This is a genomic window from Streptomyces sp. NPDC057271, assembly GCF_042668715.1.
GTDB lineage: Bacteria > Actinomycetota > Actinomycetes > Streptomycetales > Streptomycetaceae > Streptomyces.
Genome location: NZ_JBHUYJ010000068.1, coordinates 1 through 42,328, shown reverse-complemented (window position 1 = coordinate 42,328; position 42,328 = coordinate 1). Strand labels below are relative to the sequence as shown.

At 69.9% G+C, this 42,328-nt stretch carries 22 protein-coding genes and 2 pseudogenes; 12 read left to right on the top strand and 12 right to left on the bottom strand.

What is annotated here, in order from left to right:
• Window positions 1-25 precede the first annotated feature (25 nt).
• A complete protein-coding gene (locus ACFUJR_RS26550; RefSeq protein ID WP_383450779.1) occupies window positions 26-487 on the bottom strand; it encodes a hypothetical protein in 462 nt (153 codons plus the stop codon).
• Between the two features lie 588 nt (window positions 488-1,075).
• Here ACFUJR_RS26550 and ACFUJR_RS26545 point away from each other — a divergent pair.
• The 8 genes and pseudogenes from ACFUJR_RS26545 (at window position 1,076) to ACFUJR_RS26510 (ending at window position 10,772) form a co-directional block, all read left to right on the top strand.
• A complete protein-coding gene (locus tag ACFUJR_RS26545) occupies window positions 1,076-2,296 on the top strand; it encodes an RICIN domain-containing protein (protein ID WP_383181754.1) in 1,221 nt (406 codons plus the stop codon).
• Between the two features lie 61 nt (window positions 2,297-2,357).
• Window positions 2,358-3,683 (top strand): nicotinate phosphoribosyltransferase, encoded by a 1,326-nt coding sequence (locus tag ACFUJR_RS26540; RefSeq protein ID WP_383169970.1) that lies wholly within the window; start codon window positions 2,358-2,360, stop codon window positions 3,681-3,683.
• Between the two features lie 96 nt (window positions 3,684-3,779).
• Entirely contained in the window at window positions 3,780-5,588 is a 1,809-nt protein-coding gene (locus tag ACFUJR_RS26535) for a methylmalonyl-CoA mutase family protein (protein ID WP_383169972.1), read from the top strand.
• Window positions 5,588-7,762 carry a methylmalonyl-CoA mutase gene (gene scpA / locus ACFUJR_RS26530; protein ID WP_383169974.1) on the top strand — a complete coding sequence of 725 codons (2,175 nt, stop codon included), beginning with the start codon at window positions 5,588-5,590 and terminating at the stop codon, window positions 7,760-7,762. The genes ACFUJR_RS26535 and scpA overlap by 1 nt, the downstream gene beginning before the upstream one ends.
• On the top strand, window positions 7,759-8,766 hold the full coding sequence (meaB, locus tag ACFUJR_RS26525; RefSeq protein WP_383169976.1) for a methylmalonyl Co-A mutase-associated GTPase MeaB: 1,008 nt from the start codon (window positions 7,759-7,761) through the stop codon (window positions 8,764-8,766). Before scpA ends, meaB begins: the two co-directional genes overlap by 4 nt.
• Before the next feature lie 366 nt (window positions 8,767-9,132).
• On the top strand, window positions 9,133-9,597 hold the full coding sequence (locus ACFUJR_RS26520; protein ID WP_383169978.1) for a DUF5709 domain-containing protein: 465 nt from the start codon (window positions 9,133-9,135) through the stop codon (window positions 9,595-9,597).
• 75 nt (window positions 9,598-9,672) lie between these two features.
• Window positions 9,673-9,914, top strand: a pseudogene (locus ACFUJR_RS26515) (DUF6480 family protein).
• Window positions 9,915-10,295: 381 nt separating this feature from the next.
• Window positions 10,296-10,772 carry a diadenosine tetraphosphate hydrolase gene (locus ACFUJR_RS26510; protein ID WP_383169980.1) on the top strand — a complete coding sequence of 159 codons (477 nt, stop codon included), beginning with the start codon at window positions 10,296-10,298 and terminating at the stop codon, window positions 10,770-10,772.
• Window positions 10,773-10,898: 126 nt separating this feature from the next.
• Here ACFUJR_RS26510 and ACFUJR_RS26505 read toward each other — a convergent pair.
• Window positions 10,899-11,105 (bottom strand): annotated as a pseudogene (locus ACFUJR_RS26505) (phosphohydrolase); the annotation flags it as partial.
• 156 nt (window positions 11,106-11,261) lie between these two features.
• On the opposite strand from ACFUJR_RS26505, the gene ACFUJR_RS26500 reads away from it, so the two are divergent.
• A complete protein-coding gene (locus ACFUJR_RS26500; RefSeq protein ID WP_383169982.1) occupies window positions 11,262-12,470 on the top strand; it encodes an amidohydrolase in 1,209 nt (402 codons plus the stop codon).
• A gap of 88 nt (window positions 12,471-12,558) precedes the next feature.
• Here ACFUJR_RS26500 and ACFUJR_RS26495 read toward each other — a convergent pair whose 3' ends face one another.
• The 4 genes from ACFUJR_RS26495 to ACFUJR_RS26480 all read right to left on the bottom strand — a co-directional run bounded on the left by ACFUJR_RS26495 (window position 12,559) and on the right by ACFUJR_RS26480 (window position 18,917).
• Window positions 12,559-14,595, bottom strand: coding sequence for a S9 family peptidase (locus ACFUJR_RS26495; RefSeq protein ID WP_383169984.1), 2,037 nt, complete (start codon window positions 14,593-14,595; stop codon window positions 12,559-12,561).
• Window positions 14,568-16,352: an N-acetylglutaminylglutamine amidotransferase gene (locus ACFUJR_RS26490; RefSeq protein WP_383169986.1), complete on the bottom strand. Its 1,785-nt coding sequence runs from the start codon at window positions 16,350-16,352 to the stop codon at window positions 14,568-14,570. The genes ACFUJR_RS26495 and ACFUJR_RS26490 overlap by 28 nt, the downstream gene beginning before the upstream one ends.
• Before the next feature lie 226 nt (window positions 16,353-16,578).
• Entirely contained in the window at window positions 16,579-17,745 is a 1,167-nt protein-coding gene (locus ACFUJR_RS26485; protein ID WP_383169988.1) for a glutamate--cysteine ligase, read from the bottom strand.
• 734 nt (window positions 17,746-18,479) lie between these two features.
• Window positions 18,480-18,917, bottom strand: coding sequence for a DUF6223 family protein (locus tag ACFUJR_RS26480; protein ID WP_383169990.1), 438 nt, complete (start codon window positions 18,915-18,917; stop codon window positions 18,480-18,482).
• 212 nt (window positions 18,918-19,129) lie between these two features.
• Here ACFUJR_RS26480 and ACFUJR_RS26475 point away from each other — a divergent pair, with 212 nt between their 5' ends.
• The 3 genes from ACFUJR_RS26475 to ACFUJR_RS26465 all read left to right on the top strand — a co-directional run bounded on the left by ACFUJR_RS26475 (window position 19,130) and on the right by ACFUJR_RS26465 (window position 22,284).
• Window positions 19,130-20,257, top strand: a complete 1,128-nt coding sequence (locus ACFUJR_RS26475) for a sensor histidine kinase (RefSeq protein ID WP_383169992.1) — start codon at window positions 19,130-19,132, stop codon at window positions 20,255-20,257.
• On the top strand, window positions 20,254-20,916 hold the full coding sequence (locus ACFUJR_RS26470; protein ID WP_383169993.1) for a response regulator: 663 nt from the start codon (window positions 20,254-20,256) through the stop codon (window positions 20,914-20,916). The genes ACFUJR_RS26475 and ACFUJR_RS26470 overlap by 4 nt, the downstream gene beginning before the upstream one ends.
• A gap of 243 nt (window positions 20,917-21,159) precedes the next feature.
• Window positions 21,160-22,284 (top strand): tyrosine-type recombinase/integrase, encoded by a 1,125-nt coding sequence (locus tag ACFUJR_RS26465; RefSeq protein WP_383169995.1) that lies wholly within the window; start codon window positions 21,160-21,162, stop codon window positions 22,282-22,284.
• A gap of 42 nt (window positions 22,285-22,326) precedes the next feature.
• Here the strand turns inward: ACFUJR_RS26465 and ACFUJR_RS26460 are convergent, their stop codons facing one another.
• From ACFUJR_RS26460 to ACFUJR_RS26435, 6 genes are all read right to left on the bottom strand, one after another.
• A complete protein-coding gene (locus tag ACFUJR_RS26460) occupies window positions 22,327-22,500 on the bottom strand; it encodes a helix-turn-helix domain-containing protein (RefSeq protein ID WP_383450774.1) in 174 nt (57 codons plus the stop codon).
• 159 nt (window positions 22,501-22,659) lie between these two features.
• Window positions 22,660-24,978, bottom strand: coding sequence for a UvrD-helicase domain-containing protein (locus ACFUJR_RS26455; protein ID WP_383169998.1), 2,319 nt, complete (start codon window positions 24,976-24,978; stop codon window positions 22,660-22,662).
• The gene (locus ACFUJR_RS26450; RefSeq protein ID WP_383170000.1) at window positions 24,975-31,682 is read right to left on the bottom strand and encodes a DEAD/DEAH box helicase; all 6,708 of its coding nucleotides are present in this window, start codon (window positions 31,680-31,682) and stop codon (window positions 24,975-24,977) included. The genes ACFUJR_RS26455 and ACFUJR_RS26450 overlap by 4 nt, the downstream gene beginning before the upstream one ends.
• The gene (locus ACFUJR_RS26445) at window positions 31,679-37,207 is read right to left on the bottom strand and encodes a hypothetical protein (protein WP_383170001.1); all 5,529 of its coding nucleotides are present in this window, start codon (window positions 37,205-37,207) and stop codon (window positions 31,679-31,681) included. The genes ACFUJR_RS26450 and ACFUJR_RS26445 overlap by 4 nt, the downstream gene beginning before the upstream one ends.
• Window positions 37,204-40,371: a DEAD/DEAH box helicase gene (locus ACFUJR_RS26440; protein WP_383170003.1), complete on the bottom strand. Its 3,168-nt coding sequence runs from the start codon at window positions 40,369-40,371 to the stop codon at window positions 37,204-37,206. Before ACFUJR_RS26440 ends, ACFUJR_RS26445 begins: the two co-directional genes overlap by 4 nt.
• A 170-nt stretch (window positions 40,372-40,541) precedes the next feature.
• Complete coding sequence (locus ACFUJR_RS26435; RefSeq protein ID WP_383170007.1) at window positions 40,542-41,675, bottom strand: serine/threonine-protein kinase; 1,134 nt, start codon at window positions 41,673-41,675, stop codon at window positions 40,542-40,544.
• Between the last annotated feature and the right edge of the window lie 653 nt (window positions 41,676-42,328).

The window sequence follows — 42,328 nt, the reverse complement described above, 5'->3', positions numbered from 1 at the left end:
CGTGGACGCCGATGGCTTCATCCACCTACGCGGCCACGCGAAGGACCTGATCATCCGCGGCGGCCACAACATCGACCCCGCCGTCATCGTCTCCCCACTTCACCACCACCGCGCAGGGCCAGACCACGGAGTTCCTCATCCTCCAGGAACAGGACCGGACCGAGCACGTCGCCACCAAGAAGGAACTCGCCGAGGCCAAGAAGAACTCTGGATCAGGATCCCCCGCTTCGACTACACCCCATCCGAACGCCTCCGCCGCGTCCTCAGCGGCGGCCAGCCACACCGGGCGAACGAATGGTCCCACACCCCCGGACGCTCCCTCGAAGACCAGCTCACCGAGATCGCACAGGAGGTCACGCTTCGCGGCGAAGCCGCCGAACGCAGACGTCTCGACGAGATCGAAGCAGCCCGTCAGAAGCGCATCCGCTGGGAAGCCCCCATGGAAGACGCACGCGTCCAGTACGCCGAGGCGTACCGCGTCAGGCACTTCGAAGCACAGGAAACCGCATGGCGCCATGCCATCCGACTGACGGAGTACGTGAGCGCCGTACGCACCCACGGGTCGAGACCATGCCCCCGGGCCAGGCCAGGACCCAAGCCGGGGCATGGATCGGCTGGGCGACAGCACGCGTGGAGCGCCTCGACCCGCTGAACACACCGCCCCGGCTGCCCGACATCCCCGAACCACGAGCCGACGATCTCAGGCCCTCTCTCGGGCACTGGAGCCCTTACGGGCCCCGTGACACCACACGCCGGACACCCTAGCCTCACGGAACGTCACTACCAAGAAGCGGATGAGGCCGGGTCAGCCAACAACTCGGCAGCCAGCGCCCCAGCCACCTCAAGGTGCCTACAACCACGCAGCTGAGGGCTCCACCCGGCGGCCGCAATCGCGCATGACGACCCATCAGAAACCGCGCCGTCCGTGCGTCAAACGTGCGTCACGCGCGTCAGATATGCGTCAAGATATCGCGCCCAAAGCACGTAACGCCCATCACGCACACTCGGAGAAACGGCAGGTCAGGAGCCCTTCGAGGCGGGCTCAAGGATCGCGACGCACTCGACATGATGGGTCATGGACATCACGTACAACGCATATCTCGGGCTCTACATCGGCGAGCCGCAGGCCGTCGACCAGAGCGGCGGGGCTCCCCAGCAGTTCTACGCCACCGGCGACCTCTCGAAGCAGCGGTGGCGGCTGATCGGCGACACCGGTGGCCACACCAACGCCTCGTGGTACCGCTGGTTCCTGGACAGCACGAGCCGGACCAGCTCCGCCGTCGTGGGCAGGACCTTCCGCTCGTACTGCTCCTTCGGGTGCTCGGGCGGCTCCTCCGGCGAGTACGTCGACGTCACGATCGCCACGTCGGCGCCGGCCGCCCCCGTCGACCCGAGCCGCAGCTATCGCGTCTCCTCCGGGGGCGGACGGGTGCTCGCCCAGGTCTCCGGCGGGTCCGCCACGACCTCGGTGCCGGCCGGCACCGGGGCGGCGCTGGAGTCGTGGATCTTCACCTCGCTGGGAGACGGCGCCTATCGCGTCGCGAACGCCTCCACGGGCGGGCTCCTGGGGGTCGACTCGACCGTCACGAGCAGCCGCGCCTGGGGCACGAGACCGACCGTCGGAGCGGCCGGGCCGGGCGGGCCGACCGTCGGTCAGCAGTGGTTCGTGATCCCCGGCACCACCGCGACGGGCACCGTGACGGGCACGTACCGACTGGTCAACCGCTACAGCGGCCTGGTGATCGGAATGTCGGCCGCGACGGCCCGGCCGGCCGAGACCACCCCCGCCCGCTCCTGGACCGACTCCTCGGGCAGCGGGGTCGGCGGGGTGCGCAGCGCGGCCGAGCAGACGCTCACCCTCACTCCCGTGGGCGAGGCCCCCGGCTCCCTCGACGGCGTCCGGACCCTGGTCGCGGGCGGCAAGGCGCTGGACAACCCGGATCACAGCACCACGCCGGGGACCCAGCTCATCACCTACGCGGTCAACGGCGGCGCCAACCAGAAGTGGCGGTTCACCCGGCAGGCGGACGGCTCGTACCAGCTGGTCAACGTCGAGTCGGGGCTCTGCGCCGATGTCGACGGCGGCTCGACGGCGGCCGGGGCGCGGGTGATCCAATGGCCCTGCACGAGTGGCGCCAACCAGCGCTGGTCCGTGACGCTCCGGCCGGACGGGACCCACACCGTCGCCTCGGTGAAGAGCGGCCTGCTCCTGACCACGGCGTCGACCGCGAACGGCTCCCTGGCCACCCAGCAGCCGGACACCGGCTCCGGCCTGCAACGGTGGACGATCGGCTGACACCGCCCGGCCGGCCGAGCGCCCCCGTGCGGGGCGCCGGCCGGCCGCGCATGCTCGAAGCATGCAGGTGACCACCACCGACCTCTACGAGGTCACGATGGCGCTCTCGTATCTACGGGAGGGCATGCGGGCGCCTGCCACGTTCAGCCTCTTCGTACGCGACCTCCCGCCGGGCCGCGGGTTCCTCGTCGCCGCGGGTCTGGAGCCGGTCCTCGACCACCTCTCCCGGTTCCGGATCGGCCGGGCGGACGTGCGGGAGTTCGCCGAGGTACTGGGGTGGCCCGTGGAGACGCTCGAACCGCTGCACGGCCTGTCCTTCGACGGGCAGGTCCGCGCCGTCCCCGAGGGGCGGCTCGTCTTCGCCGGCGAGCCTCTCGTCGAGGTCACCGCGCCGCTGCCGCAGGCCCAGCTCGTGGAGACGTACCTGCTCTCCCTGCTCTGCCATCAGACGACGGTCGCGTCCAAGGCCGCACGGTGTGTGCTCGCGGCCGGCGGCCGGCCCCTGGTGGACTTCTCGCTGCGCCGGTCCCACGGACCGGCGGCCGGCATGCAGGCCGCGCGGCTCGGTGCGCTGGTCGGCTTCGCCGGGACCAGCAACGTCGCCGCGGCGGTCCGGTACGACATTCCCGGCTCGGGCACGATGGCCCACTCGTACGTCCAGGCGTTCCCGTCCGAGGAGGACGCCTTCCGGGCCTTCGCCCGCTCCCATCCCGGCCCGGTCACGTTCGTCGTCGACACGTACGACACCGACCGTGGGGTGGAGACGGCCGCTCGCGTCCTGGGTGAGCTGGAGCGCGGTCCGGGGTGCGCGATCCGTCTGGACAGCGGTGACCTGGGCGTGCTCGCCCACCGGGCCCGCGCCACGCTGGACGCCGCGGGGCTCCGGGATGTCGGGATCATCGCGAGCGGCGGTCTCGACGAGTACGTGATCGCCGGGCTCGTACGGGACGGGGCGCCGATCGACGTCTTCGCGGTGGGGACGCGGGTGGGGGTGGCGGCGGACGCCCCGTATCTGGACGCGGCGTACAAGCTGGTCGAGTACGACGGCACGCCGGTCATGAAGTTCTCGCCCGGGAAGGCGACGGCGCCGGGTCCGAAGCAGGTGTTCCGGGGCCCCGGACTCCGGGACGTCGTCGGCCTGGCCAACGAGGAGCCGCCGGCGGGCACCGAGCCGCTGCTGCGGACGGTGATGCGCGGCGGGCTTCGAACGGAGCCGCCGGACACACTCGACGCGGCGCGCGGCCGCTTCGAGGCCGACCTCGCGCTGCTTCCGGAACCTGCCCGCCGGATCGAGGACCCCGTGGCCCCCGTCCCGGGCATGTCGACGCGCCTGGGTGTGCTGACGACGATCGTCCGGCACCGGATCGGGGCACGCTCGGGGTCCTAGACACCTCTAGCCCGGAATCGGCCCGCGCTTCAAGGAGGGCAAGGTCACAGCCGTGTGCCCTGCTGCTCCTTTGTTTACCTGACCTAACATCCGAGCATGACAGTCCTTCCCGACGACGGGCTCAGCCTCGCCGCCGAATTCTCCGACGCAACCCGTGAGCAGTGGCAGCGCCTTGTGTCAGGCGTGCTGAGCAAGTCGGGTAAGGACGTGGAGGGCGCGGCGGCCGAGGACGCCCTGACGACCACTCTGGAGGACGGGCTTCGTGTCCGTCCCCTGTACGCGGCCGGTGACATCGCGTCCGATCCCGGCTTCCCCGGCTTCGCGCCCTTCGTGCGGTCCGCCCGCGCCGAGGGCAACACGCTGGGCGGCTGGGACGTACGACAGCGCCACTCGGCCGCCGACGGCGAGGCGGTGCTGACCGACCTGGAGAACGGCGTCACGTCGCTCTGGCTGGTCGTCGGCGAAGGCGGCGTCCCCGTGTCGTCACTGAGTCGGGTCCTGGAGGGCGTGTACCTCGACCTCGCACCCGTCGTCCTCGACGCGGGCGCGGAGGTCGAGGACGCGGCTCGGGAGTTGCTGCGGCTGTACGAGGAGCGGGGCGTCGCGAAGGGGGCGGCGCGCGGCGGTCTGGGCGCCGATCCGCTGGGCTTCGAGGCGCGTACGGGCCGGTCCTTCGGCTTCGCTCCCGTCGCCGCTCTCGCCCGCCGGTGCGCCGAGGAGTACCCGGGCCTGCGGGCGCTGACCGTCGACGCGTTGCCGTACCACGAGGCCGGAGGATCGGCCGCGCAGGAGCTGGGGTGCTCGCTGGCGACCGGGGTCGCGTACCTGCGGCAGCTCACCGAGGCGGGGCTCAGCGTCGAACAGGCCTGCGGGCAGCTTGAGTTCCGGTACGCGGCCACCGCCGACCAGTTCCTCACCATCGCCAAGCTGCGGGCCGCGCGCAGGCTGTGGGCCCGGGTCGCCGAGGTGTGCGGAGCGGGGTCGGCGGGCGCGCAGAGGCAACACGCGGTGACGTCGTCGGTCATGATGACGCGGCGCGACCCGTGGGTGAACATGCTGCGTACGACGGTGGCCACGCTGGCCGCCGGTGTGGGCGGGGCCGATGCCGTCACCGTGCTGCCGTTCGACCACGCGCTGGGCCTGCCGGACGGGTTCGCCCGCCGCATCGCCCGTAACACCTCGACGATCCTCATCGAGGAGTCGCATCTGTCCCGGGTGATCGACCCGGCGGGCGGATCCTGGTACGTGGAGCGGCTGACGGACGAGCTGGCCGAGGCCGGCTGGGAGTTCTTCCAGTGGCTCGAGCGGATCGGCGGTCAGGCGGAGGCGCTGCGCTCGGGCCGTCTCGGTCAGGACCTCGCCAACACGTGGGAGGCGCGCAGCGCGAAGCTGGCGAAGCGGCGCGAACCCATCACGGGCGTCAGCGAGTTCCCGCTTCTGACCGAGAAGCCCGTCGTCCGCGAGGCCGCGCCCGAGCAGCCGGCCGGCGGTCTGCCGCGCGTGCGTCGCGACGACGCGTTCGAGGCGCTGCGCGCGCGCTCCGACTTGCATCTCGCCGCGACCGGCGCCCGGCCCCGGATCTATCTGGCCACGCTCGGCCCCGCCGCGGCGCACACGGCGCGCGCCACGTTCGCCGCCAACCTGTTCCAGGCGGGCGGCATCGAGCCCGTCGTGGAGGGCACCTTCGAGGAGAGCGGGGCGACCGAGGCCTGCCTCTGCTCCAGCGACGCGCTGTACGAGGAGCAGGCCGCGGCCCGGGCCGGTGAACTCGGGTCGCTGGGCGCCCGCCATGTGTTCCTCGCCGGGCGGCCCGCCTCGTACGCCGGTGTCGACTCCTACGTCTTCGCCGGCTGTGACGCCGTCGCCGTACTCTCCGCCACGCTCGACCGCATGGGAGTGTCCTGATGTCCATCCCCGATTTCTCCGCGATCGGTCTGGGGACTCCGACCGCCGCGGCCGGCGCCGACGAGTGGCGGACGGCCGTCAAGAAGGCCTCCGGGGGTGACGACCTGCTCTGGGAGACCCCGGAGGGCATCGCGGTCAAGCCGCTCTACACCGGGCAGGACCTGGAGGGCCTGGACTTCCTGGAGACGTATCCGGGCATGGCCCCGTATCTGCGCGGTCCGTACCCGACGATGTACGTCAACCAGCCCTGGACGATTCGTCAGTACGCGGGTTTCTCGACGGCCGAGGAGTCCAACGCGTTCTACCGGCGCAACCTGGCGGCCGGCCAGAAGGGGCTGTCGGTCGCCTTCGACCTGCCCACGCACCGCGGCTACGACAGCGACCATCCGCGTGTGACCGGCGATGTCGGCATGGCGGGTGTGGCGATCGACTCGATCTACGACATGCGGCAGCTCTTCGACGGCATCCCGCTGGACAGGATGACCGTGTCGATGACGATGAACGGCGCGGTGCTTCCGGTGCTCGCGCTGTACATCGTGGCGGCGGAGGAGCAGGGGGTACCGCCGGAGAAGCTCGCGGGGACCATCCAGAACGACATCCTCAAGGAGTTCATGGTCCGCAACACGTACATCTATCCGCCGAAGCCGTCGATGCGGATCATCTCCGACATCTTCGCCTACACGTCGCAGCGGATGCCGCGCTACAACTCGATCTCCATCTCGGGCTACCACATCCAGGAGGCCGGTGCCACGGCCGACCTGGAGCTGGCCTACACCCTCGCCGACGGTGTGGAGTACATCCGCGCCGGGCGTGAGGCGGGTCTGGACGTGGACGCGTTCGCGCCCCGGCTCTCCTTCTTCTGGGCCATCGGCATGAACTTCTTCATGGAGATCGCCAAGATGCGGGCGGCCCGGCTGCTCTGGGCCAAGCTGGTGAAGCAGTTCGACCCGCAGAACGCCAAGTCCCTTTCGCTGCGCACCCATTCGCAGACGTCGGGCTGGTCGCTCACCGCGCAGGACGTCTTCAACAACGTCACGCGTACGTGCGTGGAGGCGATGGCGGCCACGCAGGGCCACACGCAGTCGCTGCACACGAACGCCCTCGACGAGGCTCTCGCTCTGCCGACCGACTTCTCGGCGCGCATCGCCCGCAACACGCAGCTCCTCATCCAGCAGGAGTCGGGCACGACGCGTGTGATCGATCCCTGGGGCGGCAGCGCCTACGTGGAGAAGCTGACGTACGACCTGGCGCGCCGGGCCTGGCAGCACATCCAGGAGGTCGAGGCGGCGGGCGGAATGGCCAAGGCGATCGACGCCGGCATCCCCAAGCTGCGCATCGAGGAGGCCGCGGCCCGCACCCAGGCCCGTATCGACTCCGGACGGCAGCCCGTGATCGGCGTCAACAAGTACCGGGTCGACTCCGACGAGCAGATCGACGTGCTCAAGGTCGACAACTCCTCCGTACGCGCCCAGCAGATCGCCAAGCTGCGCCGGCTGCGCGAGGAGCGGGACGAGACCGCGTGCAGGGACGCGCTCGACGCGCTCACCCGGGCGGCCGGCGGCGAAGGCAACCTCCTTGAGCTCGCCGTGCGCGCGGCGCGTGCCAAGGCGACCGTGGGTGAGATCTCCGACGCACTGGAGAAGGTGTACGGGCGGCACGCGAGCCAGATCCGTACGATCTCCGGCGTGTACCGCAACGAAGCCGGCGAGTCCCCCTCCGTCGAGCGCACCCGCACCCTCGTGGACGAGTTCGCCGAGGCCGAGGGCCGCCGCCCCCGCATCCTGGTCGCCAAGATGGGCCAGGACGGCCACGACCGAGGCCAGAAGGTGATCGCCACGGCCTTCGCCGACCTGGGCTTCGACGTGGACGTCGGCCCGCTGTTCCAGACGCCGGCCGAGGTCGCGCGCCAGGCCGTCGAGGCGGACGTGCACATCGTCGGGGTGTCGTCACTGGCCGCCGGACACCTCACCCTCGTCCCGGCGCTGCGCGAGGAACTCGCCGCGGAGGGGCGCGAGGACATCATGATCGTCGTCGGCGGCGTGATCCCGCCGCAGGACGTGCCGACCCTCCTGGAGATGGGCGCGGCAGCCGTCTTCCCGCCCGGGACGGTGATCCCCGACGCGGCGTACGACCTGGTGAAGCGGCTCTCGGACGGTCTCGGGCACGAGCTGTGATCGACCGGGACGCGTATGTGAAGGGCGTACTCGGCGGGAAGCGGGCGATCGTGGCACGCGCGATCACTCTCGTCGAGTCCACCCGCCCCCGACACCGCCTGCTGGCACAGGAGTTGCTGACCGAGCTGCTGCCGCACAGCGGGAAGGCGCGGCGGATCGGGATCAGCGGCGTGCCGGGGGTCGGGAAGTCGACGTTCATCGACGCGTTCGGCACGATGCTGACCGGCCTCGGCCACCGGGTCGCGGTGCTGGCCGTCGACCCGTCGTCGAGCCGGACGGGGGGCTCCATCCTGGGTGACAAGACGCGGATGGAGCGGCTCGCGGTGGACCCGGCGGCGTTCGTGCGGCCGTCGCCGACGGCCGGGACGCTGGGCGGGGTCGCCAAGGCGACTCGTGAGTCGATCATCGTGATGGAGGCCGCCGGCTACGACGTGGTCCTGGTCGAGACGGTCGGTGTGGGGCAGTCCGAGACCGCCGTGGCCGACATGGTCGACTCGTTCCTGCTGCTCACGCTCGCACGGACGGGAGACCAGCTGCAGGGCATCAAGAAGGGTGTCCTGGAGCTGGCGGACGTGGTCGCCGTCAACAAGGCGGACGGACCGCACGAGCGGGACGCCCGCGCGGCGGCTCGTGAGCTGTCGGGGGCGCTGCGGCTGATGCACGGTGCGGACGCCGCCTGGACCCCGCCCGTGCTGCATTGCAGCGCCCGGGAGTCGACCGGTCTCGACACGGTCTGGGAGCGCCTCGAACAGCACCGTACCCTGCTCGACTCGACGGGCCGCCTCGCGGCCCGCCGGCGCGACCAGCAGGTCGACTGGACCTGGACGATGGTCCGGGAGGAGCTGCTGGGTCGCCTGCACGCCCACCCGGCCGTACGGGCTCTGGCCCCCTCCCTCGAACAGCAGGTCAGGGAGGGCGAGTTGACGGCCACGACCGCCGCCGAGCGCCTCCTCCGCGCCTTCGGGGAGCCGGGCGGGACGGACGACGTGGCGCAGGGGTCATGACGCGGCGGACGTGAGACGGACGCGGCGTAGCCGGGTTGTCTTCGCGCGGGACGCGGGCCGGGGAGGTACATCCCCGGCCCGCGCCGGCGTTCACCGCCGTCGGTCCGCCGGTGCCGGGGGCCTGGCTGATGCCGCCGTCGGAGCCGGGGCCGCTGGAGCAGGCGGCTGCGAGATCGAGTGGAGAGCAGGCCCCGCAGGCATGAAGGGGCCGGGCCCGGGAAGGCGGCGGGCGGGGCCGGATCCGCCCTGTCGGCGTCGGCGGAGATACCCTGAGGATGCGGATCAGCACGGGGACGGAAACGGGGACGGCCGATCGCCGGCCCTGGGCGGGGCGGGGCACGACCGCACCGAGAGGAGATCCGGACCATGTCCGAGAACCAGGCCACCTCCCGCGGAGACGACGTCTACCAGCCCGCTTACCCGGACGGCGCGGACCACCCCGACGGCGAGCTCGACCCGGACAACGCCCTCGGCACTCCGGTCACGGAGGACATGGGCGAACCCGGCTACTCCCCACCTGATCACCCTCGGGGCGTGACCAGGCACGGCACGACCGTACGGGAACAGCGCGAGGGAGAGTCCCTGGACGACCGCCTGGCCCAGGAGAGTCCCGACGTCGCCGCCCCGGACGGCGACGACATCGGCGACCTCGCGGACGGCGAAGGAGAGCCCGTCGACGCGGAGTCGGGCCTGTCCCGCGCCGGCCGTCTCGCCGTGCCCTCCGGAGGCAGTACGACCACGATCGTGGCCGACGACGTGGGCCCGGACGACGGCATCACCTCGGCGGAGGAGGCCGCGGTCCACGAGGAGACGGGCATCGACGGCGCCTGACCGCCGATCCGGAGGGCCGGCCAACCCGTGGCATCTGTCAGGCATGGTCCCGGCCACCACGGGGACCCGCCCGGTATGACCGACAAATACCCGGAGACCAATCCGGACCCCGACCCCCGTACGACATCAGGACTCGAACGGGGTGGCGGGGTGCCGCCCGGGGAGACTCCCCCGCAGGGGCCGGCACGGGCACCGGCACCGGCCCCCACCGCCCCCTCAAGGCCGGCCGGGGCGCCGGTCCGCTCGTCCTGATCGTGGCACTGGCCGTGCTGGTCGCCCTCTTCCTCCTCGTCTACGCCATCGTGCTCGCGCTCTGACCCGGGCCGTCGTCGCAGTGACGGCGGTTGGGCGGCGTCTCCTGGACCCTGGCCTTCAGCGCCTGCCTGATCACCCCGGCGCGGTCGCCGTCGGCCTCGACGAGCGCCGTCGCGGCGGCCTCGGCCCGATCGAGACTCGCATGCGGAGGGATCGGGTGCCGATCCCTGCGAGTGGGTACGCATGCCGGCGCGCTCCTGCGAGTCCCTACGCGGTGAACGCCGACAGGACGGTCTTGGGGTAGTCGGCGAAGAACGCCTGCGGACGGTCTCAGCGGGTTCCGTACGGTGCGGCTACCCAGCGGGCCACTGCTTACCGCCCCGGTTCTGCAGAGCCGCGGTTCATGGCCGGAGGGCGATCATGGCCCGGTAGAGTCGGATGCCATGACGGACGACTGGCGGGCGGACCGCATCGGAAGTGCGCTTCGCGGCGAGAACCCGTCGGTGCTGAGGCGACTCGGCGCCGGATTCGCGGTCATCGGGGACGTGCAGTTCCTGCCGGGATACTCCGTGCTCCTGACGGACGATCCCTCGGTGCAGCGGCTCTCCGAGCTGCCCAGGCGCAGGCGCCTGGACTTCCTTGCCGACATGGACCGCCTCGGCGAGGCGGTCGAACGCGCATGCAGGCGACTGGATCCCGCCTTCCGGCGTGTCAACCTGGAGATCCTCGGGAACACCGACGGTTTCCTGCACGCGCACGTCTGGCCCCGGTTCGCCTGGGAGCCCGCCGAGCTCGTCGGGATGCCGGTGTGGTTGTACCCGCGGGAGACGTGGAGCGACGAGCGGTACGCACTCGGTGCACGGCATGACACGCTCCGGGACGCGATCGGCGACGAACTGGACCGCCTCACCGACTCCTGAGCCACGTGCGGCAGTCCCGGAAGGGGGCGCGTCCGGGGCGGTGCCCGTACCGCCCCCTCTCGGGTGGCTGGTGGCACGGTCGACGACGCACAGCCGGGGTGACGCCCGCAGCCTGGACTCCGGCTCTCACAGGCCGAGCAGCCGCCGCAGCCTCGCGTACTTCTCACCGAGCCGGACCCGGGTCGGTTCGTCGAGGAGGGCGAGCCGGGCGGGGGCGGCGTTGTGGGCGAGGTCGGCCTCCTTGATGAGGCGCGCGCCCGGTGTGGCGAGGATCCGCCGCGTGTACGCCTCGTCGTCCTCGACCGGGCGCTTGGTCATGGCGTCGACCAGGTCCCGTCGCCCGTCCTGGAGAGCCCCGTCCTGGAGAGCCCCGTCCTGGAGGGCGGGGCCCCGCCCTGGAGAGCCCCGCTCTCTCCTCGGTGTGCGACCGCTTCGGCCGTGGAACACGTGGGGTGTCGCAGCGATCGACCGAGTCCGAGGAGGGCGCACGTGTCACGGAGCCTGGAGTCCCTGCACGCCCGCGTCAGGCAGGAGGTGGCCGCTCGGGCGGACCGGCTGTGGGAGGTGAGCCTGGCGCTGCACCGCGAACCGGAGACCGCGTACGAGGAGCACCGGGCGGCCGGCCTGTTGGCCGGCGCACTCGAACGGGAGGGCTTCGAGGTGGAACACGGTGTGGCCGGCCTGCCGACGGCGTTCGTGGCCCGGACGGGGTCGGCGGACGGGACTCGGGAAGGGCCTTGTGCGGCCCTCCTCATGGAGTACGACGCGCTGCCGCTTCTCGGGCACGCCTGCGGCCACAATCTGATCGCCTCGGCGGGCCTCGGGGCGGCGCTCGCCGTGCGGGCCGCGTTCGGTGGTGAGGTGGAAGGGACGCTGCTCGCTGTCGGCGCACCGGCGGAGGAGCGCGGTGGCGGCAAGGTCGCGCAGGTGGCCGCGGGTCTGTTCGAGGGCGTGGACGCGGCGCTCATGTTCCATCCGGGTGTCCATGACTGGACGTGGGCGCCGCTGACGGCCAGCGCGCAGGTGCGGGTCGGGTTCCACGGCCGCGCCGCGCATCCGACCGGCAGCCCCACGGAGGGGATCGACGCGCTGGGGGCGCTGATCCAGCTCTTCAACACGCTCGGCGTGCTGAGCAGGCGGCTGCCCCCCGGATCGCACGTCCACGGCATCGTGACGGACGGCGGGCGGGCCACGAACATCGTCCCCGAGTACGCGGAGGGGCTGTTCGGGCTGCGTGGGGCAACCACGTCCGCGCTGGAGGAGCTGGTGGAGGAGTTGCGCTCCTGCGCGCAGGGCGTGGCGCTGGCCACCCGCACCAGGGTGGAGGTGACCGACGTGGGAGGGCGGTACGAGCACTTCCGGAACAACGAGGTGTTGTCGGGCCTGTTCGCCGGCCATCTCGACCGGGCCGGCATCCGGTTGTCGCAACCCGCGCCGGGTGTGTACCTGGGGTCGTCCGACTTCGGGAACGTCAGTACGCGGGTGCCCGGGATCCACCCGTGGATCGCCATCATGGGTGCGGACGGATCCGACCACACGCCTGAGTTCGCGGAGGCGGCGGCGGGACCACGGGCGCGGAGGGTGATGCTGGCCGCGGCGGAGGCCCTTGCGTGCACGGCGGTCGACGTCCTGCTCCGTCCGGACGTACGGGAGCGGGCATGGGCGTCCATGAGGGCTGAGGCCGCCTCGGGGCGGTGAGGGCCACGGGGCGGTGAGGGCGACGGAGGTGAGGGCGGCCGCGGAGGTGAGGGCCACGGGCACACGGGCCGTACGGCGTCGGCGCAGTTCAGCCGAGCAGCCACCGCTGCATCCAGTCTGCGGAGGCGCGGCGGAACAGCCGCCGGTTCCCGGCGCGCCGGAAGTAGTGGCCCTCGTCGCGCAGCAGGAGCAGTTCCGCCACCAGCCCCCGTGCCCGCGCGGCGCTGACGATCTGCTCGGACTCGCCGGGCGGGACGTTCGTGTCGTGTTCTCCGTGGACCGCGAGCAGCGGGACACGCAGCTCGTCGACGCGGCTCATGGGCGACAGCGCACGCAGCAGGTCGCGGTCGCGTTCAGGGTGGCCGTACTTGTGAGCGGCGGATTCGGCGAGCCACGGCTCGGTTCCGGCGAAGAACGTGGCGAAGTCCGACATCCCGCACACCGTGATGCCCGTGCGGAAGAGGGCGGGGTGCCACACGAGCGAGGCGAGCGTGAGGTAGCCGCCGTACGAGTGCCCCATCACGGCGAGTCGGCAGGGATCGGCGAGGCCCGACGCGACCGCGTGGGTCGCGCAGTCGGCGACGTCGTCGATCGCGGCGAAGCGGCCTTCGCCCAGGTCGGCGTCGACGAAGGAGCGGCCCCAACCGGAGGACCCGCGGACGTCGGGGGCGAAGACGTCCATGCCCCGGCCGAGCAGCTCCTGGTAGAGCGGGTCGAAGACCGGGCGTTCCTGTTCCTCCGGACCGCCGTGCAGATGCAGGACGCACGGTGCGGGCTCACCGGGGCCCCGGCCGGGAGCCCTGTGGTACCAGCCGCCCAGGAGCAGGCCGTCGCGCGCCGTGGCACGCAGGGGTACGGGCCGCACGGGCGGGAGCCCCTGGGGTACGGAGTCGGCGTCGCTCGCCGACCACGGCGTACGCGCGGGTGGCGCCGAAGCCGGCACGGACCACACCCCGGGGCGGCGCCGGGAACCCGAGAGCGCGACCACCATGCCGTCCGGCCCCGCGGGAGTCACCCGGGTGACCACCTCGTGCGCCAGCCTCACCTCGCGCGGCGCGGGCGGCTCGGTCCGCCCGCCGGTCAGAGGGAGGCTCTCGAGCACGCTCGTTCCTCCGTCGTTCCACGCCAGGGCCGCTCGTCGGTCGCCCTCCACCAGGGTGAGCAGTTCGAGGTCGCACGCCTCGCGTGCGGTCACGACCGTGAGCTCCTTCCGCTCGTCGGCACCGTCGAGGTGGACCGCCAGGAGCGCCGCGAACTCCCGCTCGTGGTTGCTGCGCAGCCACACGGTGCGGGCGTCGGACGAGAAGCGACCGATCCATGGATCCCCGTCGGCCACCGGCAGTGTGCATGTCGGGGTCTGGTCCGCCGAGCGTACGACGACGGCCTCCCGCCTCCCTCGGGGCCCGCGGCGCAGCAGGGCCAGGCGCCCGTCCTGGCTGATGTCGCACACGCGGAGGGTCGCCGCCTCGGTCTCGTCGGCGAGAAGGTGAGGCGCGGTCGTCGCCGCGGGATCGACAAGGTACGCCGTGAGCCGGTCACGGACGGGCGCAGGCGTCCGGTCGTCCGACGCGCCGGGGCGGACGTCGGCGAGGAGGGTGGCGTGCCCGTCGCGTTCCGTCCAGCCGGCGGGACGGTCCGAGTCGGTGAGCGGTCCGGCGTTCTCTCCCACGGGCTCGGCCACCGTCACGGCGAGGGCCGAGCCGTCTGGCGTCCAGCACCCCAGATAGGCCGAACTCCCCGGCTCGGCGCCCGCCAGAACCCTGCGGTCCGAGCCGTCGGGGCGGACGCAGAGCACCCGCGTGTGGCCGCTCCCGCCGGGGGACACGGTGTACGCGATCCAGCGGCCGTCCGGTGACCAGGAGACCTCCGTGACGTGGTCCGGGCTGGTGTCCAGCAGGTGTACGGCGGCGCTGCCCACCGGCCCGGCCCAGAGCTGTGGCGCGCCCTCGCGGTCGCAGATGAACGCCACGTGCTCGCCTTGCGGGTCGGCGGACGGGTACCAGCAGCCGTGCGCCACCCACGGTCGCGGGGCGTCCCGCGGACCGGCCGCGTCGGCCAGCGGCTCCGCCACGGGAGCCGTCGACACGGGGTCAGAGGTCAGTTGATTCCGTGCGTCTGCAGCCATGTCTCCAACAACGCTACTTGCCACAGGGCGTTCGCCCCTCGGTTCGTGCGGTGGTCGTCGGGTGCCGCCAGCAGCGAGGCGACGTACTCGTCGCGGAAGAGCCCGCGCGCCCGGGCCTCCGGCGCGGACAGGACCTCCCGTACGCGTTCGAGGACGGGACCCGCCATGTGGCGGATCGCCGGCACCGGGAAGTAGCCCTTGGGCCGGTCGACGACGTTGCGCGGCAGTACCGTGCGGCCGGCCTGCTTGAGCACGCCCTTTCCGCCTTCTGCGAGTTTCAGTTCCGGCGGACAGGCGGCGGCCAGCTCGACCAGTTCGTGGTCGAGGAACGGAACTCGTGCCTCCAGGCCCCAGTCCATCGTCATGTTGTCGACGCGCTTGACCGGGTCGTCCACCAGCATCACGTGGGTGTCGAGCCGGAGTGCCGCGTCCAGTGCCGTCTCGGCGCCGGGCGCGGCCATGTGCGTGTGGACGAACTCGGCGGACGTGTCGCGGCCGGGCAGCATGTGCGGCTGCAGGATCCCGGCGAGATCGGCGTGCGGGCGGTCGAAGTAGACCTCTTCGTAACGCCGGGGCTCCTGTGCCCGTTCGGCGTCCGCGAGGGCCGGGTACCAGTGGTAGCCGGCGAACACCTCGTCGGCCCCCTGCCCGCTCTGGACGACGCTGATCTCCTTGGAGACCAGCTCCGACAGCAGGTGGAAGGCGACGACGTCGTGGCTCACCATCGGTTCGCTCATGGCGGCGATCGCACCGCCCAGGGCGGTGGAGACCCGGTCGGACGGAACCATCAACTGGTGGTGGTCGGTGTCGAAGTGCCGTGAGATCTGGTCGGAGTAGGCGAACTCGTCACCCTCCTCGCCCGCCTCCGACTCGAAGCCCACGCTGAAGGTCGCCAGGTCCTTCTGTCCCTCCTCGGCCAGCAGGGCCACGATGAGGCTGGAGTCGAGGCCGCCCGAGAGCAGGACACCGACCGGCACGTCGGCCACCGTCCGCCGGCGGACGGCCGTGCGGAGCGCGTCGAGCACGGCGTCCCGCCAGTCGTCCGGCCCCATGCCGGCGAACTCGCCGCGGCGCGTGTAGGAGGGTTGCCAGTAGCGGTGGTCGCGATGCGTACCGTCCCGTTCCACGACACGGACCGTGGCCGGCGGGAGCTTGCGTACTCCGCGGAGCACGGTGCGTGGTGCGGCGACGGTCGCGTGCCAGCTCATGTACTGGTGCACCGATACCGGGTCGAGGGAGGTGTCCACCCCGCCGCCCGCGAGGAGGGCCGGGAGCGTCGAGGCGAAGCGCAGACGGCCGGGCAGTTCGGCCAGGTACAGAGGCTTGATGCCCAGCCGGTCACGCGCGAGCACGAGCCGGCCCGTTTCGTGCTCCGCCAGCGCCACGGCGAACATGCCGACGAGGTGGCTGACGAAGTCGGTGCCCCACTGGCAGTACGCCTTGATCACCACTTCGGTGTCGGAGGTGGTGACGAAGTGGTGGCCGAGTCGCCGCAGTTCCTCGCGGAGTCGCCGGTAGTTGTAGATGCAGCCGTTGAAGACACAGGTCATCAGCGCTTCGCTGTCCGTCATCGGCTGAGCCCCGCGCTCCGACAGGTCGATGATCTTCAGACGTCGATGTCCCAGGGCAACGGCGCCCTGTGACCACACTCCCCGACCGTCCGGGCCGCGAGCCGCCATCCGGTCGGTCATGCGCTCGACCGCCGCCAGATCGGGCCGTCCCTCGTCGAAGCGGATCTCACCGCTCAAGCCGCACATGCGCCACCTCCCCGACGGGCGGACACATGCGCGAGCCTCGAAGACGCTTGAGGCGGCGGGACGGTGGGGAAGACGCGTCTCCGCATGAGTCCTGTTCTCTCCACACGTTGTTCGACTTCGGCATGGGTTGCTCTCTCCTCGATATGCCGCTCGACCAAGGGGTCGGCGGCCCGCGGCAGGCGGCATCGACGGCCGGCGTGCCGCGTGGGTCGGTGGCGCCGGTGGGTCACCTCCAGAAGGCCTTGGCCGGCGTGCCCCCCGCGCGGGAGCGGGACGCCGGACGCCGCGGGCCCGCCCGCCTTCGACCGCTCCAGTGCTCGCCGCGGGTCTCGGCCAGGAACAGGTCCACGGCCGCGAGCAGGTCGTCGTCGGCCGCCACCCGGCGTAGGCGGTGGGCGGCGCTGCCCCGTGCCAGGGCCTCCTCCGCCAGACGCTGAGCGGCGTCCCAGTCCCCGTACGACTCCAGGGTCGGGCGCAGTCGGCGAAGCATGGTGCGTACGACGTCCGGGGCCGCCGCGGGCCGACGGGTGACGGGGTCGATCAGATCGCCTTCGAGGCCGGAGCGGGCGGCCCGCCACGTCGCCGTGCGCAGCCATTCGTGCCGGTCGCCGCAGACGGCGTCCCCGGCCGCCTCGGCGTGTGCGCAGGCGTCGGTGACGAGGGCCCGGAACAGGGCCGCGACCAGCACGACCGTCTCGACGCGCGGGCAGGAGTCGCAGATGCGCAGTTCGAGCGTCTGCAGGTGCGCTGAGGGGCGGACGTCGTAGTAGATCATCCCGGGGTCGCTGATGACGCCGGAATCGACCAGTTCGCTCACGGCGGAGTCGTACTCCGCGGCGCCGGTGAAACATCCGGCCGGTCCCGAAGTGGGCCAGCGTTGCCAGAGCATGGTGCGCCAGCTCGCGTAGCCCGTGTCGGACCCGAGCCAGTACGGAGAGCTCGCGGAGAGGGCCAGAAGCGGCGGAAGCCAAGGGCTCAGGGCGCAGAGCGCCCGTACGGCGGTGTCTCTGTCGGGGACGTCGACATGCACCTGGGCGCCGCATATCAGCTGCTCGTCGGCGACCCGGCGGTACTCCTCCGCCATCGCCAGGTAGCGAGGATCGTCGGTCGGGTGTACGGCTCCGAGTCGTGCGATGGGGGCCGCGCCCGCCGCCATGATCGCCAGCCCTTGGGAGGAAGCGGCCGCGTTCAGCCGCCGCCGCGAGGCGGACAGGTCCGCGTGGAGCTCGTCGAGAAGCGCGTGCACCCCACTGTTCGACTCCACGACCGACTGGTGCAGCTCATGAGTGAAGTCGCCCCTGTGCCGGGAGAGCCGCCCGAGGACAGGGGCGGCCCGAGGTGTCAGCGCCCCGCTCTCGACATCGATCACATGGAACTCTTCTTCGACACCCATCCGGACGACCACTGCGCCTCCTGTGCGAGATCGACGATCGTCGGGCCGGTTGATCGCCCTGACCGGCGGCCCTTCCCGGGCCTGCCGTGCGACTGCCCCATCGGGGCCGACCTAAGCACTGGCCGCTCATTTGTCACACCAGCCGCTCAACTGGGCACGGGCGGCGGTGGAACCGAACATGCCGGGAGGGCGGCGCCCTACGGAAGCTTGGCCGGCATCGCGGCGCCGGCGATCGTCGAACTGCGGTCCAAGGGGGACGCGGAACAGTTCGTCCGACAGCGCCGCCGCCGGGGGAACAGGTCCATCCGACGAGGTAGAGGATCGGCCCGCAAGCTCTTCCTTCCCTCCGGGCACACTGTGCTTGCCGCGGCTTTCACGGGGGGCCGTCGCACCCCAGCCTACCCTCGGGAGGTGCCGCCCGCGCCGTAGCGCGGTGCAGGTGGCGACCGCCGAGCGGCCCGCCGCAGTCGGCGGAAGCGGGGTTCCACCGGTGGCGCCGCCAGACCGGACCCGGCGCACCGCGCCGACGCGTACACCGTCCGAGGCGACCATCTGGACCAGCCGTGCGCGGAGTTGACGATCTGAACCGCCGTCTGCAGCCACAGGTCCTGAAGCGGGGACGCGCCCATCTGTACGCGAAGGGACGTGAGGAGGCGGCCGGGTCCGCACCCGGCCCCTCGAAATCCCTTCGGGAGACGGCCTGGACGGCGTACACGCGCCGAACGCAGACCCGACTACGCGCTCCGCTGTGGCCGACCGGTACGGCGGCGGGACCAGGCCCGCACGCCGAGCGCTGTGCCGATGAGCCCCAGAATCAGGGCCACGTAAGCCCCGCCCAGCCCGTTACCGGTGCCGAGGCCACCGTCCGCGGTGGCCGCGACCAGCCCGCCGAGCGCGATTCCGGTCAGCCCCGCCGCCATGGCCGTCACCGCCCCGAGGAACCCGTTGGCAGTGCCGAGCCGACCGGCGGGCCGGGCCAGCGCCAGTACGGCGATGACCACGGCGGCGAGTCCCAGCAGCCCGCCCGTGGCGGCCCCGAGCCGCCCGAGACCGAAGTCGTGGACGCCGGCGGCGACAGGATGGACCGAGGTGTGCGCTGCCGCTGGTGCGGCAAGACCGAGCCCGCCTGTCAGGGCGGTCACTGAGGCGGCGAACAGGCGACGAGCAGACATCAGGGTGCTCCTTCTCTTCCCACGATTTCTCTTCCCACGACGGATTGCGGTTCGAGCATGTCGGCCGGGCCCATGGCTGGTCGTCCACCAGGCGCAGACACTTCGCGCTACCACGGACGCGGCAGTTGCTGCGGCGCTACTGCGCGCGTGGTATTCGACCCCTCGTCCGCGAGCGGGATTCGCCCGCGGCGGCAACGGGCTACGGTGCGCGCATGAGCACAGGACGGTTCCGCGTTCGGGCCGGTGTCAGGGACTGGGTGATCGCCGTAGGCGTGGCGGCGGCACTGCTGGTCACCGGCCTGTCGGAGCATCATCCCGCGATGGGCCGCGGCCTGCTCGGCCACGTACTGTTGGCGGTGGGCGGCCTGGCGCTGGCCGGGGGCCGCCGGGCTCCGGTTGCCGTCCTCGCCGTCACCGGGCTGTGCGCGGTGGGGTACCAGGCGGCGGGGTTCGACGTGGCGGCCGTGGCGTTCCTCTTCGCGGTGTACGCGGCGATGCGGGCGGGACACCGCCTCCTCACGGTGGTGGTGAGTGTGGCCGTGCTGGCCTCTCTCCCCGTCGCGGCGCTGGTGTCGGGTCTGCACGACTGGGGCGAGGCGCTCGCGCAGGCCCGGGCCGCCCTCGAAATCGCCTGGCTCGTCGCCGCCGGCGCCGCCGGCGAAGCCCTCCGGCAGGCCGAGCAGCGGGCGGACGAAGCCGAACGTACTCGCGAGGAGACCGCGCGGCGCCGCGCCGACGAGGAGCGGCTGCACATCGCGCGCGAGCTGCACGACTCGCTCACCCACCAGATCTCGGTCATCAAGGTGCAGTCCGAAGTCGCCGTCCATGTGGCCCGAAAGCGCGGCGAGCACGTACCGGAGGCACTGCTGGCGATCCGGGAGGCCGGCCGTGAGGCGTCCCGGGAACTGCGCGCCACACTGGAGGCGCTGCGTGACGACGACGAGTCCCCGCCCCGTGGGCTCGACCACGTCCCGGAACTGGTGGAACGGGCCGGCAGGAGCGGCCTGCAGGCGACCCTGACGATCGAGGGACGACGCCATGACGTGCCGGCTGCGGTAGGCCGGACCGCCTACCGGGTCGTTCAGGAATCGCTGACCAACATCGCCCGCCACGCGGACGCCGGCACGGTGCTGGTCCACATCGACCACCGGCCGGACGCGCTCGCCATCCGCATCGACGACGACGGCAAGGCCACGCCGGACAGCGTGCCGCGGCCCGGCATCGGGCTCCTCGGGATGCGTGAACGCGTCACCGCCCTCGGAGGTCACCTGCGAGCAGCGCCACGCAGCGAGGGCGGGTTCACCGTCCGGGCCGAACTCCCTCTGGAACGAGTCTCATGATCCGTGTCCTGCTGGTCGACGACCAGCCACTCATCCGCAGCGGATTCCGCGCGCTCCTCGACCTCGAGGACGACATCGAGGTCGTGGCCGAAGCCGCCGACGGCCTCGACGGCCTGGAACTCGCCAGGGAACACCTGCCCGACATCGCGCTCGTCGACATCCAGATGCCGGTCCTCGACGGCATCGAGACGACCCGGCGCATCGCCGCGGACCCGGCCCTGGCCGGAACGCACGTCGTCATCCTGACCAACTACGGCCTGGACGAGTACGTCTTCAACGCACTGCGCGCCGGCGCGGCCGGATTCCTCGTCAAGGACATCGTGCCGGAGGACTTCCTGCACTCCGTACGCGTCGCCGCACGCGGCGACGCCCTGCTCGCACCCTCCATCACCCGCAAGCTGATCAACCGGTACGTCACCCAGCCGCTCCCCGCCGCCACCGGCACAGCGCTGGAGGAGCTGACCGGCCGCGAGCGCGAGGCCGTCGTCCTGGTCGCGCAGGGCCTCTCCAACGGCGAGATCGCGGAGCACATGGTGATCAGCCCGCTGACCGCGAAGACCCATGTCAACCGGGCCATGACCAAACTCCGGGCCCGCGACCGCGCCCAGCTCGTGGTCCTCGCCTACGAATCCGGCCTGGTGACGCCCCATAACTCCTGACCATCGGCGACGGCTCCGTCCCGTGCGCGTCTGCGTCCTCGCGTCGACGATTGCGCGACGATACTCATGCGCAACCCCGCCCGACCTGAAAGAACACTGCTCAACGGATTGCCTGCCCATCTCACCAGGAGGCGCTCATGAGGATGCTCATCAACGTGCCCTAGTTTGGTGCGGCCGCAGGTCAGGGCCATGCTGTGGAGCCGTTGGTCAGCAAACTCCCAGCATGAGTCAGGAGCGGTGTACGTGGGGACCAAACTCATCCGTGGGATGGGCAGTTTCTTCAAGACCTGCGGCTGCAAACGGCAGGGCGGGTGCGCACACCCCTACGCTATCCGGTTCCGCGACGGAACGGGGCGCCAGTGCGAAGAGTCGGGCTACCCGACGCAGGACGACGCCCTCGACCGTCTCACGCAGGTCTACAGGGAGAAGCGCAGCACTCCCGCGCAGCAGTCCGAGGTCAAACGAACGCTGGGCAAGCAGCGTTTCGGCGAGTACGCAGGCGCCTGGCTGCCGCGTCAGCGCCACTTCGCACCCGGCACGGTACGCACGGTCAAGCAGCTGCTCGACCGCCAGCTGCTCCCGGTCCTCGAGTCCCGCCGGATCAACAGCTTCTCGCCGACCGTCATCGACGACTTCATCATGTCGATGGAGGAGCGCAAGGTCGGCCTGGCCACACAGCAGAACGCCTTCGACACCCTCAAGAAAATCCTGCGGGACGCCCACCGCAGGGGCGGGATAACCGCCGATCCCTTCCACGGCGTTGTCCCACCGGAGTACATCCCCACCCGGATCACCATCCCCACCGTGGAGGAGATCCACGCCCTCAAGGAGGTCGCTTCCAAGGCCCTCGTCGTCGTCATCGACCTGATGTCCGGGTGCGGGCACCGGAACGGCGAAGCGTTCGCAGCCAACCTCGAAGGAATGGTCGCTGACGACGTGTACCGCATCACCGAGCAGATCGAAGGGAGGACCCGGCAGCGCGCCCCGCTCAAGCACCGCAAGGCTGGCGACTTCCGCGAGGTCCCCATGCCGGCCACGGTCCGGGAGTCCCTCCTCAGGTACGCACACGACGTCGGCACGGACCAGAACGGCTTCTTGCTACGTACTCAGCGCAGCCCCTACTGGGCATACACGACGCTCGACTACCAGTGGAGCGCAGCCAGGAAGCGAGCCAGCATCACACGGAAGCTGAACCCATACTCCCTGCGCCACTTCTTCGCCTCGAACTGCCTGTCCAAGGGAATCCCCATCACCGACGTGGCCGAGTGGATGGGTCACTCGAACATCAATATGACGTACCGCATCTACCGCCACCTGATGCCGGCGTCCATCGGCCGCGCGGCCAAGGTCCTTGAGGCCGGACTCTAACGGGGAGCCAGGAGGGGCCGGGCCTTCCACCCGGCCCCTCCTTCAGGAGACCTTCTGTTGCTGCGCCCACCGTTCAAGGTCATCGATCTTGAACTTGAGCCGCCCTCCGAAGTAATAGCGAGGGATGCCGTACCTCCGTGAATCGCGATACATCCAACGCTGAGACATGTCCAAATATTCGGCCGCTTCAGCAATCCCAAGGAACCGGCGACCCATAGGGCACCTCATCTCTCACCAGTGATTCGGCCCCGATGGTAAGGAGCTAAAGCGGCCGCCCCTAATAAGGGAAGACAGTCGTAACGTGCCGTTCGTGTCGCTTTCGACGCTCTGCCCCGCGGTAAGCGATCAAATGCGGGACAGAATCGTCGTGGCTGGCTACAGGGGGAGAAACGGGCTGGGCTTGCCGTGCCAGGAGATGCGCAGTGCGTCGCGAGCTCGGGTGGTGGCGACGAAGAGCTGGTTGCGGCTCTTCTTGAGCTCGCGTTCGTACCGCGTGGGGTCGGTCTTCTCGTACTGCTCGATGAGGGCGGTGCGCGGAAGAATGCCATCGCTCGCACCGATGATCGCGAGCTTCTGGTACTCAAGTCCCTTGAACCGGTGCATCGTGCCGATGTGGACCTCGCCGCTGCCCTGCGGACCGTCCTTGGTGAGAGTGGCGGTGGTGATGCCGTGCTTCATCTCCAGGTCGGTGGCAACGCGGCCGGCCATCTCGCCGTCGGCGACGCAGACAGCCATGGTGCCACTCGGATCGCGTACGGTGCCGTCCGCGGCAGGCTGGGTGATGTCCGCGCGCCACTGCTTGAGGGCCTCGGCGAGCTGGGCGATCTCGTCGGTCCAATCGGCGCAGGCGACGTACTCGGGTGCCGGGCCGTGCAGCAGGGAGTGGTAGCCGTCGAGGGTGTCGGTGCCGTCGTCGAGGTCGTCGTAAGTCGCCCCGCTGACGACCTTGGCCGCCTGGTCGAGGATTTCCTGGGTGGTGCGATAGCTGAGCGTCAGCTTCGAGGCGCGGCCGCGGATGTGGACGCCGACGGTGGAGAGGGTGACCTGCCGGTCGTAGATCCGCTGGTGAGTGTCGCTGGCGATGAAGAGGTCGCCCCCGCCGGACGCGACCATGGCGCGCAGCATCTTCCAGTGGGCGGGGCTGAGGTCCTGGGCCTCGTCCACGACGATGTGCTGGTAGCGATGACGCAGGTAGCGCATCGCGGAGCTGTTGTCGTCGAGGTGGACCAGATCGCCGCCGCCGATGTCCGCCTTGCGCTCGGCCCGGACCTTGATCTTGTGGGCGCGTTCCATCTCGTAGCGGGCCGCCCGCTCGGCGGCCTGGGCCCAGGTCTCCCGGCCCAGGCCGTTGAGGCGCAGAGTGAACTGGTCGAGCAGCTTCCAGATGGCGGCGCGTTCGGGGCGGCTCAGGGCGCGCCCCATGCCGGCGCGGCGGGCCTTGAAGTAGTCCTGGCGGGTCGCGAGGGACTGACCGAGGACGATCTGCTCCCATTCGTCGAAGAGGAACTCGGCGCCCCAGCGCTGCTCGTCGTGCTCGAAGAGGACTTCGCGCAGGACGTCCAGGGCCCGGTCGTCGGTGATCAGGCTGCGCTGCGAGCCGGGCGCGGCGTTCTCGTTGAGGACGCTCTGCGCTAGCTGGTCGATGTGCTTGATGTCGACGCGGCCGAGCAGTGCCGGATCCATGAGCGAGGTGAGCCGGGAGCGCAGGTCGGCCGTGAGGTTCTTGGTGTACGTGGTCAGCAGGATCGGCTTGTTGTGGCCGGGCGGCAGAGCAGCGGCGAGACGGGCGACGCGGTGCAGGGCGACGATGGTCTTGCCGGTGCCGGGGCCGCCGCTGACCCGCGCCGGGCCGCCGTAGTTCCGCTCGACGATCTTGCGCTGGGTGGGGTGGAGGTAGACCTTCCAGGCGCGGAAGTCGCCCTCGGCGAGGACGTTGCGGATGTCGTCGTCGACCGTGGTGACCGCGGTACGGGTGAGGGCCGCCGCCATGTCGTCCTCGAAGCCCGGCTCGAGTTCGGTGGCAGCGGGCTGGGTGATCTCACGCTCGACCTCGTCCACGGACATGCCTGAGCCGAGGCCGGTGAGGACCTCGGCGGTCAGGCGCGGAGCGCCGGCGATGAGCTGGTCGAGTTCCTCGTCGGTCGTGACCGTGAGGGCGAGGTCGATGAGCGCGTCGGCGACACCGAGCCGGCGCAGGTCTTCGGGGGTGCAGCCGGCGAGGAGCGGTTCCGCGGGGACGGCAGGTTCCGGCGTCACGGCGGACGCGGGCGTGGGCTCGGCCGGCACGTCCTGCACGGCCTGCTCGTCCGGAGCCGGAGTGAGCTGGAGTCCCGCGCGCTGCAGAACGCTCTGACCGACGACGCCGAGGTCGACGAACTCGATCTCACCGGTGATCCGGTTGATGGCGACGGTGAGTTCCTCGTAGACGTCCTTGCGGTGGCGGACGGCGACGATCAGCCACTGCGGGATGCCATCGGCGCCGACACCGGCCCGGGCGAGAAGCGCCCGGTACGAACGGTCGATCTTGGCGCGGAAGATCCGGCCGTCGCCCTTGAGGGGCTTGAGGTCGAGGCTGGGGTGGTCGGGGTCGAGGCGGAACTGGTGACAGAAGTCGTAGAACTTCGTCTTGACCGACGACTCCATCTTGTAGAGCTCGTTTTCGGCCTTCTGGTAGAGGCTGAGGCGTGCGGTCATCGTGCGGCACCCTGTTCTTCGGAGTCGGGGCGGGTGGTGGCGTCGGGGAGCGTGGTCAGCAGGGCGTCGAGATCGGCGAGCCATTCGTCGGCCGAGCGGATGGTGAACCCGGCGTCGCGGTAGGCGCGCCAGGTCTTGTCGCTCTCCTCGTCCTCGTGGTCGTACGGCTCGGCCATGACGGCGATCCGCTGGTCGTCGTGGTCCCAGGCGAAGTCGGCGAGCCAGCCACGCTCGCCGAGCTCGAAGCCGTAGGCAGGAGCCTTCTTGCCGCCGTCGGCCAGGACGTGGGCGAGGCGGGTGAGGGGGGCGTCGGGTTCGTCCTCGTCGAGGTACTCGAGGATCTCCCGGTCCCACAGCAGGTCCCGCAGCTTCGCTTCGAGCGGGGTGGTCTCGGGTGCCTCCACTGCAGGGGTTTGCGGCGCGGGTGTGCCGGTGCCGTACCGCACGACCAGGGATTCGAGTTCGCCGAGGCCGCCGAAGGCCTTGAGGACCGAGGTGTCGCACTTCGCCGCGGTGGCCGTGGTCAGCTGAACACCGTCACCGCCGTCGTGGGCGAGGAACTGCAGGATGTTGGACCAATGGAGCCAGGAGCGCCAGCGTGCCTTGTGTTCGGGCGTGCCGAGCTGGTCGGGTGCCGTGTCGTCCAGGCAGACCAGGGCGGACCAGTGGCTGGTGGCTGCGTCGACGAGGAAGGCGACGGGAAGACCGGACTGTTCGCTGGTCTGGAACAGGTTGAGCGTGCCGGTGCCCTGGACGGGGGCCGGGTCGATGCCGTCGGTGCCGCCCCAGGCGTCGAGGAGGCGGTCGAGCGTCTGGCGGGTCTGGTCGGGGGCGCCGTTGCCGACGAGGATCTCCTGGCCTGTTCCGAGGAGTCCGCCGACCACGGCCGATGCCCGCCTGCCCCAGGCCGCGTCGTCCGGACTGCGCAGGTAGGCGAGGAGCATGGTCATCGGGTCGGCGAAGGCGGTGGTGGCGAGATCGTCGCCGCCACGATCGGCGTAGAGCTGCTTGGCGATGTCCTGGGCACTGTGCGGGTAGGGCGGCCATACCGGCTCGGCCGCCTCCCGTCCCGAGGAAGCCTGTGCCGTGCCGGTCTGCCGCTCGAAGGCGTCGAGGTCGTCCCAGGTGAGCTGGAAGACGATGCGCCCGTCGGCCCGGAGCCGGTTGCGTTTGTCGGCGTCGCCGGCGAGCCGGTTGTGCTTGCGGGTGGCGTGGTAGCGGTGTCCGTCGAGGTAGACGGTGATCTTCTGCTTGGGGCCCTCGGTTCGTTCGAAGGTGAAGTCGGTACGGGTGAACCCCTCGTTGCGCTGGGCGGTCAGACGCCAGCCGTGGATGGTGCCGACCTCGTCGAGACGCAGGTAGGCGCTGTTGTCGCCGCTCTCTTCCAGGACGGCGTCGCCGCGCTGGCCGGCCCACCCGCGCAAGGCGTTGAGGAAGCGTGCCTCAAGGTCGGACTCGACCTGTCCGTCGAGGCCGATCTGGTCGGTGTTGCCGACCGGTTTGGTGTTCCACGCGTCGGTGTCGGTGCCGAGGAGTTCGTCGAGGATCTCCAGGGCGGCCTGGCGGGAGACACGGTCGATGTACTGCTCGTCGGCGTAGCGGTACAGGCAGCGATGGCAGGCCGGCACGGCCTCCCCGTTGCAGGGGCACTCCTCGAGAAGCCGCCGCGCCCCCTCGAGTACCTGCCGGAAGGCTGCCGGGTCGGTGAGCCGGTCGAGGTAGCCGGTGCCGTGCGGGAGGCGGTCGTACAGGACCAGGAAGTGCCGCTTCTCCGCGGTCTCACGGTCCGGCATGGTGGCGAGGGTGGAATCGAGGTGCTGGGGGTCGCCGCCGAAGGCTTCGTCCACGCCCAGGCGCAGGGCCGCCTGGAAGGAGTGGACCCGCTCCTCGACGAGGACGGTCGCGGCGGGCAGCAGGATCCGCAGCGCTTCGGTCTCCAGCTCGTGGGCGAGCAGGACGGGTTCCTGGGGCACATCCTGCTTGCCGCGCCGCAGCGGGCACCAAGGGGTGTGGTGCTTGACCTCGCGCTGGCGGTTGGCGGAGTTGTCGACGGCGTCGCGGTCGTCGTCGAAGACTGGCCGGCCGTCGGCGGTCGCGGCTCCACAGGCGGTGCACACGTGGAACGGGGCGATGCGCACGGGCCGCCCTGCGAGCTGGTCGTTCTCCTGGGCTCCGATGCTGAGCGGTCCGGCGTTGACGCGGCGGATGACGGCGTGGCGGGTGTAGTCGACGCCGAAGATCTCCTTGGTGTGCCGCCAGGACTTACCCGGGGCGAAGTCCTTGGGGGCGATGTCGACCATGTCCACGACGGTGTAGAAGCGGCGATCGCGGTCGTCGCTCTCGTCTCCGATCCTGGCGTCCTCACGCTTGTCGCGGGCGGTGACGACGCTGGGCTGGACGATCTGCCACAGGCTGCCGGAGTCGGCGATGCCTGCTTCCCCACAGCGCGGGCAGGGCGTGATGTCGCGCTCGGCGTTCTCGGTGCGGACGTAGCCGCACGAGGGGCAGAAGCGCCAGTGGCGCCAGTCCTGGTCCCGGCCAGTGACGATGTCGATGCCGGTGATCCGGTGCTTGTATCCCTCGGCGTAGAAGGTGTTGCCGGGAGCGAGCTCGGACAGGGCGAAGCTGCGCGGCCGCCCGTAGGAGTACGACTTCGACTTGTAGCTGTCCCGCCCCTCGGGTGTGGTGCCCTCAGGCCAGTAGACCGTGGCCTCCAGGGTGGTCGCGGCATCGATGAGGGCGTAGTTGGGCAGCAGACCGAGGTCGCACAGCACGGTCTGGGCCGGCTGACGCTGACGCGTGGCTCCCTGCTTCGAGAGGGCGCCCAGCTCGGCCTCCAGCTCGGCCTTCGTACGCGCCTGCTCGTCGTCGCCTTCCTTGAGCTCGTCGATCGCCGAGCGGATCGTGCGGATACGGGTGCGCAGCTTCTGGTTCTCGCGCTCCCACTCCCGCTCGGCCTTCTCGATCGCGCTGCGAATGCCCCGGACCGCGTACTGCTTCAGCTCCTCCTGAGCGGTCTCGCTCACGCCGGTCGGGAACAGAGCGAGAAAGCCCGCGACGAGCTCCTCACCGTGGGCGAGGGCGGCCTCGGTGAAGTCGGCGAGGTAGCCGGAGGGACCGAAGAGCTCGTCGACACGGCGCGACAGGGCGGCCAGCGGCTTGCCATCCTCGCGCAGCAGGCGGCCGCGTGCCGCGAGATCGAGGAGGTGGGCGGTGTACTGGCGGCGCAGGATCTCGATGGCCGACAGGTACGAGCCCGGCGGCACGATCCGCCCGTCGATCATGTCCCGCGGCCGGTCGAGGAAGTACAGGTCGCGGCGGGAGCGGTCGGGGATGGTGAGGAGGAAGGCGTTGCCGGTACGGCGCCCGGCCCGGCCCGCCTGCTGGGCGTAGTTCGCCGGACGGCGCGGCAGGGCGCCGAGGACGACGGCGGACAGGTCGCCGATGTCGATGCCCATCTCCAGGGTGGGCGTGCAGGACAGCACGTTGGGGTCGTTGAACCCCTCCCCCTTGCGGAAGGCCTCCTCGACACGCTCGCGCTTGCCCCGAGAGAGCAGACCGGTGTGTTCGGCGGTGATGACCTGGTAGGTGCCGGCGCGCCGGTACAGGCTGCGGTAGTAGTCGTCGCGGTAGTCGCGGTCCCGGTCGTGCCGGTCCACGGTCTCCAGCCACCGGTCGCCCGCGACCAGACGTCCGGACGAACAGCGGTACGACTGGCAGGGCTGCCCGTGGTACTGCGCCAGCAGCGCGGGATGAACGGTCTGCTCCCAGAAGCACTTCGGGCAGCGCACATACGACACGTTGACCTGGGCTTCGGACAGCAGCTGCAGGCGGACAGCGCCCGGCTGGAGGCCGTAGACGCGGACGGCCGTGTCGCGCGGGGTGCGCACCGAGAGCAGCCCGGCGTCGGTGAGCTGGGGCAGCAGCCGCACCCAGAACTCGTCGGCCTGCTCGCGGGTCATGTCGAAGCAGCGCTGAGCCCAGGACTGATACCAGGACAGACGCCCGGCGGCGAAGTCGAACTCGCTCTTCTGCTTGGGCCGGGCGAGCAGGAAACTCGGCGCGGAGACGCCCCGGGGAAAGGCCTTCATACCGCGCGGGCGGCCACCCCAGATGAAGTAGCGGCTCGTGCCCGCCTCGTCAAGGAACTTGTCCAGCCAGCGGTGCCCGACCGCTCCCCGCGTACGCAGCCGCTCCAGCAGGCCACGTAGGAATGCCAGATACCGGGTGTCATCGTGCGCCGTGAGCGCCAGCCCATGATGGGTGGACTCCTCGTGGACGGAACGTACGATCGCGACGGCCGCCCGCTCGTCGGGGATACCCACCCAGGCGGCAGCGGTACGGGTCAGTTCGAGGGTACGGCCGTTGCGGGAACGGTGGCCGAACTCCATCACGGCCTCGAACGCGAACCGCTCACCGATCAGGTCCCAGGTCCTCTTGTCCCCGCCGCGTCCCTTGCCCGACAGCAGACGCGCGACTCCCGCGTCGTCGTGCAGGTCCGGCGGGACGACAGCGGCGAGCGTCTCACGGTCGGTGGTGGACAGGACGACATCGGCGACGAGATCGTTCAGCGCAGTGGACCGCTGCTCGCTCAGGTGCTTGGTGAACAGGGCCCGCAAGGAGAAGGTGTACGAGCGGGAGGCGACGAAACCGGCCCGGTGCGCGGCATCCTGCACCGAGTCGTTGAACATCAGCGTCTTCGTCTCACGCTGTTTCTTGTCCATCTCCCCGCCGGTGAAGAGCTGAGTGATGGACGCGGCCGCGAGCGCGGCGGAGCCCGTACCGAGGAAGCGGATGGCGTTGTGCGTGCCGCACGCCGGGCACCAGTCGTCCTTGGCGGCCCGTTCCGCGGTGTCCCCCAACTGGACGAGCACAAAGACCGAATCGGGGCCGGCGGGCTGCGGGTTGCCCTCGTCGTCGTAATCGCCCTGAGGGTCGGGCAGGCGCAAGCGGCGGGAAGAACCGTCGAGAACCATGAGCACGCCCGCGCCACCGGTGGTCAGCGACCTCTGCTCCGCCCTGTTCATGGCGGTACGGCCGTTCCCTTCGCGAGCCTCGTTGTCCGTGGCCGCCACCAGGGTGCGCACCTTGGACTTGTTGGCCGTGACGGTGGCCCGGCGAATCTTGTGGGCCTCGAAGCTCAGCTCTTCCAGGTCCGACTCGGGAGCGAGTACCGACCAGCCGGAGCGCCCGCACTCGCGGCAGTACACCGCGGGCAGGAAGACCTTGGTGTCACGCGAGGTAGTCGTGTCGGGCGTCGTACGCAGCCGACTCTCCGCCCCGACCGTGTCCCAGGCGAACTCGGCCTTCGGCCAAGGCAGTACGCCCCGGAGCATGCGCGTGACGGACCGCGCCCACTGGTGCACCTCGACCTGTACGAAGGGGCGGCTGATTGCGGCCGGTGTATCCGGATCGCGTGCCACGGACAGCAGGGCGACGAAGCGGGCCAGTGCCACCGCGGCCACCTGCGGCCGCGTCGTGATCGCCTCGTCCCAGCTCTTCGCCCCACTGCGGCGCATCACGTCGAGCACCTCGTCGTAGGTGCACACAGTGCCGTCGAAGGCCTTCAGAACCGCATACGTCAAACGGTTGCGCTTGAGCACGGCGCCGAGGACGACCGGATCGGTGCTGCGGCGTCCAGTGACGGCTTCGGCAAGGTCCGCGAGCGCCTCGGGGCCGGAAGCCGGGTCCGGCAGGGCGGTCAGTGCCTCGGGGGGTGCGGCCTGTCCGGGAAGAAACTTCGCGTCCGTGATCGACTCGTCGAGCATGAACTCGTCGACCGTCAGCCGGTTCTCGCCGACGATCGCATCCTCGGTGAACTCGGTGCCGAAGACGTTGCCGGCCACGGAAAGAAGCTGCCGCACTCCGTCGGCATCGGTGCCGGAGGCGAGGGTCGCGGAGGTGGCGACGGGAGTGATCGTGCCCAGTGGCTTGCCGGGCTGGTTCGCGCCGACGGCGATGGCGAGGCGGCGCAGCAGCATGGCGACGTCGGTGCCCTGCGCGCCGTCGTAGGTGTGGAACTCGTCGACGACCACGTAACGGATGTCGCTGTCGTCCCACAGCGGTGCGTCGGCGGCACGCTGCAGGAGCAGATCGAGCATCTTGTAGTTGGTGATCAGGATGTCCGGCGGCGACAGCCGCATGTCCTGCCGGCGCGTGTAGACCCGGTCGTAGTGCGTCGCCGCCTTATCCCCGATGTACAGGCCGGCCCGTACGCCGCTCAGCTCGTCGTAGTCGGTGAGCAGCGCGTTGATGCGGGCCGCCTGGTCGGTGGCCAGGGCGTTCATCGGGTAGAGGAAGATCGCCTTGACCCCGCTGTTCCCGGCCGCGCGCTCGCGGGCACAGTGATCGAGCACGGGGTAGAGGAACGACTCTGTCTTGCCGGAGCCCGTACCCGTCGTGACGAGCGTGGGCTGAGGTACGTGCCCACCCTTCGAGGTAAGCCGGGCGAAGGCACGGGCCTGATGGGCGTACGGCCTCCAGTCGTCCGTACGTACCCAGTCCAGGTGTTGCTCCCAGCCGTCGTCGGCCGGGGTGAAGGGGGTGCGGAGCCGAAGGTACGGGCCGCGGAACATGCCCGTCGTCTCGTCCCCGAGGAAGGCGTGCAGCGCCTTGCGAACGCCCTCGTCGGCGAGGCCGTACGTCGTAGACAGGTACTGGAGCAGGCTCTCCTTGAGTCCCTGTGCTTCGAGGGTCGGCCTCACCGGGTCGGAACCTCCATCTTCTCCGGGTCCCAGAGACCCTTATTCACGGCTTCGTCGAGACGCTGTTTGAAGTAGGCGTGGGCTTCACGCATCTCGCGCTCGCGGTCGGCCTTGTAGAAGGGGGAGGTGTAGCCGTCGGGGACGGGGACGGTGGTCTCGGGGTCCTTCTCGTAGGCCTCCTGGTAGGCCTCGAACTGGGTCCAGTGGTCCTTCGTCTGGTCGAAGCCGTACGTGTGGTGCTTCCCGGCGATCTTCCGCTCGGCTGCGTCGAACCAGGTCACCCGGTCGAAGTCCTGCATGATCGGGAAACGGGCACGGTACATAGCGATGAGCGTGTCTGCGTCGATGCCGAGCCAGACGGCGACGAGCGCGTCGATCTCAACGAGGGCGGCGCGGCGGGCGTACTCGGTACGGAGCGGGGTGTCGCGCTTCCAGGTGGGGGTGACGGCGTGCAGCTCGGTCGTGAGGTTGGGCCAGTCGATGGCCCAGGGCTCGTAGCCGGGCCACTTGGGGTCGTAGAGCTCGGACCAGAGGTCGGCGTAGGCGGTGGTGAGGGCGTTGAGGCGGAGGGTGCGGAGGAGGAGGGCGGGGGCCAAAGGGTGGCCTCCGTGAGGGGCAGGCATCGTGCGAGCACCGGCCGTTTGGAGGTCTGAGCGTCCAGATGTCCGCAAGAAGTAGTCCAACGGCAGGGAAAACCAGAACCCAGCGGTAAGCGCCGTGGCGTAATTATCTGCAACTTGGGCGCTATAGACCATGTGAATATGCGATGCCCCCGGGGGGACCAACGCAGCGTAAAGCGCACGCTCCGTGTCTGGCGCAATCTGGCGCCGCCAGGCAAGCCGCATCCTCTGGCTGTACGGCTCACTCGCCTTGCCGAGCAGAAATTGACTGATCTGCTCATCCTCGATCTCTTGCGGCTGCACCCCATGCTTCTCCGCGAGGTACAGTTGCGCTTGTTCCCACTCACTCCTCGAGGCGAGCAAGTCCTCGTACTTCCTCCAGTTGCGCCATTTCTCCTGCGCGCTGAGGAATATTTCACGCGAGGCGACACGCCGGTACTCTGACTCAGGTACCGCGTTGTCCGGAATAACCCTCGGGTTCAGCCCCAGAATCTCGCCGCCACCCTGGCTTGGCTGTTTAAAAAGCGGGTTGGCCACGCTGATCTGCGGCCCCCTCAAAATAACCTCACTCCACGACGCCGCGCTATAATCATCCTGGCCATCAATGCCAGTGTTATAGTCGATCAGTCTCTGATTCCGAGCTGGGCCGTATTGAGCTTTCTTCGCAGCACCCTCATCAAACCCGATGAAGATTTGCGGGTTTAGCACATCAAGGCGCAAAGGAAAGCAACCCAATGCGTCGATAGCAGGGTCTTCCGCCGTGCTCACCGGAGCCAGCAGGCGTGTGTTCTCAAGCGGTCCCTCATCGCCCGAAAGGCGACGCCACCGCTCTAGGGTGTCACGAGTAACGCGGACAACACGCTTAGGGTGTGGACGTTCGTCCCAGCTCCCCCTGTACTTCACACCTGGATCTTCGTCGCCTTCGATTGCACTGAAGGACAGTCGAAGCGCATCAGTCGAGAAGAGCCAAGACAGGTTAGCGAAGTCGATGCCCCCTGGCCGACCATAGATGTGAACACCAAATTCCATCGAGTGGCCAACCGGTTCAGGAAAGAGTCGCCGCTGGTTGACAAACCCGCCATGTACGCGCAGCCGCTCATACGCCGCCGCTCGAAGCGCAGCCTCCTTGTCCGCTCTAAAGTGAGTGTCGGGATGCACCATCCCGGACGTCCCAGTGCATCCGGCGTGATCCCACACCTCGCACATGAAGGCTCGATAGAGATCTGGCTTGGTTCCCGAGATGAGCGGGTACACGGGCAAGGCCGAGAGGTAGTTCGCCGTCGCTACCGTGCTCGTCACCTCAGCGAGCAGGTACTCCTGTACCTCCTCGCGCGCAAGCTCGGCCATCCGTCGCCGGTTCTTCTCCTCCGCCTTCGGCTTCTCCGTGAGCATGAACCACGGCTCGTACTCCGCAAGAACCGGGTCTTCCTTCCACTCCGGCCGCACCCACGGCGGGTTACCCACCTGTAGATCGAATCCGCCTGCCTCACCGGAAAAGACACCCACGAAGTCCAGCTCCCAGTGCAGGAAGCCCTGCTCATCGGCGATGTCACGGACGACCCGCATCCAGGGGTAGCGGGTTTCGACCGCCTTCCGCGCATCGTCCATGTCCATCTCGGGCTGAGTCTGAATCAGCTCTTCGAGGGCCTTCAGCTCCTCAAGCGATTCGAGGGACGCCAGGATCGTCCCCTGCTGCAGGTCCTTTGTGCCGACCATGGACTCCAAGAAGGCGATCCAGTCATCCAGGTCCGCAAGCGGAATGACGTCACGCCGGCGCACCTGCTCGCGAGGCTTCTTCGGCTTGGACGAGGTACGCGCCTTTTTGTCCTCCTGCTTCACGAGCTCCTCGTCGGCCCCATCCTCCCCCAGGGACATCTGGTCACCGTCCATGGCGAACAGCATCTGGGGCTCGTCGAATCGCGGTACGGCTGTGGGCTCAGGGGCAGGCGAGGGCGCCTCGCTCTCAACGGCAGGCCCAGCCACCCCGACTACCCCGGCCACCGACGACAACAGGGCATCCAGATCCGCCCCCGCCTCAGCCGCAACCACCGGCGCCGTGCCGTACTCCGCGTCCGTCCCGTCCAGCAGCCCCACCTTGTCCAGCGGCCAGAACCACAGCGCGCACCACGCATCCATGACCTGCTTGAGGCGCCAGTAAGGGGAGCCCTCCGCCTCGAAGAGGTCCTTGAAGACCTGTTCCTTGGTCAGTGGCAGGCTCTGGTCCGCGTTCTGCTTGTCGTGGCGGAGGAAGGCGTACTCCTCCGCGTCCTCCTCGCGATCGGTCCCCCATACATCGATCGTGCGGGCGATCTCCTGCTCGCTGAGTTCCATGCGCTTGGCGACAAGCTTCCACAGGAACTCGACTCGACGGGCCGCGGCCTGCAGCCGGGCCAGCTGGCTCGCCTTGCCGCCCGTCGTCTTGGGCTTGCTCTGGATGCCCTTCTTCCAGGCCTTCAGCTGGTTGACCTGTGCCCCGGCGAGCTGCTCAACCAGTTTCTTCGCGTCGCCGCTCGCCCCCGCGACCGCACCCCACCCAGGCGTCGGCAGGAGGAACTGGTGCACGGCCCCGTCCGGCAGCGGCTGCTCCGCGCCGTCATCGGACGCCCGGAACGGCAGCTTGGTCGGCGTCTGCGCGCCAATGATCCGCTCCTTCTTGAGGCGCTCGGCCTCGTACACCCACCGTCGCGCCCCGATCAGGGAGTTGCCGCGCCGCAGGTGCAGGCCGAACCACGGGGCACGCATACCGGGATGCATGGTGTTGAGCCACAGCGACACCTCGGCGAGCTCGACACCCGTCTCGTTGAGGTCGATCCCGTACGCGTTGTGAAGGGCGATGTACGCCTTCACCTTCTGCTTCGCTTCGAGCGCCTTCGACGTGTCCAGGTTGGCGCCCAGCTCCTCCTGTCGGCGCTTGAGGTACTCCTCGGCGACCAGGTCGATCGCCTTGTTGAGGAACGCGCCGGAGCCAAGGGCCGGCTCGCAGATGGTGTAGCGCAGGAGTTCGCTCGCGCGGGTGCGGACCGTGTTGCCGTCGGCGTCCTTCTCCTGGTCGAGGCGGTGCTTGAGCGCCAGCTCGACGGTGACCTCGGTGAGGGATTCGGGGGTGTAGTAAGAGGCGGAGGTCTCGCGGTCGCGGCCGGCCAGGCGGTAGACGAACCGGCCCGGGGCGTATTTCTTGGGGCCGCGGAGGCCGTGCTGTTCGGTGTCCTGGGCGGAGTACACGACGTGTGTGTTCTCCGGGTAGTCGTTCAGCCGGTCGGCGGGGACGAGCCAGGAGCCCTTCTCGGGGTCGCCGTACTGCTTGCCGCCCTTCTTGGCGCCGGGCTTGGCGACCTCGGCCAGCTCCTGCTTCTCGTCGATGATGCCGGTGTACGACATCAGGCCTTCGTAGACGGCGCCGAGCTGGTTGATGCCGAGGTTGCGGTAGGAGATGAAGCCGCCCTGCCGGCCCTTCTGACCGGCCTCCTTCAGGGTGAGCAGGCGCAGTACCTGGTGCAGGGCTTCGTTGCGCAGCCGCAGGTCGAGCCACCGCGGCGCCTCGTCCCCGTCTTCGTCCCACCGGGGGTCCAGGACGCCGCTGCCGATGAGGGTGATCGCCTTCGGGTCGAACAGCTCGCTGCGCAGCGGCTCGAAGCGGAGGCCGCGCTGTTCGCTGCGCTCGGCGGCGGGCTTGGCATCGTCCGCTTCGGTGCCGTGCGGGCGGTGTCCGAAGTTGACCTTGTTGAAGAGGACGTCGAGGGAGGCGTAGAGGTGGAAGCCGTCCCGGCTGTCCTCGTCGACGAGCTTTCGCTCGCGCGCGACCAGCTCGCGCAGTCGGGCGATCGAGTAGCCGGCCTCGTAGGTGGAGTCGTCGGCGGGCAGGATGCCCAGTTCGGGGCGGGCCTCCGCGTACAGGAGGAAGAGGATGCGGTAGAGGTAGCGCAGGGATTCGCGGGTGAGCTGCTTGGCGAACGGGCCCTTCTTGAGGTCCTCGATCTCCCGTGGCTTGACCTTCGCCTCGCGCAGGCGGGCGAGCACTTCGTTCGCGATGATCTCGACCGACTGCTGGAGTCCCTTGCGCAGCTCGGAGTTGACGCCGACGGCGTTGTCACGGGACGCCTTCAGCAGGTCGTCGATGCGTCGGCCCTTGCCGTCGGGGCGGGGCGCGAGCATGTCGTGCGAGAAGAGGGCAGCGAGGAGGGAGAGTTCGCCGGCCTTGGCCGTGTCGTTGCGGGCGAGGGCCGCATCCAGGCCGGCGGCGAGGTAGCGGCCTTCGGCCCAGGCCTTGCGGTCGGCGAGGACCAGCACACCACCGCACAGCAGCAGGACGAAGCGGGGAGCGTCGCCGCCGGGCTCGTGGAGTTCGCTCTGGAAGAGCCAGCCCGCCAGCTTCTCGCCGACCTCGAGGAGGCCGTTGGTGGTCTTGAGGGGGTGGAGGAGCTGTCCGGCCTCGTCGGGGTCGAGGGCGTCGTCGAGGGAGTCGGTCCAGCCGCAGTCGAGGGCGACGATGCCGTCCCCGTGCCAGGCCACTTGGAGCTCGTACTCCTTGCCGGCGTTGTGCACGGTGATCGGCTGCTTGGGCCGCTCGCCGTAGCCGAGGGCCTTGAGGACGGTGGTGTGCCAGGCGGTGATGCGCTCGGCCCACTCCCCCGTCGGGTCGTCGTAGGTGCTGCCGGGTTCTTCCTGCTGGGCGCGGAGGTGCAGGAAGGGGCGCACGGTGGCCAGGTAGTCGCCGCGGAGCCGGGGCAGGAGTTCGCGCGGGGTCGGCTGGGGATCGTGGGGGTCGGTCTCGCGACCGGTCCACAGGGTGAACAGGCCCTCGTCGCCCGCCTTGCCCTTCTTGAGGGTGTTCTCCAGCTCTTCGCTGAAGTAGTGGGCGGAGAGGTATTCGCCGCGGTTGGCGAAGGAGTCGTAGGTGTAGCTCATCGTGCGGACTCCTCGGCGTGCGCGGTGGACGCGGTGGTGGCGTGAAGGGGTTCGAGGACGCAGAGGACCCGCAGCATCGGGTCGCCGTCGGTCCGCAGGCGGCGTACGAGGTCGCGGCGGCGGGCGGCCGTGTCGTACACCTGCTGGATGCGGCGCTGCTGGTTGCCGACGGCGATCAGGGCGCCCTGCTCCCAGACCTGCACCCGGTCCTCGTACGGGGCGAGGTAGGAGTCGACCTGCTTGTCGTAGTCGGCGCGGCGCTCGCGCAGGTGGGTCTCGGCCGCGTCGACGGCCGCGGGGACGAGTTCCTGGAGGAGGTCGGGGGCGACGGGCTGGGCGCGGCCGGGCATACCGGGGCCGACACCGCAGGCGGCGAGGAACGCCGAGTCCATGCGCCATACGCGAGGGCTGCCCGCGGTGAGCCCGGTGACGGCCATCCACTCCACGACCGTCGGCTTGCCCGCCGCGTTGGAGTACACGCCTTGCAGGAGGTAGACCGGGCCGGTGAGGGCTTCGGGCAGCGCGGCGTCGATCCGCTTGGCCTTGACGGGGTCGGGCTGGAAGGCGAGGACGAACGCCTCGTCGTACTGCAGCTTGGCGAGGACCTTGTCCGTCACCCAGTCGAGCACGGGGTGGATGTCGGAGGCGTAGGAGACATTGGGCCACTGGGAGGTGGGCTGGTCCGTCTTGCCCTGCTTGGCGTTGCGGGCGGCCTCCAGACGGTCGGCGGCGTACTTCTTGTCGAAGGTGATGCTCAGCGTGCCGTCGTACTTGGACGTCGTGAGGATCTTCTCCTGTTCCAGGTACGACTTCGGCAGCGCCCGGAAGCGGTACTGCAGGTCGTCGGGCGGAGTGAACTCGATGCGGCCATGGGCCGTCTCGGGCTTCCAGCCGAGGGCCGCACGCTCGGCCTCCGGGTAGATGAGGTCCATCGCGGCGTGGAAGTACGCCTTCGTGTCGGCGAAGACGTGGGGGACGTCGGCCTCGGGCACCGGGGCCGTGCCGAGGGTGGCGGGAGGGGCCGTGGGGTCGGCGAGCCGGGCGTTGGCGCCGGCGAGGAGTCCCGCGAGGACCCCGCCGGACTCCTGCTGCGACTGCTTGATGGAGCGCTCGACGGTGCCGCCCTTGATGAGGTCGCGGGTGAGGCGGTCCTCTTCCTTCTTGTCGTTGTAGAGGCCGGTGACGGCCTCGGCGCTGCCCTCGCCGGTCTCGATCTCGTGTGCCTGGGCCTCGCGCCGCAGCAGGCGGGCGCCGACGAGCCGGTCGTCGAGCGTGAGCGTCTCTCCGCTCTCCTCGTCGCGCCGCCAGGGCACGTCGGCGGTGAGGGTGAGGGCACGGAACTCGGGGCTGACCGCCTGCCCGTAGCGGTCGATACGTCCGTTGCGCTGCTCGATGCGGATGAGGGACCAGGGCAGGTCGTAGTGGATGAGGTCGTGGCACTGGTGGTGCAGGTTGACGCCCTCGGAGGCGATGTCGCCGGTGAACAGCAGCCGTACCGGCTCTTCGAGCCGGCCGAAACGGTCGACGATCTCCTGCTGCTGCTGGTCGTTGGTGGTGTCGCCGTGCATGACCTCGACGGCTCCGCCGTACGCCTTCCAGGGACGCGTCTCGTCGGCCTTCGCCTCGTTCTTCTTGAAGCCGAGCCGGGCCGGGACTTCCCGGGCCAGCCAGTCCAGGGTGTGGACCCGCTCGGAGAAGATCACGACGCGGCGCTCGGAGCGCGGTCCGACGCCGAGTTCCTTCAGGGTGCGCACGAGCGCGTCGAGCTTGGAGGAGTCCTGGTCGGTGAAGTCCGCGACCAGTGCTTCCAGCTCCGCGAGCGCCTTGCTCTCGGCGGCGAGATCGGCGCGGCGCTCGGGGGTGTCCACCGCCTTGGCCTTGCCCTTCGCCGTGCCCTTCTTCGGGTCGTCCAGGTAGGTCCGGCGGTTGGCGAGGGATTTCCGCAGGGCGACGTGGGAGGAGAGGAAGGCCTTCAGGAAGTTGTAACCGACCAGCGGATCGGCGCAGACCGACGAACGGCTGGGGTCTCCCGGGGTCCACTCGCTCGCGAGCTTCTCCAGGACGGCGACCTCCTTCGGTGTCGCCGGAGCCGGCACCGGCAGGGAGTCGCCTCGCTCGGCCCAGGGCTTGCCCTTGAGGCTGTCGCGTACCTCGCGGTCGGTCTTGGTGCGCCTGATGTAGAGGTGGTCGAGGTCGGCGACCTTGTAGTTCTTGGGGTCGGCGATGGCTGCCGGGTCGAGCATCCGGATCAGCTCGGCGAAGGATTCGGCATCACCGTTGTGGGGAGTGGCGGAGGCCAGGATCAGCGCATCGGTCTGCTCGGCGAGCCGGCGGGCGAGACGGTTGTTGCGGGTGCCCTTGTTCACGAGGTTGTGCGACTCGTCGATGACCACCGCGTCCCAGGTGATGTTCTCCAGGTGGTGGGCGTACGTCGCCGACTTGAGCGTGTCTACGGAGACGATGACGCGCTTGAAGTGGGCGAACGGGTTCCGCCCTGCCGGGATCTCCTGCTGGATGCGCTGGATGCCGGTGGAGTCCAGGCGTACGAGCGGCAGGGAGAAGCGGGTCCACAGCTCGCGCTGGAACTGCTCCAGCACGTGGGCGGGCGTGACCACGAGAATGCGTTCGCCGCGCCCCCGCCGGATCAGCTCCGAGAGCGTGACGCCGATCTCCAGTGTCTTGCCCAGACCGACCACGTCGGCGATCAGCAGCCGGGGCTGCGGGTTGCGCATGGACAGCGCCAGCTCGGCGGGGCGCAGCTGGTGCTGCTGCCGGTCCATGAGGAAGGAGTCGGCGAGGGCGATGCCGTGCTCGGTCTGCGGTAGCGCGGTCTTGCGGATGACCGCCTCGAGGTGGAGGCGGGCTTTGGCGTGCTTGGAGGTGTCGTCGGGCCTGAGCTGCGTCTTGCGCGGGTCGAGCACCTCGATCACGTCAAGCCCGGAGTAGAAGATCGCATCCGTGCCACGGACGAACGACGAAACGCCGCTGACCTCGACCATGAGTCCGTCGCGGGACTCCGAGACGGACTTCACGAGCCACTGCTCATGGCGGATGCGCACCTGGGCGCCGGGGGCGAAGACGGGCCTGGCACCGACCGGGTATGCCGACTGCGCCGGATCGGCGTCACGCCCTTCAGGAACCTCGGGCTGCGTCGCCGTGGTCACGTGGTGCTCCTCTGTGGACTGTGTTCTCGTGATGTGCAGTGTGGTCATGCAGGGCTGGCCTGAGGAAGCCGAGGTGGTGAGACAGGCGACTGCCGAATCCAGGGTCGACGCCGCTCGCTCTTTCTATCGCCCCTGGACCGGCCTCGTCGGTAGAAGGGTGGAAGAGTGGTTCAGCGCTTCGGCCACGCGAGCGCCGGCCCCACCGCGTAACGCTCGCGCAGCTCCTCGGCGACCCTCCGGGAAGCGGGAGGACGGCCCCTTTGTGGTGTGGGCGCAGCCGGGCTTTCGCTCGCGGGCTCGGGTACCTGCACGGACACAGGAGGGAGCGGGCTCACGGAGTCGCTCGCGGCTGGTGAGTCCGAACCGGATTCACCGCCGGGTGGCGCGACAAAGATCTCTTCCACAGCAATCGCAGGCTCTTCGCGCAGCAGTTTCTCGAGTGAGTCGAGCCGGTCCAGCATCGGTCCATCAGGCTGCGGCAGCACCATCGTGGAATGGTCCTTCGCCGTCGTCTCCTGGATCAGAGCGCGCCGTGCACGAGCCGGGCTCGTACCCAGCTGACGCATGAGGTCGGCACACTGCCGGGTCACCTCCTCCAGGGAGGGACGGTCGTCCGCCTTGTGCGCCAGCATGCCCGTCACGATCGGGGCCAGGTCATCGGGCAGCCCGGACAGATCGGGGCCGATCTCGGCGTTGACCACCTGCGCAGCGACGGCCTCCCACCGGGCGCCGTCGTACGGGTAGTGCTCGGTCGCCGCGTACAGAAGTACGGTGCCCAGGCCATACACGTCAGCGGCCTGCGTCACGTCCAGCTCGCCCAGAGCCTGCTCGGGCGGCATGCAGCGAACCGTGCCGATGACCATGCCGGCCTGCGTGAGCGTCCCCTTGGACGCTCCGACGAAAGCGCCGAGGCCGAAGTCGATGATCACCGGACCGAAGTCGCCGAGGATGACGTTCTGCGCCTTCAGGTCGCGGTGCACCAGGCCAGCGGCGTGCACAGCGGCAAGCCCTTCGGCCAGAAGCGCGCCCAGGCTCGCCACGAGCGGAGCGGACAGCGGACCCAGATCCCGCACGACGTCGGAAAGCGGCCGGCCGGGGACATAGTCCATGGCCAGCCAGGGCTGCTCTGCGAACGGGTCCGCCTCGATGAAACGGGCCACACGTCCCGTACCCGAGATCGTGCGCGCGATCGCCGCCTCGCGTTCGAACCGGGCGCGTGTGTGCGGGTCCGTGCGGTCGGGTCGGATCACCTTCACGGCGACCGGTTCACCCGCGACCGAGTAGGCGAGGTACACCTCCCCCATCCCGCCCGCGCCGAGTCGGCGCTCGACGAGGTACGGACCGATACGCGACGGCAGAGGCGCGCTGCTCACCGCACACCCCCTGACTCCCACAACAACAGCACAGCCTCGCTCGGCGCCTGCCTCCGCTCCGCCCCGGAAGGAGTAGAGCGCAGAGGCATGATCACCGACGAATCACGCCCACAGCCTACCGATCGACCTCCCACAGGAGAAAGTGATCACATAGGACTGGGCTGATCTTCCCGGCTCCGTGTCCGAAATCAGACCGCTATGGATGCGGCTCGGTGGTCGGCCCGCCAGACGACCGACCGCGCTTGCGCAGCGACCGCCTGGACACCGCGCAAGCGCGCTCCAGCTGAGCGCAGCAGCGTGCGTGATTCTCCGTGTGGCCCCCCGATAGTGGCCGCGTGGCAGAGGTGAGGAGGCTACTCGTCCTCGCCGCCCATCTCGCCATCGAGGTCCTCGGGCGTGATGGTGCGCCGGTACTGCGGGTGGTCCTTGTCCATCTGGAGGGCCCATCAAGATCCATTGTCAGGGTGTCCACTCCAAAGGATCAGCCTCAGAGGTCGTTTTCTCCCAGTGTTTCATCCCGGAATCGACTGTTTGGTCTGCGGTGTCGGGTCGCGCCAGGAGATGGCGTTCTCGCTGGTGAGGCG

Bases quoted from the DNA above. Each gene is read 5' to 3' on its own strand.
- ACFUJR_RS26545 (WP_383181754.1), top strand. From the start codon at position 1,076: ATGGACATCACGTACAACGCATATCTCGGGCTCTACATCGGCGAGCCG.
- ACFUJR_RS26540 (WP_383169970.1), top strand. From the start codon at position 2,358: ATGCAGGTGACCACCACCGACCTCTACGAGGTCACGATGGCGCTCTCG.
- ACFUJR_RS26535 (WP_383169972.1), top strand. From the start codon at position 3,780: ATGACAGTCCTTCCCGACGACGGGCTCAGCCTCGCCGCCGAATTCTCC.
- scpA (WP_383169974.1), top strand. From the start codon at position 5,588: ATGTCCATCCCCGATTTCTCCGCGATCGGTCTGGGGACTCCGACCGCC.
- ACFUJR_RS26520 (WP_383169978.1), top strand. From the start codon at position 9,133: ATGTCCGAGAACCAGGCCACCTCCCGCGGAGACGACGTCTACCAGCCC.
- ACFUJR_RS26510 (WP_383169980.1), top strand. From the start codon at position 10,296: ATGACGGACGACTGGCGGGCGGACCGCATCGGAAGTGCGCTTCGCGGC.
- ACFUJR_RS26495 (WP_383169984.1), bottom strand. From the start codon at position 14,595: ATGGCTGCAGACGCACGGAATCAACTGACCTCTGACCCCGTGTCGACG.
- ACFUJR_RS26490 (WP_383169986.1), bottom strand. From the start codon at position 16,352: ATGTGCGGCTTGAGCGGTGAGATCCGCTTCGACGAGGGACGGCCCGAT.
- ACFUJR_RS26485 (WP_383169988.1), bottom strand. From the start codon at position 17,745: ATGGGTGTCGAAGAAGAGTTCCATGTGATCGATGTCGAGAGCGGGGCG.
- ACFUJR_RS26480 (WP_383169990.1), bottom strand. From the start codon at position 18,917: ATGTCTGCTCGTCGCCTGTTCGCCGCCTCAGTGACCGCCCTGACAGGC.
- ACFUJR_RS26475 (WP_383169992.1), top strand. From the start codon at position 19,130: ATGAGCACAGGACGGTTCCGCGTTCGGGCCGGTGTCAGGGACTGGGTG.
- ACFUJR_RS26470 (WP_383169993.1), top strand. From the start codon at position 20,254: ATGATCCGTGTCCTGCTGGTCGACGACCAGCCACTCATCCGCAGCGGA.
- ACFUJR_RS26460 (WP_383450774.1), bottom strand. From the start codon at position 22,500: ATGGGTCGCCGGTTCCTTGGGATTGCTGAAGCGGCCGAATATTTGGAC.
- ACFUJR_RS26455 (WP_383169998.1), bottom strand. From the start codon at position 24,978: ATGACCGCACGCCTCAGCCTCTACCAGAAGGCCGAAAACGAGCTCTAC.
- ACFUJR_RS26445 (WP_383170001.1), bottom strand. From the start codon at position 37,207: ATGAGCTACACCTACGACTCCTTCGCCAACCGCGGCGAATACCTCTCC.
- ACFUJR_RS26435 (WP_383170007.1), bottom strand. From the start codon at position 41,675: ATGGGGGAGGTGTACCTCGCCTACTCGGTCGCGGGTGAACCGGTCGCC.